This window comes from Pantoea sp. X-Soil-OKNW-556, from assembly GCF_059730695.1.
Window position 1 is genome coordinate 3563475 of sequence record NZ_AP035990.1, and the last position, 57671, is coordinate 3621145.

The window sequence follows — 57671 nt, forward strand, 5'->3', positions numbered from 1 at the left end:
GGCGGGGAGCGGAAAATCAATGTTGGCCGCAATACCAAAGCTGCTCGCCAGTTCCATTTGTAGCCATTGCGCCATACCGGGGCTTTGTACCAGAACCTGTTCAGCCGCCAGCGGGTCTGTAAGGGGTTCTGATTTAATCAACGTGACCGCCAGATCTTTTAACAGGTCAAGCTGATTGGAGTGGTAAACCCGGAACATGAAGACTCCTGATAAATTAAAAACGACGCAGCCCGGTCACTCTACCCTGTATCGTTGGGGATGCCTACCGCAAGGACATAATCAGGGAGATGTGCAATCCAACCTTGCCAGTGACGCAGTGCGCTGCTGTGGACCACGGACGGTTGCGCGTTCCAGTACACAGCCTCCCGGCTGAAGTTGCTGCTGACGCTGAATCTGCCAGCCGGGTACATCGTGTCCAAGCAACGCCTGCCCCGCCACCCGCCATGCCTGACGTTGTTGCCATTGTTGGCTAAAGCTCAACGTTAATGCCCGATGATAATGCAGCAACGCGCTGATGCTCATCGCCAGCAACAGCATCGCGACCAGCGTTTCCGCCAGACTAAATCCCTGTTGCTGCCTGGCATAATGCGGCGTCGGCCAGCGGGCAGTAGTCAATCCAGCCCTGCGCCCGTGGTTTGAGCTGATTCCCCTGAATTGACACCCAATGCCACAGTGCCAGCTCCCGTTCCGTTCCATGTCCCTGCAATAAACCATTGTCACCCTCCATCCGTAGCAGACAACTGCGCCACTTTTCGGCTGCCCAATCCTGACATTGCCAGCCCTGGCTGTGCGGCCAGTGTTGCACTGTCCCCCATTGCAATGCGCCCGCTGCCTGCCAGAAATCCTGATGATAGTGTTGTTCATCCGCAACCAGCACCATGTCCTGTGCCAGCCGGGTACGTGTAGCCTGTAAGGTCAGGCCCCCCATTAGCAACACCATCAGCACCATTCCCAGCGTACTGTTTCCAGCCTGATTCACAGGTTCTCCCCCGTTACCCAGCTCTCCTGCGTAAGTGATTGTTCAGCCACCTTGCCCGTCAGCTGCACCATCAGGCGCCTTGCCTCCCGCTCAACTCTGAACTGTTCCACCGCAAGAAACTCAGGGTCGGTCAAACGCTCCCAGCCATTGCCATTGCAGTCATCCACGCCACGCTGCATTTCAAGCTGACCACTGCGTAATCGGTAACCATAAAAATCACTGTCGCTATGGCCAACGCCTTCCCAGCGGCCATTGCTGTTTTCATCCCAGCGCAACAAGACACAACTGCCGTTTTCCCGGATGGTCAGTGGCGGGCCACTGCATTCCCCATTGCAATAACCCGCTCGCCGCAACGCTTTTTGTAGCGTTTGCGTGATTTGCTGTAGTTCCTGTTGCAGTTGTACACGCTGTAGTAAACGCAGGTTTTCTGCCAGCAACAGCGGTAAAAAACGCCCGGCACTTACCATCAACACCGCCCCCACCGCCATTGCCATCAACATTTCCAACAAGCTAAAACCGGCCTGGTTTATTCGCATCCCTTCTCTCCCGGCTGGCAGGCGCGAATACGTGCTCGCGCTGAAATGATCACCCGCCAGCGGCCGGCGCTGCTTTCAACATCAATACTGCCAGCCCGTGCTACATCGCGGCGGCCATAGAATCCTGGCTCACCGATGATGCTGACCAGCTTCACACCGGCATGTGGTGGGACAAATATCCAACGAGATGTTGACTGACAACCGTCCAACGGACGCGGACCGCTGCCGATACAGCCCGGATTCCCTGGTTGCAGCCACAGGCTGGCCTCGGCATTTTGCCAACTGGCCCAGGCACGCAGCCGTAATAAAAAGCCCTGGAGTTGCAGCACGCTTTCCCGAAGTTGTTGCTGTTGTTGCCAGCGTTGCCATCCCTGCATCGCGCCCAGACTCAGCACGCCCGCAATCACCATCACCACCAACAGTTCCGGCAAGGTAAAGCCGTTTTCATCGTTTCTGTTCATGGTCGTCAGAATGCGTGCCTGGCGTGTTTCGCTCAAGGCGAGAAAATGTACTCTGGAAAAGAGTACGCAGGAAATACCAGGTGAATACAGTGGGTTACAGAATTTTGCGAGGGCGATCTGAAAAGGTACGCGCGGCGCGATAAATAGCGCCGCGACGGGACACACTACGCGGTATTAGATCGCGACCGGCGCTTTGATGGCCGGATGGGGATCGTAACCTTCAATCTCGAAATCTTCGAACTGATAGTCAAAGATAGAGGCAGGTTTACGTTTGATGATCAGCTTCGGCAGAGGGCGCGGTTCACGGGTCAGTTGCAGGCGCGCCTGCTCCAGATGGTTGCTGTACAAATGGGTATCGCCACCGGTCCAGACAAAATCACCCACTTCCAGGTCACACTGCTGCGCCACCATATGCACCAGCAACGCGTAGCTGGCGATGTTGAATGGCAGACCAAGGAAGATATCGCACGAACGCTGATAAAGCTGGCAAGAGAGCTTGCCGTTCGCTACGTAGAACTGGAAAAATGCGTGGCAAGGTGCCAGCGCCATCTGGTCCAGTTCACCTACGTTCCATGCCGAAACAATGATTCGGCGCGAATCCGGGTCACGTTTCAACTGCTCAATCACCCGGCTAATCTGGTCGATTTGTTCGCCATTGGCGCTGCCCCAGCTGCGCCACTGCTTACCATACACCGGACCAAGATCGCCGTTCTCATCCGCCCACTCATCCCAGATGGTGACCTTGTTATCCTTCAGATAACCAATGTTGGTATCACCTTGCAGAAACCAGAGCAGCTCATGAATGATCGAGCGCAGATGACACTTCTTGGTGGTGACCAGCGGGAAACCATCCTGCAAATTGAAACGCATCTGGTGGCCAAAAATGGAAAGCGTGCCGGTACCGGTACGGTCGGCCTTTTCTGCGCCTTCATTCAGCACATGTTGCATCAAATCCAGATACTGTTTCATTTTACCTCGCGGGGTTGTTGCTGCGGGCGACGACGATACGCCCAAACCATCATAATCACACCGGCCAGAATCATCGGAGTAGAGAGAATCTGCCCCATGCTGATACCACCGTCGAACAGACCCAACTGGGCATCCGGCTGGCGGAAGAATTCAACGATAATACGGAACGCACCGTAACCAATCAGGAACAGGCCGGAGACGCTACCCATCGGGCGCGGCTTGCGAATAAACAGATTGAGGATGATAAACAGCACCACACCTTCCAGCATCAATTCATACAGCTGCGACGGATGACGCGGCAACACGCCGTAGGTGTTCAGCAATGACTGATACTGCGGGTTAGTGGCAGCCAATGCCACATCCTCGCTGCGCGAACCGGGGAACAGCATGGCGAATTTAAAATCAGGTGCCACACGGCCCCACAGCTCACCGTTGATAAAGTTACCGAGACGGCCCGCACCCAGACCAAACGGGATCAGCGGCGCAATAAAATCAGAAACCTGGAAGAAGGTACGTTTGGTACGACGGGCAAACACCAGCATCACCACGATCACACCAATCAAGCCACCGTGGAATGACATGCCGCCATCCCAGACTTTAAACAGATAGAGCGGATTCTCAAGGAACAGCGGCAGGTTATAGAACAGCACATAACCAATTCGCCCGCCGAGGAAAACGCCAAGGAAACCGGCGTACAGCAGGTTCTCCACTTCCTCTTTCTTCCAGCCGCTACCAGGCTTGTTAGCGCGACGCACCGCCAGCCACATAGCGAACACAAAACCCACCAGATACATTAAACCGTACCAGTGGAGCGAAATCGGACCGACGGAGAAAATCACCGGGTCAAATTGGGGAAAAGCGATATAGCCGTTAGTCATCTTTCACCATGAAATTTTCTGCCCTGAAAACGGGTGTGGCCAAGGGCAATACAATCAAAGCTGCGCATCATAGCACAGCGGGTTTTCATACATATGCCGCAGAAATGTAAACCTTAACGACCACCACGGATCAATCCGCCCAGACCGCGCCGTTCCATAAACGCCGAAACCTGATGACGCACCTCCGACACCGTATTTGCCGCCACGCCCAGCTCGCTGAGCTTCTGTGCGTCCTCTTTATCGAGGTGGCGCAGCAGGTATTTGACGCGCGGAATGTTTTTTCCGTTCATGCTGAGGTGGTAATAACCCAGCCCCACCAGCAGCGCAACACACATCGGATCGCCGGCCATTTCACCACACAGACAGAGCTCAAGCTTGGCCTTGTGGGCTTCCTGAGCAATCAATTGCAACGCACGCAGCATCGCCGGATGCAGCGGATCGTAGAGGTTGGCGACACGGGTATTGTTACGATCCACCGCCAGCAGATACTGGGTAAGATCGTTAGTACCGACAGAGACAAAATCGATACGATCCGCCAGATGCGGGATCAGAAATAGCATCGACGGCACTTCGATCATCACACCAATGCGCGGCTTAGGAATCACGTAGCCCAGCATCTCTTCCACTTCCCGTCCGGCGCGGTCGATCAGGCGACGTGCTTCTTCGATCTCGTCGATATGGCTGATCATCGGCAACAGAATGCTGAGATTGCCAGACGCCGCATTGGCGCGCAGCATGGCGCGGACCTGCACCAGAAAAATTTCTGGCTGATCAAGTGTTAAACGGATACCACGCCAGCCCAGGCTGGGGTTCTCTTCGCTGATTGGCATATACGGCAGCTGCTTATCTGCGCCGATATCCAGGGTACGTAACGTCACCGGTTTGTTGTGGAACAGCTGCAACATGCCCTGATATTGCGCCACCTGCTCCTCTTCTGACGGGAAGCCGTTTTGCAACATAAAGGGAATTTCGGTGCGATACAGGCCAATCCCATCAACCCAACTGTCGAGCGCCTGTTCATGTTCCGGGCTAAGACCGGCGTTCAGCATGACCTGCACCCGTTCGCCGCTTTTCAGTTCGCCCGGCTGCTCCACCACATCTTCGGCCATTTTACTCAGCGCATTTTCTTCGCTGATTAGCCTTTGGTACTCCTGCACCAGCACCGGTTCAGGATCGATCAACAACTCGCCGCGATAACCGTCAACGATCAGTAAGCGTTTGTTGAGCTGGGCTGGCAGGATATCTGCCCCCATCACCGTCGGGATACCCATTGCTCGCGTCAGGATCGCCGCATGGGAGTTCGCAGCGCCGTCACGCACCACCACACCTGCCAGGCGTTCATGAGGCAACTCGGCCAGGGTGGTCGCGGTCAATTCATCGGCCACCAGAACAAAACGTTCTGGCCAGGCATTGGTGCCGACCAGGGTATCATCGAGGTGGAATAACAGGCGCTGACCCAATACCCGCAAATCCCCGGCGCGCTCGCGCAGATATTGATCCTGCAAGCTGGCAAATTGCGCGGCAAACTTCTCGATCACCGTTTTGACTGCCCATTCGGCCACCGATCCTCGTTCGATCTCGGCGAACAGATCTTTTTTCAGTCGGGCATCCGTCAGCAGGTGCGAATAGAGATCGAAGATCGCCGCACTCTCTTTCTGCACGCTGGCGGTAAAACGTTTACTGAAGCGACGAAATTCATTGGCGGCCTCGCTCATGGCGACCGCCAGACGATCGCGTTCGCGCTGCACATCCAGCGTAGAAGCGGCGGAAACCTGATCGAGCAACGGTTGGGTTTCATCCACCCAACCCGGCGCCACCGCCACACCGGGCGCTGCGGCAATGGCTTTTACCCGTGACTGGCGAAATTGGCCGAACAGCTGGCCAAGCTGCGACTGCGACAGCAAAGCCGCCATTTGCGTTGCCAGCGTAACCAGAAAGGATTCTTCGCTTTCGTCAAACTGACGATGTTCACGCTGCTGCACCACCAGCACACCCAGCAGCTGGCGGCGGCTGATAATAGGCACGCCGAGGAAGGAGCGGTAACGCTCCTCTTTCACTGAGGGGATGTATTTGAAGCTGGGATGGCTCTGCGCATCGGCGAGGTTAATCGGCTCGGCGAGACGACCAACCAACCCGACAATACCTTCGTCAAACGCCAGCGTGACCGTGCGGCCACGCGGTTTTTTCAGCCCGCGCGTCGCCATCAGGTAGTAGCAACGCCGATCGTGATCGGCAAGATAGACCGAGCAAACCTCGGTCTCCATCGCAAGGCAAATCTCGTTTACCAGCAGGTCGAGTGCTTCATTCAGACGCGGCGCACTCGCCACTTTTTCAACTATTTCGCGCAACTGAGTGAGCATAAAGGGCGTGGCCTATCCTCTTTTACGTCGATGGGCTGCGGCATTGCGCTGCTGCCCCGCACTCTCCTGCATAGACATCACCACGCCAGCGAATTCCTTCATTACGCGACGGTAGACATCACGTTTGAAGGAGACAACCTGACGCACCGGATACCAGAAGCTGACCCAGCGCCAGCCGTCGAACTCTGGCGTGCTGCTGTGTTGCACATTGATATCCGCGTCACTACACATCAACTGCAGAAGAAACCACTTTTGTTTCTGGCCGATACATACCGGCTTTGTGTCCCAACGCACCAAACGTTTTGGCAATTTGTAACGTAACCAGTTACGGGTTGAAGCAAGTATTCGAACATCTTTACGGTGCAAACCCACTTCTTCAAACAGTTCGCGATACATCGCCTGTTCTGCGGTTTCACCGGGATTGATGCCTCCCTGAGGAAATTGCCAGGAGTGCTGTCCAAAGCGCCTGGCCCATAACACTTGTCCCTGCCTGTTACAGATTACGATACCAACATTCGGGCGGTAGCCATCATCATCGATCACTGGACTACCTCAAAGCTAAATTTGAATAGTCTGATTGTTTCACACTCCTTACAGGCGGTAAACCACTGGATATCAGGGGAGATGACGGAACAATTACAGGATAACTCACAGAGTTTAGCCAAGTTATAAACAGCGATGGGGTTTTTCAGGCGATCTTATGCACCTTTTCTGTGGATAGCTTTGTGCAGAACACGGGAATTAAATGAATAACCGGTTAGGAAAAGTCTTATCAAGACAGGACCAGACAATATTAAAAATCTTTATAATCATAATGATAAAATAAAAAACACGAAATTCACATCCAGAAACCGAGGCTTTGTAAAACCGCCCCTTAGCGAACTGGTCAAAGATCGACCTCCGTCGTTTTTATCCACAGAGAATGACCTAAACCTGGTCAGAAATGGGAAAAAAAGCCAACAAATCACTAAAGTCAAGGCTGGAAATCGAAACAGGGGTACAGGAAAGTGGGGGTTATCCCATCTTTCTGTGGATAACTGGGTTTAAGATCCTGTTTATTGTCGATAACAAACCGGGATAACCTGCCACCGCTGCGGTAAAGGCTGGGTGAGGGTGAATAAAAAAGTATGCCGAATCATGCTATTATCTTCAGGCCCGGCGGTTATGAAATGTGGACAACCTTTCTGGCAGCCTGCTGTTTATCATTTAACCAACACGAGCAAAACCATGAGTTCCCCAGCTTTTCCTCCCGCAACGCCGCAAAACGAAGCGGAGTTACTGCAACGTGCACAACAACTGGCAGGCCAGACTTTCGCCGCGCTGGCGGCCCAGCTTAACCTGCCGATGCCCGCCAATCTGAAACGGGATAAGGGCTGGGTGGGGATGCTGCTGGAATTGCATCTCGGTGCCAGCGCGGGCAGTAAAGCGGAGCAGGATTTCGCCCATCTCGGCATCGAGTTGAAAACCATTCCGATCGATGCCCTGGGAAAACCGCTGGAGACCACCTTCGTATGTGTTGCACCGCTCACCGGGAACAGCGGCGTTACCTGGGAAACCAGCCATGTGCGCCATAAGCTGGCACGGGTGTTGTGGATCCCGGTTGAAGGCGATCGCACCTTGCCGCTGGCGGAACGTCGCGTCGGCTCACCGCTGCTATGGCAGCCAAATGCCGAAGAAGAGCAACAACTGCGCGAAGATTGGGAAGAGTTGATGGATATGATCGTGTTGGGCCAGGTGGAACGCATCACCGCTCGTCACGGTGCCTGGCTACAAATCCGCCCCAAAGCGGCAAACAGTAAAGCACTGACCGAAGCCATCGGTGCTCACGGCGAGCCTATCATGACGCTCCCGCGCGGCTTTTATCTGAAGAAAAGTTTTACCGGACCACTGCTGGCGCGCCATTTTTTGCTGCCGTAACCGGGGCGTCAACGATATCGTGTATAATCGCCGTTTAACTTTCGTTTAGGATTAAATCTACACATGTTTGACTGGATTGCAGATCCGAATGCCTGGCTGGCGTTGGGAACGTTAACCATACTGGAAGTGGTGCTGGGCATTGATAACATCATCTTCCTTTCTCTGGTGGTCGCTAAACTCCCCAAACATCAACAAAATCGCGCTCGCCGTCTGGGGCTGATGGGTGCCATGCTGATGCGTATCGGGTTGCTGGCCTCGATTGCCTGGGTGGCCCGCCTGACCAATCCCCTGTTTTCACTGATGGACCACGCCTTCTCGGCGCGTGATTTGATTCTGCTGTTCGGTGGCCTGTTTTTGCTGTGGAAATCGAGCATGGAGATTCATGAGACGATCGAAGGTGGAGAAGAGGAACATAAAACCAACGTCCATTCATTCTTCGGGGCCATCGTGCAGATTATGCTGCTGGACATTATTTTCAGCCTCGATTCTGTCATTACTGCTGTCGGTCTGTCGGACCATCTGATCATTATGATGATGGCGGTGGTGATTGCCGTGCTGATGATGATGTTTGCCGCGCGAACCATTGGCGAGTTTGTTGACCGACATCCATCGGTGAAAATGCTGGCGCTGGCGTTTCTGATTTTGGTGGGCTTTACCCTGATTCTGGAGAGTTTTGGCGTCCATGTACCAAAAGGTTACATTTATTTTGCCATGTTCTTCTCGATGGCGGTGGAGTGCCTCAACCTGATGCGCGGCAAGAAAGGCGCGGCCTGACAAAGTCAAGGGCGAGTTATTCTCGCCCACTGATTTTAAGAATCATGCGATTACCTCAAACGCCCAAAACATTTATTACTACACTTTTGCTGTTGAAGCTGTGTAGGGAGTGGCGAATGAAAGGGTTGGTAAGTGTAGTGGGGTTAGTGCTGGCGGCGTTGGTGTTAAGCGGTTGCAGCAGTGATTACGTGATGGCGACCAAAGATGGTCGCATGATTATGACGGAAGGTAAGCCGTCGATTGATAAAGACACCGGCCTGGTGCAGTACACCGACGAAAAAGGCCATGAGATGCAGATCAATGGTGACGAGGTCTCCACCATCATTGAGCGTTAAGTGCCAAATTTCATCGCCTGCGGTATTTTTCCAGTTGTGCAGGCGATTTCCCGAACTTTCCCCCCTTCCTTCCGCGCCGATCAACGCGCTATAGTCCCACAGGACACAACATTCCATTCCATAATGAAAAAAGGAAGCCGGCAATGCACTATCACCGTATCCCCCATAGCACGCTGGAAGTGAGTCAGCTGGGGTTGGGAACCATGACGTTTGGTGAGCAGAACAGCGAAGCCGATGCTCATGCGCAACTGGATTATGCTGTCAGCCAGGGGATCAACCTGATTGATACCGCAGAAATGTATCCGGTGCCGCCGCGCCCGGAAACTCAGGGATTAACTGAACAATATATTGGCAGCTGGCTGAAAAAGCGTGGCAGCCGTGACAAGATCATCCTCGCCAGCAAAGTGGCAGGTCCGGTACGTGGCGCGGATGCCTCCATTCGCCCTAACCAGGCGCTGGACCGTAAAAATATCCGTGAAGCGCTGGAAGCCAGCCTGAAGCGCCTGAATACCGACTATCTCGATCTCTATCAGCTCCACTGGCCGCAGCGCCAGACCAATTTCTTTGGCAAGCTGGGTTATCAATATACGGAATCGACCGTACCGGTGACGTTGCTGGAAACGCTGGAAGCGCTGACCGAGCAGGTTCGTGCCGGCAAGATTCGCTATATCGGCGTCTCGAACGAAACCGCCTGGGGCGTGATGCGTTATCTGCAACTGGCGGAAAAACATGAACTGCCGCGCATCGTCACCATTCAGAATCCCTACAGCCTGCTGAATCGCAGCTTCGAAGTGGGTCTGGCGGAGATCAGCCAGCATGAAGGCGTAGAGCTGCTGGCATACTCCAGCCTGGCATTTGGTACCCTGAGTGGTAAGTATCTGAACGGTGCCAAACCTGCTGGTGCGCGTAACACCCTGTTCAGTCGCTTTACCCGCTATAGCGGCGAGCAGTCGCAACAAGCGGTAGCGGCCTATGTTGCGCTGGCGAAGCAGCACAATCTCGATCCTGCGCAGATGGCACTGGCTTATGTCCGTCAACAACCCTTCGTTGCCAGCACCCTGTTAGGGGCGACCACGCTGGAACAGCTGAAGACCGATGTTGAGAGTTTTAATCTGACGTTAAATGCGGACGTGCTGGAAGGCATTGAAGCGATTCACCGCCAGTTTACTTACCCGGCGCCTTGATACGCACACTCAACATCCCAAGCGTACCATCATCCGTAGCGGCGCGATTTATCGCGCAGCTACGTTCGAACCCATCGCTGCTAGCGCCGCCCTTTCAACCATAAAACTGCGATAGCCACAGCGAATATCGCGCCGAAACCAACCCCGGTCGCCACTGCCGGTGCCCCCAGCTTAATCGCCAGCGTATACAGCCCCAGCATCAGCAACATCGCGGTGTTTTCACCGAGGTTCTGCACGGCAATTGCATTGCCCGCCCCGACAGTGGCTTTACCGCGCTCTTGCAACAGCGCGTTGAGCGGCACCACGAAGAACCCGCCCAGCGCACCAATCAGCATCAGAATCAGGTACGCATGCAACAAGCTGTGCTGCAAGGAAAACACCACCACCATCACGCCAATCAGCACCCCGGCAGGCATGCAGCGGCGTACGGTTTGCAGCGTCACCAGCTTTGCTGCCGCAGCCGCGCCAATCACGATACCTATCGCCACCATCGCATTCAGCGTGGTCGGGGTTTTGTTATCGCTGATACCCAGCGCCACGGGCACCCACAGCACCAGCAGAAAACGCAGTGTTACCCCTGCGCCCCAGAACAGGCTGGTACCCATCAATGAAAAACGGGTTTCGCCATTACGCCACAGCAACAACGTTGCCTGAGTAAAATTGCGCAGCATCATGCCAAAGTGCCAGCTCTGGCCGGGACGTGCTGCCAGCAAACGCGGGATAAACAGGTTTGCGACGACCGCCAGGCCGTAAGTAAGTGCACACACCGCCAGCGCTGCCAGCAGATGCCAGTCCGCCAGAATGCCACCCGCAACCGACCCCAGCAGGATCGCCGCAATGGTCGAGCCCTCCATCAGTCCGTTGGCTTTGACCAACTTATCACCCTGCGTGATTTCACCCAGAATGCCATATTTGGCCGGAGAATAGGCCGCCGCGCCCACCCCTACCAGGGTGTATCCAAGGAACGGATTGAAACCAAAACAGATAATCAACGCCCCTAACAGCTTCAGGCTGTTAGCAAACATCATCACACGACCTTTGGCGAAGCTGTCGGCCATCTGCCCAACAAAAGGCGCGAGCAGAATGTAAGTGGCTACAAACAACATTTGCAGAATCGGCTGACTCCAGTCGGGATAGAACTGGTTTTTCAGCACCGCGAGGGTGGCAAATAACAACGCATTATCGCCAAACGCCGAGAGAAACTGCGCCACAATCACCGCCATCATGCCACGCGACAACAGCGGCGTATCCGGATTTACCGCCTGGCTCATGCCTGCTCCTCTTCGGCCAGTTTTTTCAGGCTGACATAGTCAGGTTTACCGCTGCCGAGTATCGGCAAAGGTTTCAGCACACGGATATCACGCGGCAACGCCAGTTCTGGCGCCCCCAACTCACGGGCCGCATGTTTGAGCATCTCGCGATCCAGCTCGCTGTCAGTGGTGAACAGCACCAGCGCCTCTCCACGGTTGCCATCGGGTCGCAACGATGCGGCATGTTGTTTTTCTGGTGAGGCTTTCAACGCAATCTGCTCGACAATTTCCAGCGAAACCATCTCTCCGGCAATTTTCGCGAAGCGTTTGGCGCGGCCCTGAATCTGGCAGAACCCTCCCTCATCAAAGCTGACGATGTCGCCGGTATCATACCAACCCGGCTCCATCTCACCTTCACCGTTATCGGCTACTGGCGGCTCCAGCACACCGGGATTTTCCACGCGCAGATAACCGTTCATCACGTTTGGCCCACGCAGTTGCAGGCGACCGCCCTGCTCAATACCCGGCACCGAAATCAGACGCGAGTCCATCCCCGGCAGAATTCGGCCTACAGTGTGCGATTTTGCCGCCATCGGCACGTTAATCGCCACCACCGGTGCGCACTCGGTCACACCATAGCCTTCGAGAATACGGATGCCGTATTTCTCCATATAAATCTGACGTGTGCCTTCCTGCAATTTTTCCGCCCCCGCCACTACGTAGCGAAGACGGGCAAAATCGTACGGGCTGGCAAAGCGTGCATAGTTGCCGAGGAAGGTGGAGGTGCCGAACAGCACGGTACAGTTGCGGTCATATACCAGCTCCGGCACCACGCGATAATGCAGCGGGCTGGGGTAAAGGAACACCTGCGCACCGGTCAGCAGCGGCGTGAAAAGCCCCACGGTCAGACCAAAGGCGTGGAACAGTGGCAACGCTGACATAAAACGGTCACGCGGGGTGAAATCGGCAACGGTGCGAATCTGCTCAACATTCGCCAGCAGGCTTTTATGCGAATGCACCACTCCTTTGGGATTGCCTTCCGAGCCGGAGGTAAACAGCACCATCGCGGCCTCTTCAGGCTTTTGCGCCACCAGCGCACGACGTGGCATCAGCAGATGGCTGAGGATCCACAGTTTATCTTTGGTGGTGACGGTCGATCGCAGATCTTCGAGGAAGATCCACTGCACGTCCGTCAAACCTTCGGGCAGATGCCACAGGTTGCCTTTATCAAGGAACTGACGCGAGGTGAAGACCGTTTTCACCTGTGAGGCGGTCAACGCTGCGCGCATCCCGTTAACCCCGGCGGTGTAATTGAGCATGGCCGGGATGCGTCCACGCAGCGAAGCCCCCAGAATGGCCGCAGCGGTCACGGTGGCATTCGGCAGCAGCAGGCCGACATATTCGCCCTGACGACTGTAGCGCTCGAGGATACGGCCCACGCCGAGCGCTTTTTTCAGCAATCCGGTGTAGCTGTCGGTTTTGAAGTTGATGTCCTCGATGCACGGCTTAAACAGACCGTAGCGGGTACGCGCATTGAGGAATGCCTCAAACAGCGTTTCCCGTGGCCGCACCGCCATACGCGCTTCCATCATCACATGATGTAAATGCTCGCCAGCCAGGATACGCCGCTCACGCGCGCGTTTGGCTTCCGGCATCGGGATAACCGTCGCAGGTAACACACTCAGGGTAATACGCGGAAACAGACGGCGCTTAAATACGCCGGCAAGGCGACCAAACGGGGTATATTCCGCGCCTTCGATGCGCATTGGCACCACGGTGGCACCCGATTTCGCTGCCACAAAGCCAGCGCCACTGTAGATTTTCATCAGCGAAGCGGTGACGGTAATACGCCCTTCCGGAAATATCACCACCGGGCGGCCTTCGTTGATCAGACGCACCAGATGTTTAATCGACATCGGTTTGGTGGGGTCAAGCGGCACGAAGTCGATGAGCGGCTTGAGGATACGCATAAACCATTGATCGCTGATCGATGAATAGACGGCGAACACCGGTTTGATCGGCAGAAAAAGTGCCACCAGCACGCCATCGAGAAATGACATGTGGTTAGGGGTGATCAACACCTTGGGTTTGTTCAGTACCGTCAGATCACCGCGCAGCTCGACGCGCCATAACAGGCGGCAGAGGAAACGCAGACAGGTGAATAACATGCCAGCTCCTTAGCAGTCGTTAAAAATGGCCCCTACGATGCAGGATTCAGGGATTTTCGACAAGTAGCGGCGCGATTTATCGCGCGGGGCTGCACGATAAATCGTGTTACGTGTCAGGCAGCGGTTTGGCACTGAGAGGGTTCCGCCCGCCAGGCATTAGGCAGTTTCAGCCGCAACGTGCAGGCGGACGGGCAAAGGTCCGAGGGCGCGGACCTTTGCAATCCGCGCCTTGCGCCGTCCTCGCGCAGCGCATAGCGCTGTGCCCTCGCTTATCACTCAGGCCATACGGCACGCGCGGATTCGCCATCCCTGGCTCATTCCGCTCTCTCGCCGCATCCATGCGGCTCGTCCTGGCCTTCCCTCTGCGCTCGGCCGCCCACCCCATCGCCTGAAAGCCAGGTGCTCTCTTAATTGCGCGATAAATCGCGCCGCTACAAATGGCAGCACGTTACCCGTAGCGGCGCGATTTATCGCGCAAAAAAAAGAGGCTGGCGCAGGGCCGGGGAGTGCAAAGGGTGCGGCCAGTCACCCTTTGCTCGGTCGCCGCACCGGCGAGCTGCAACTACATCAGCCTATGGCGAACGAAACCCGCACCAGCCGTTATTGCGATTTATCCGCCTGCCAACCCCCACCCAGCGCGGCTATCAACTCTACGCTGGTCACCCATTGGGTGCTTTGCGTTGACAGCAGGGTCTGCTGCTCACTCAGGCTGCTGTTTTCAGTGGTGGCAACGTCGAGATAATCGATCATCCCCGCCTCATACTGATTCCGCGTCACGCGTGCCGATTCCTGCGCAGCAGCAGTAGACAGTTGCAGTGAAACCAGTTCGCCTTTCAGCGTGTTCAGCTCCACCAGGTAATCCTCCACTTCCTGCATCCCTTCCAGCACCGCCTGGCGATAGCTGGCGACACTGGCGTCGTAAGAAGCCCTCGCCTGTTCCACTTTCGCCGAGGTGGCACCAAAGTCCAGCAGCGTGCCGCTCAGTTCCGGGCCAAGCGACCAGACACGGTTCGGCAGCGAGAACAGATTACTGAAGGTTGATGAACTGACGCCGCCACTGGCGCTCAGGGTCAGATCCGGGTAGTAACCGGCAATCGCTACCCCCACCGCCGCATTGGCTGCCGCGACGTTACGTTCGGCATAGGCGATATCAGGGCGGCGTTGCAACAACTGCGACGGAATGCTGTTGGGGATCTCCGGTAAGGTCGCTTCCAGCTTCGCCACCGGCAGTGAGAAATCCGCCGGGGCACGGCCAATCAGCAACGCAATGGCGTGCTCCAGTTGGGCGCGCTGCCACTGGTAATCCTGCGCCGAGGCACGGGCGCTCTCCAGTTGCATCTGAGCCTGCGCCAGGGTGGCGCGTGATTCGCTGCCTGCCTGATATTTGTTCTGAATCACCGTCAGGTAACGCTGATAGGCATCAACACTGCGCTGATACAGGGCGATCTTTTCGTCCATGATGCGCAACTGGAAATAGTCCTGCGCCAGTTCGGACTGGGCGCTGAGGGTGATATTCGCCAGTTCCGCCGCACTCGCCTGAGCGCTGGCTTTGTTCTCTTCCAGCGTGCGGCGCAGTTTGCCCCACAGATCCAGTTCCCAACTGGCGCTCAGCTCAGCCTGATGGCTGTTGCTGACGCTGCGCTGCCCGGTGGTACTGGCACGGCTGCCACTGCGGGTGCTGCTGGCGTCATAGCTGACCGATGGGAACAACTCGGCGCGTGACTGCCCCGCCAGTGCCTGGGCTTCACGATATTGCGCCGCATAGTTGGCAACGTTCTGGTTGGAGATGCTGACCTGACGCAGCAAGCTGTCGAGCGTGGCATCGTGGTAGACCGACCACCATTCACCTTTGCTCTTATCATCCTGCGGCATGGCCTGAGTCCAGCCTTTGGCCTCTTTAAAATGGGTCGGCATCGCCATCGTCGGACGCTGATAATCAGGGCCAACGGTACAGCCTGCCAGCAACAGCGCCATAACGATCGGGGTAACAGATAACGACATTTTCATGGATCAGGATTCCGCATGACGCAACCGCCGCCACTGACGTTTCGTGGCGCGGCTCAGACTATCGAGCCAGAGATAAACAACCGGCGTGGTAAACAGGGTAAGAAGTTGGCTGAGCGCCAGACCACCGGCAATCGCCATACCAAGCGGGCTACGCAGATCGGCGTCACCACCGCTGCCCAGCGCCAGTGGCAAGGCACCAAAGAACGCCGCTAGCGTGGTCATCATGATTGGACGGAAGCGCATCAGACAGGCCTGCGTAATCGCCTGTTGTGGCGTCAGGCCAAGGCGGCGCTCCGCATCGATGGCGAAGTCGATCATCATAATGGCGTTCTTTTTCACGATACCGATCAACAAGATGATGCCAATGAGCGCAATCACCGTCAGTTGCGTATTGGTCAGCAACAGCAGCAACAGCGCCCCCACCCCTGCCGAGGGCAGCGTCGACAGGATGGTGATCGGGTGGATATAGCTTTCATACAACACGCCCAGCACGATATACACCGCCGCCAGCGCTGCCAGAATCAACCACGGCATGGTGGCCGTCAGTTGGGCAAAGGCCGCCGCCGTCCCGGCAAAGCCCGCCTGAATCGTCGAAGGCAGGCCCAGTTTCGCCATCGCCTGCTTAATCAGCGCCTGCGCCTGTTCCAGCGACACGCCGTCATTCAGGTTAAAGGCAATGGTGCTGGTCGCTGACTGGCCCTGATGCGCCACCGACAACGGCGCGTTGCCGCCCTTAAAGGTGGCGAATGCCGAAAGCGGCACGCGATCGCCGCTGTCATTCACCACAAACAACTGTTGCAAAATGTCCGGGTCACGGGTGTAGCTATCCTGCAACGACATCACCACATGGTATTGGTTGAGCGTGTGGTACAGCGTGGCAATTTGTCGCTGGCTGAAGGAGTTATTCAGCATGGTGTCGATCATCTGCACGTTAACGCCCAGCATCTTCGCCCGATCGCGATCGATGTTGATCACCACTTCCTGACCGCCGGTTTGCGAGTCGGAATCGACGCTGTTTAGCTGCGGGATCGCTGCCAGCGCCGCCTGCACTTTGGGTGTCCAGGTACGCAGCAGGTCAAGATCGTCGGCTTGTAAGCTGTATTGATAGGTGGCGTTGGCGCTACGGCCACCAATATGCAGATCCTGCGCCGCCATCAGGAACATCTGCCCACCGGCAATATGGCTGGTTTTCATGCTCAGGCGGTTAGCCACTTCGGTCGCGGTCGCGCTGCGCTGATCAAAATCCTTCAGACGCACAAAGAAGTTGGCGCTGTTACGCGAACCAAACATGCCGCTCCCCATTGATGACATCACGCTCTCCACCGCCGGGTCGGACTGGATGATTTTGGTGAACTCCAGCATCTTCGGCTTCATTGCCTGGAACGAGATGTTCTGGTCGGCGCGCAACGCGCCCATCAGCAGGCCGGTATCCTGGTTGGGGAAGAAGCCCTTCTGTACCACCGAATAGAGGAACAGGTTGAGCAACACGGTCAGCACCAGGCTAAACATGGTGATTTTCTGGTGTGTCATCACCCACGCCAGACCGCGCGAGTAGGCGGCCAGCAGCGCATTGAGCTGGTTTTCAATGAACTGATACACCGGGTGCGGGCGTTGGGTGACTTTCGGTTTGGCCTTCAGCAGGCGCGCGCACAACATCGGCGTCAGGCTGAGCGAGACAAACATCGAGATCAGCAGCGAGATGGTCAGTGTTACCGCAAACTCACGGAACAGACGCCCGACAATGCTGCCCATCAACAAGATAGGAATAAACACCGCAATCAACGACATGGTCATCGACAGCACGGTGAAACTCACCTCCTGCGCACCCCGTAAGGCGGCACGCAGCGGGCTAAGCCCTTCTTCGATATGGCGGGTGATATTTTCCAGCACCACAATCGCATCATCAACCACAAAACCGGTGGAGATGATCAGCGCCATCAGTGACAGGTTATCGAGGCTATAGCCAAGTAAATACATCACCGCACAGGTGCCAATCAGCGACACCGGCAGCGCCAGCGCCGGGATTACTACCGCCTGCACGTTACGCAGGAAGATAAACACCACCGCAATCACCAGCATCACGGCAATCAACAGCGTCTCTTCGGTGTCGTACAGAGATTCGCGCACCGTCGGCGAACGGTCTACCACCACCTTCAACTGGGTATCGGCGGGCAGATCTTTTTCCAGCTCCGGCAACTGGGCTTTGATGGCGTCGATGGTATCGAGCATGTTAGCCCCCGCCTGGCGCTTAATCCCCACCATCACCGACGGGGTAGCGTTAAGGAAACCGGCCTGGTACTTGTCTTCTATCGAGTCATAGACGGTGGCGACATCATGCAGGCGTACCGCTTTGCCGTCTTTATAGGTGATGATCAGATTGCGGTACTGCGCCGCTTTATCCAGTTGGCCGTTGCTGTCCACCACCCAGGATTGGCTGTCACCTTGCAGGATGCCTTTCGGTAAGTTGGTGGTGCTGTCGGCAATGGCGGTACGCACCGTGTCCAGCGAGATTCCGTACTGCGTCAGTTTCTGCGGTTGCAGGTCGATACGCACCGCAGGCAGCGCACTGCCCATCAGCGACACTTCACCCACCCCTTGCACCTGGCTTACCGCCTGCTCAATCTTGCTCTCCGCCAGATCGTAGAGTTCACCTGGGGTACGGGTCGCCGATACCAGCGCCAGCATCACAATCGGCGCATCCGACGGGTTGGCTTTGCGATAGGTCGGTAGCGATTCCATTGAACTGGGCAGCAAACTGCGTGCCGCGTTAATCGCCGCCTGCACATCACGCGCTGCGCCGTTGATATCGCGGTCCAGTTCAAACTGCAAAATAATGGTACTGGAACCCTGCGAGCTGCTGGAGGTCATCTCGGTGATACCGGCGATTTGGCCGAGCGAGCGCTCCAGCGGTGTCGCCACCGTGGCGGCCATGGTTTCCGGGCTGGCACCAGACAGACTGGCGCTGACCATAATGGTCGGGAAATCCACCTGCGGCAGCGGCGCTACCGGCAACAACCGGTAGCCCAGCAGGCCGAGCAGCATGATCGACAGCGTCAGCAGTAAGGTGGTAACCGGGCGGAAGATAAACAGCCGCGTCAAATTCATTGCTCGCCTCGCGCCTGCTGTTGTTTGCGTTGCACGAAACGCTTGCCGCGCTGCGCCCAACCATCAAACCACAGGTAGATCACCGGGGTGGAGAACAGCGTCAGCACTTGGCTGACGATCAATCCGCCGACAATCACCAGGCCGAGCGGCTGACGCAGTTCTGCGCCAGAGCCGGAGGCCAGCATCAGCGGCAACGCACCGAGCAGCGCCGCCATCGTGGTCATCAGAATCGGGCGGAAACGCAATAAACACGCCTGATGAATAGCATCGCGTGGACTCATCCCCTGTTTGTTTTCCGCTTCCAGCGCAAAGTCGATCATCATAATCGCGTTCTTCTTCACGATACCGATCAGCAGGATCACCCCGATCAACGCAATCAGGCTGAACTCGCTGCCAGCCAGCAGCAGCGTCAACAGCGCTCCGACCGCCGCCGATGGCAGCGTGGAGAGGATGGTCACCGGATGGATAAAGCTTTCGTACAGAATGCCCAGCACCACATACATGGTGATCAGCGCCGCCAGAATCAGCCACAGCGTGTTACTGGTGGCGCTCTGGAAGGCGGAAGTCTCACCTTGATAACGCAAGGTGATGCTCGAAGGCAGATTCAGTTGTTGCGTCACGTCGGCAATCGCTTTCTGCGCATCCTCCAACGAATAGTCGCTGTTGAGGTTGAACGACACCATCACCGCCGGGAACTGGTTCAGACGCATATGCATCAGTGAACCGGTGCGTTGATGAATGGTGGCGATCGAGGTCAGTTTCACCATACCGGTGGTGGTGCTGCTGCTCGAATCAGAACTGCTGGAGGTCGAACTGCTCGTGGTGCTGCTGGACGATGATGTCGTGGTGCTGCTGCTGGAGCTGCTATCGCTGGTGCTGGTGGTCGAGGGCAGCCAGACATCGTCGAACGAGGCTGGCGACTGCTGGAAACGCGGCGCCACCTCCAGTACCACGCGATACTGGTTCGCCTGGGTAAAGATGGTGGAAACCAGACGCTGACCAAAGCTGTTATACAGCGCAGTATCGACATCGGCAGCGGTAATGCCATAGCGCGCAGCTTTGTCGCGGTTCAGCTCCACGTACGCCACGCGCCCCTGATCCTGCAAATTGCTCACCACGCCGTTAAATTCCGGGCGTTTCTGTAACGCAGCAACCAGTTGTGGCGTCCATTTCACCAGGTTTTCGCTGTCGGCATCGTCGAGGGTGAACTGATACTGATTCGGTGTGACCTGGTCGTTGACCGTCAGATCCTGCGCCGGTTGCAGATAAAGCTGAATACCCGTCACCTGCGCGGCGGCTTGTTGCAGCTGCTTAATGACCACGTCGGCTTTATCATCACGCTCGCCAAACGGTTTGAGGTTGATCTGAATGCTGCCGCTGTTAAGGCTGGTATTGGTGCCGTCGATGCCGATGGTGGAGGAGAGGCTTTCCACCGAAGGATTCTTCAGAATCACCTGCGCCAGCGCCTGCTGACGTTTCGACATCTCATTAAAGGACACATCTTGCGACGCGATGGTCACACCCTGAATCAGGCCAGTATCTTGCGTCGGGAAAAAGCCTTTCGGGATAGCGATGTACAGCAACGCGGTAAGTGCGAAGGTTGCCAGCGCCACCAGCAACGTCAGCTTCTGGTGGTTAAGGACGATGGTCAGCATGCGGTCGTAACCGCGAATCAGCTTGTCAAAGAACTCGCCGCCCTTGCGCGAGAAGCGCGATTGTTTCTCCGGCGGGATATGCTGCAACAAATAAGCACACAGCATTGGGGTGAGCGTCAGCGACACTATCATCGACACCAGAATCGATACCGCAAGGGTGATAGCAAATTCGCGGAACAGACGCCCCACCACATCGCCCATAAACAGCAGCGGGATCAGCACCGCAATCAGCGAGAAGGTCAGCGAGATAATGGTAAAACCAATCTGCTGTGATCCTTTCAACGCCGCCTGCATTGGCGTTTCGCCCTCCTCCAGTCGCCGCGAGATGTTTTCCACCACCACGATGGCATCATCAATTACGAAGCCGGTGGCGATGGTCAGCGCCATCAGCGACAGGTTATTCAGGCTAAAGTCGGCCAGATACATCACGCCAAAGGTGCCAATCAACGACAGCGGCACCGCCACGCTGGGGATCAGCGTCGCCGCGATATTGCGCAGGAACAGGAAGGTCACCATCACCACCAGCGCCACCGACAGCATCAACTCAAACTGTACGTCGCTGATCGAAGCGCGAATGGTTTGCGTACGATCCGACAGGATGCTCATCTTCACGCCATCCGGCAGTGCGGCCTGCAAGGTCGGCAATTTGGCTTTGATCGCATCCACCACCTGAATCACATTCGCCCCAGGCTGACGCTGCACGCTGATCACAATCGCCGGGCTGTTGTTGGCCCAGGCCGACTGGAAGCTGTTTTCCGGCCCTTGTTCGATATGGGCGATATCCTTCAGGCGCAGCGCAGCACCGTTTTGGTAGGTGATAATCAGGTTGCCGTACTCTTCGGCGGTGCGAAGCTGGTCGTTAGCATCGATGGTGACGGAGTGATATTTGCCGTCGAAGCCCCCTTTCGAACCGTTAACGTTGCCGTTACTGATCAGGGTGTTGACGTCTTCCAGCGTCAGGTTGTGCGCCGCCAGCGCTCTTGGATCCATCTGCACGCGGATGGCCGGTTGATGGCCGCCCGCCAGCGTCACCATACCGACGCCGGAGATCTGCGACAGCTTCAGTGCCACGCGGGTATTCACCAGATCCTGAACCTGGGTAAGCGGCAGCGTATCGGAGCTTGCCGCCAGAGTGATCACCGCGCTGTCTGCCGGGTTGACCTTTTTATAGGTCGGCGGATTAGGCAAATCACTCGGCAACAGGTTGTTGGCAGCGTTAATTGCCGCCTGCACTTCCTGCTCGGCCACGTCCAGCGACAGATCGAGGCTGAACTTCAGGGTAATGATCGACGAACCGCCGGAGCTGGTGGAGGTCATCTGGCTCAGCCCCGCCATCTGTCCGAGCTGGCGCTCCAGCGGCGAGGTGACGGAAGAAGCCATCACATCCGGGCTGGCACCGGGATACAAGGTGGTCACCTGGATGGTGGGATAATCCACCTGCGGCAGCGCCGAGGTGGAAAGAAACTTATAAGCGAAGATGCCAGAGATCAGCACGCCGACCATCAACAGGATGGTAGCGACCGGACGCTGGATAAACAGGCGTGACGGGTTCATTTGGCCTCGGCGGTCGCAGTCGGTTTGCTCTCATCGGCCAGCGTCACTTTACTGCCGTCGGTCAGGCGATCGATACCTTCCGTCACCAGACGATCGCCCGGTTCAACCCCTTTCAGGATCGCCTGCTGATCCTCACCGAAGGCAGGGCCGGTGGTGACCGCTTTGCGCGTCACGGTGTTGTCTTTGTTGATGATGAACACAAAGCTGCCGTCGCTACTCAACTGCAATGCCTGCGCCGGGATCACCGTGGCATTTTTCAGCGTATCGGTTTGCAGACGCAGGTTGACGAACTGGTTAGCAAACAGCGACTCGTCTTCGTTCGGGAAGCTGGCTTTCAGTTCGATGGTGCCGGTGCTGGTGTCGATCTGGTTACCGATATAGCGCACGTCACCCTGCGCCAGCACCGTGGTGTTGTCCTGATCAAATGCCGTCGCTGGCAGGCTCTGATTGTTGTGCAGCGCTTTGGTCAGCTGCGGGATATTGCTTTGCGGCACGCTAAAGGTCACCGCCGCCGGTTGCATCTGTGTCACCACCACAATGCCGGTGGTGTCGGTGGTCTGGATCATATTACCGGGATCGACCAGGCGTAAGCCGACGCGACCGCTGACCGGCGAGGTGATACGCGAATATTCGATATCCAGTTTGGCGCTGGCGATCTGCGCTTCATCGGCAGCCACCGCACCCCGATACTGGCCGACCGTGGCGGTTTGCGTGTCGAGATCCTGACGCGCCAGCGAGTCCTGCGCATAGAGTTTTTTATAGCGTGTCAGCGTCAGCTCTGCGCTTTTCAGTAACGCCTGGTTCTGTGCCAGATCGCCCTGATATTGCGCCAGCGTCGCCTGATAACTGCGCGGATCGATCTGCGCCAGCAACTGGCCCGCTGCCACTTTTTGTCCTTCGGTGAAGTAGACTTTTTCCAGCTGGCCCGCCACCCGACTGGTGACGGTCACGCTGGCGTTGGGGATCACCGTACCCAATGCATTAAGGTAGACCGGCACATCCGCCGTACTGGCCACACCGCTATGCACCAGGGTTGCACCGCCCATCATCATCGCCATGCCCGGAGGACCACCGGCCGGACGATGACCACTGCGACCGCCACGTTCACCACCCGATGGCATACCACCCGGCGCATGCCCCCCGACTACGCGCCAGATCACGCCAGCGACAATTAACAGCACAACTAACAGCAGCAGCCATTTCAGCCAGCGAGAGAAAGCGGAGCGAGGTACGTTGGTCTTCATTAGGTTCTTCAGGTCATCAGATAAATGGAAAATCCCCTGAAAAGCAGGGGATTATTTCAAAGGTAAATCATTACCGGGCGTATTATCGGCGGAAGAGCAGGATTTTTTCCATGCTCAAACCGTAAGGATTCCGTTAAGAAGCTCAGGATTTCCAGCCGCCACCCAATGCCTTGTACAGCGTGATTTTCTGGCTTAACTGGCCCAGATGCGCGCTGATCAACGACTGTTGCGCACTGTAAAGCGAACGTTGGGCGACTAACACATTGAGATAATTATCAACGCCCTGCTTATAACGCAATTCAGAATAGTCGTAGTCGCGCTGGTTCGCACCTACCTCTTTTTGCAGGGCCGACATTTGATCCTGCCAGGTGTCCTGCCCCGCCAGCGCATCGTTCACTTCTTTGAACGCGGTCTGGATCGCTTTCTCATAGTTGGCGATCTCGATGCGTTTCTCGATATGCGCGATGTTCAGGTTGGCTTCGTTTTTGCCACCGTCAAAAATCGGCAGATTAATTGACGGCACAAACGACCAGGCTCCGGTGCCACCACCCAGCAAACTGCCCAACGAGCTACTGGTTGATCCGCCGGAGGCGGTCAGCGTGATACTCGGGAAGAAGGCGGCACGCGCCGCGCCAATATTGGCGTTAGCCGCTTTCAGGGTATGCTCAGCCGCCATCACATCCGGGCGACGCGTCAGCAAATCTGACGGCAACCCGGCAGGCGTAGCCGGGAACTGCCAGTTTGCGTCCAGCGTGGCATGTGACAACAGCGATACCGGTAAATCGGTGCCGACCAACAGCCGCAGCGCATCGACATCCTGACGCACCTGACGTGTGTAGCTGGCAACGTCGGCTTCGGCGGCGCGCACCGTGCTTTCCGCTTCCGCCAGATCCTGATCGCTGCTGACGCCGCCGTCGTAACTCATTTTGGTCAGACGGTACGAGTCCTGCTGGCTCTGCGCGGTGTTCTGTGCCAGATGCAGCAGATCATTATCCGAACACAAGGTCAGCCATGCAGTCGCGACTTCGGAGATCAGCGAGATGCGGGTGGCGCGTTCCGTGGCCGCCGTGGAGAGATACGTTTCCTGAGCCTGATCACGCAGGCTGCGCAAACGACCAAAGAAATCCAGCTCCCACGAGGTAACGCCCAGACCGGCGTTCAGCTCGTGATAGGTCACCGGACCGGTGGTTTTAGTGTTGTACAGATTACCCGGCTCATGCGCCGAGGTCTGACTGGCGGTGGCGTCAATCGATGGCATCAATGCCGCACGCTGCACCGTCACATCGTTACGCGCTTCTTCCACGTTTAATGCCGCCACACGCAGATCGCGGTTGTTGTCGAGCGAGAGCTGAATCAGGTTGCGCATCGTCGCGTCATTAAAGAAGTTCTGCCACGGCAAATCCGCGACGTTGCCCACCGCCGTGGGTTGATCGTAGCGCGCATCCACTGGCATGGATGGCCGCTGGTAATGCGGCTCCATAGTACAACCGGTTAAGCCCAGTGCGGCGGCCAGCGGCAGCAACGCCCAATTGAAGGTTTTAGTTATCATGCTGCACCCCCTCTACGGATGCTTTTTTCTTACGCGCAAAGAATTGCGACACCACCACGTAGAACATCGGCACAAAGAAGATGGCGAGGAAGGTTGCGGTAATCATCCCGCCCGCTACCGCCGTACCGATGGAGTGCTGACTGCCCGCGCCGGCACCGTTAGAGATGGTGAGCGGCAGGACTCCGAGGATAAAGGCCATCGAGGTCATGATAATCGGGCGGATACGCAGGCGTGCTGCTTCCACCGCCGCCTCAATCAGGCTCTTACCTTCCCGTTCGTGCAGCTCCTTGGCAAATTCAACAATCAATATGGCGTTCTTCGCCGCCAGTCCGACGGTGGTTAATAACCCAACCTGGAAGAACACGTCGTTCTGCAAGCCGCGCAGCAACACGGCGCAAATGGTACCCAGCACGCCGAGTGGCACCACCAGAATCACCGAGAACGGAATCGACCAGCTTTCATACAGCGCGGCGAGACACAGGAATACCACCAGAATCGAGATGGCATACAACTGCGTGGTCTGGTTACCGGAAGCCTGTTCCTCATAGGAGATGCCGTACCACTGCACACGGAAGCCGCTCGGCAACTGTTTTGCCAGATCTTCTACGGCTTTCATCGCTTCACCGGTACTCTTACCCGGTGCCGGGGAACCAAGAATCTCTTCCGCCGTCAGGCCATTGAAACGTTCGAAGTGGGGCGAACCATATACCCATTTACCCGAGGCAAATGCGGAGAACGGAACCATGGTGCCGCTGGAGTTACGGAAGTACCATTTATTGAGGTCGGACGGCGTGACACGCGAATCCGCTTTCCCCATCAGATAGACCTCTTTCACGCGGCCGTTATACATAAACTGGTCGATATAGCTCGAACCCCAGGCCACCGACAGGGTGTTATTAATGTCGGTCATGCTCAGGCCCAGCGCGCTGGCTTTCTCGTCATTGATCTCCAGTTGATACTGCGGTTCATCTTCCAGGCCATTCATACGCACCTGAGCCAGACGTGGATCTTTGTTTGCCAGATCAATCAGCTGATGCGTGGCATCCATCATCTGCTGGTGGGTGTGCGCGCCCGTATCCTGCAAGTAGAGGTCAAAACCGGTGGCGTTCCCCAGTTCCATCACCGCGGGCGGTACCATGGCGAAGATTTTGGCGTTTTTGTAGTTGGCGAAGTGAGCCATGACCCGGTTCGCCAAATCCTGCACGCTCTGGCCGCTGTGGGTACGTTCTCCCCAGTCCTTCAGGCGCACAAACGCCATAGCGTTACTCTGCCCGCGACCGGCGAAGTTAAACCCTGCCACGCCAAAGGTGGTGGTCACCACCGAGGCTTCATTTTTCTGAAGATAATCATTCAGATCGTTGATGACCTGCTGGGTACGCTGCGACGACGAGTTTACCGGCAAGGTCATCTGCACCATCATCAGACCCTGGTCTTCGTTCGGCAGGAAGGTGGTCGGCACTCGGGTAAACAGGAAGCCGGTCACGCCCACAATCACCAGATACACCACCAAAAACAGGCCACGACGCGAGATCACTTTATTCACCCCACGGGTGTAGTGCATCGCGCCGCTGTCGAATTTACGGTTAAACCAACCGGCAAACCCGGTAGTTTTGTGTTCTGCCGAACTGGCTTTCAGGAAGGTGGCACAGAGCGCCGGGGTAAAGATCAACGCCATAATCACCGACAGCGCCATTGCGGACACAATGGTGATCGAGAACTGACGATAAATAACCCCGGTCGAACCAGAGAAGAAGGCCATCGGCAGCAGTACCGCCGACAGCACCAGTGCGATACCGAACAACGCCCCCTGAATCTGCTGCATCGATTTAATGGTGGCGGTTTTCGGATCGAGCTTTTCTTCGTGCATCACACGCTCGACGTTCTCCACCACCACGATGGCATCATCCACCAATAGCCCTATCGCCAGCACCATCCCGAACATCGTCAGGGTGTTAATGCTGTAACCAAAGGCGGCGAGGATACCGAATGTCCCCAGCAGCACCACCGGCACCACCAGGGTGGTGATCAGGGTCGCGCGCAGGTTTTGCAGGAACACCAACATCACGAAGAACACCAGGATGACCGCTTCGATCAGGGTTTTCACCACTTCTTCGATGGAGGCGCTCACTACCGGCGAGGTGTCGTAGGGATAGGTGACTTCCACGTTATCCGGCAAGGCGTCTTTCAGGTCAGCAATGGTCTGACGTACTGCTTTGGCGGTGTTCAGTTCGTTAGCACCGGTCGCCAGACGCAGCGCGATACCGGCCGCAGGCTTACCGTTCAGGGTGGCATCAATGCCGTAGCTCTGTGGACCAAGGGCCACGGACGCCACATCTTTCAGGCGCACTTGCGAGCCGTCGCTGTTCACTTTCAGCAGCACGTTTTCAAACTGTTTCACCGTGGTGAAACGGGTTTTGCCCAGCACGGTCGCCTGGGTTTTGGCGCCCTGAATCGTTGGCAGCCCGCCCAACGAACCGGAAGAAACCTGCACGTTCTGGTTATCGATAGCCGTACTGACATCGCTTGGCATCAGGTTGTACTTATACAACTTGGCCGGATCGAGCCAGATACGCATGGCGTATTCTGAACCCAGCACCATAAAGTCGCCGACACCGGGAGTACGTGAAATCGGATCTTCCAGCTTCGACACCAGCATATCGGCCAGGTCGCCGTTGGTCAGCTTGCCGTCTTTCGAGATCAACCCCACCACCATCATGAAGTTTTTCTGGTACTTACGGATACGGATGCCCTGCTGTGTCACATCAGTCGGTAGCTGAGATTCGGCCAGGGACACACGGTCCTGCACCTGTACCTGGGCGATATCCGGGTTAATGCCCTGATTAAAGGTAGCGATGATCTGCGCACTACCGTCCGACGCACTGCTCGACTCCAGATAGCGTAAGCCGTCCAGACCGTTGAGCTGCTGCTCAATCACCTGTACCACGGTGTTTTGCGTGGTTTCGGCACTGGCACCGGGATAGGTAACGGAGATGGAAACCGCCGGAGGCGAGATATTCGGATACTGGTTAACCGGCAGATTGAGCGTCGCAATCGCCCCTACCAGCATCACAATGATCGCGATAACCCATGCAAATATCGGGCGTTCAATAAAAAACTTAGACATGACGCCCCCTTATTGTGCCGCAGCATCAGTCATGGAGAGGCTGACGGCATTAGCGGATGGCGTGTCATTGGTATTGGCGGCGGTGGTGGTCACTTTAACGCCGCTGCGAACACTTTGCAGGTTGTTCACCACCACATTTTCCCCCTCTTGCAGACCGCCGGTAACCAGCCACTCGCCGTGGATCATTTCACCGGTGCTGATGCTGCGCTGTGCGATGGTGTTGTCGCTTTTCACCACATAGACATAAGGCTGCCCTTTGGTGTCATGCATGATGGATTCCTGCGGCACCAAAATGCCCTGTTGCTGGATACCCTGCGGGAAGCTGGCATGAACATACATACCTGGCAGCAATTCGTTACTGGGGTTCGGGAACACGGCACGCAGCACCACGGTGCCGGTGGCGGTATCAACGTTGACTTCCGAGAAGGCCAGTTTGCCTTGTTCGCTATATTTGCTGCCATCTTCCAGCGTCAGCCCCACCGCCGCGGTGTTGTCACCCACTTTGGCAATTTTGCCTTCAGCCAGTGCCCGGCGCAGACGCAGCAGATCGGTGGCGGACTCATTCACATCGACATAGATCGGGTTGAGCTGCGTAATGGTGGCAAGGTAGTCCGTCTGCCCGCTAGTCACCAGCGCACCGGCAGTGTAGAGCGAACGGCTGATATGCCCGGAGATCGGCGCTTTTACCAGGGTGTAGTCGAGGTTGACCTTGGCGGTTTCCACATCAGCTTTAGCTTCACGCTCCGCAGCTACCGCGTCATCGTAGGTCTGCTGGCTGATGGCATGGGCGGCAGCCAGCGGCTGATAGCGTTTCGCAACCATCGCGTCGTTTTGCCAGGTCGCCATCGCTTTGTCATAAGACGCTTTATAGGTCGCCGGATCAATCTGATACAACGGCTGCCCCTCTTTGACTTCCCCACCTTCGGTGAAGAGGATTTTTTGGATCACACCACTGACCTGCGGGCGCACCTGAGCGGTACGAACCGCATTGGTACGGCCAGGCAATTGCGTGACCAGCGTTACGGGTTCGGTTTTCAGAGTAACAACGCCGACTTGCGGTGTCGCAGACGCGGCGGGTGTCGCTCCACCCTGATCACAGGCTGCCAGTAAAAACACCACGCTGGCAGAAAGAAGTTTCAGGCGCATAGTTTTTCTCAACAAGATTGGGGAAAGTAATGAGAATGATTACTCTCAAGGAAAGTCATTGTAGGCAGGAGGCAATGGCGCAGCTGTTAAGGTTGCGTAAAACATATTTTCGAAACGAAAATGGTAAACCTTTCGTGCGATAAATCGCTGTGTTTTTTAGCTTTTCGCGGGTTTTCGGGTATGCATAGAAGTTATCGCGCGATAAATCGCGCCGCTACGGGATCGTCGACTTTTAGCGCCACTGCTAAACTTTGTCCCCTGATGTAGCGGCGCGATTTATCGCGCTAATTACCCTTTCGGCTCAATGCCACGACGACGTAATTCACGTCGTGCCAGATCCTTTAACCAACAGGACAAGGTGACATTGTCGTCATCGGTCAGTTCGCGTAGCTGATTATGCAATTCGGGATGAATACGCAGCTGAAAAGCCGCTGAGCGGCCCTCGCCTTTCGGCGTTCTGTCTTTGAGTTTTGGCATAGGGTTGTCGACTCAACAAAGGCAATAAATACGCCCCTTACCTGCGCTACCAACACAGTAAGGGGCTGGCGGACCTTGATGGAATGCGACATCGCGGTGCGTTAGGTAATACGTTACACGACGAGATATTTTTTTGTTGGCGGCGGAACGTTAAGAGATAGATAAGAGGTGTGAACGATTAAGCAGGACGATAACAAGCAGTTTGGCCTGGTATCGCAGATAAAAAAAACCCACGCATCTGCGTGGGTCGGTGCAACTGAACAGGGTGAGCAGCATCGGCTGCCATTCTTCACACCAATCAATACCTCTGGGACTTTCATCCTCGCATCATCGGTGTGATGACGACAGCCGGAAAACGCAACCGAATTCTGGGAAATGCAACGAGGTGTGAAAACTCCGCAATCTCGTTTACATCCTGATTTCATTAAGATTTATCTGGTGTCGGTTTACTGTAGATCGCATCCGGCGCAATGTTCATATGCTTCAGCACCGGCCCCATAATGTTGCCGAATACCGGTGCGGCTACCGAACCACCAAAGTGATCCCCGGCGGTTGGATGGTTGATCATCACCACCAGCGCTACTTCAGGATGGCTGGCAGGCGCAATGCCGGCGGTGTAGTTGACGTAACCGCCATCGTACTTGCCGCTGCTACCCATTTTCTCTGCGGTACCGGTTTTGGTCGCCAGGCGATAGCCCGGCACCGCCGCTTTCACCCCGGTGCCGCCCGGCAGGACGTCGCTCTCCAGCATATGCACCACGGTTTGTACCATTTGTGCATCGGCCACCTGGGTGCCCAACACTGGCGGCGTCACCTTGGTTATTGATAACGGTCGGTAGATGCCATAGGAGCCGAGAGTGGCGTATTCACGCGCAATTTGCAGTGGCGTAACGCGCAGGCCGTAGCCGAAGGCAAAGGTGGCGCGTTCAATATCCGCCCAACGTTCACGATGCAGCGGGAAGTAACCGACACTTTCACCGGTCAGCCCCAGCCCGGTAGGTTTACCGAGGCCAAAGGCCTGATAGGTATTGACCAGCGCTTCCGCAGGCATCGCCAGCGCGATATGGGAAACACCGATATCACTCGATTTCTGCAAAATCCCGGTCATGGTCAGACGCGGCCAGTGGCCGACGTCGCGGATCAGATGGCCGTTGACCGAATAAGGCGAGGTATCAATCACCGAGTCAGGGCGCACCAGATGACGCTCCAGACCTTCCAGCACCACCAACGGCTTCACGGTGGAACCGGGTTCGTAACTGTCGTTAATCGCCGAGTTACGCATCTGCGCCGGGGTAGCATCGTCATAGTTGTTGGGGTTGAACGACGGATAGGAGGCCATCGCCAGAATTTCCCCGGTATCGATTTTCACCAACACCGCAGCACCGGAATCGGCCTTGTTGAGCAACACGCCATCGCGCAACTTGCTAAACAGCGTGTACTGGTCAAATTTGTCGATACTCAGTTGCACCGTCGGCGGCTGCTGCGGTGGCTGGTAATCAATCATCGAGATGATGTCGCCATTTTTATCCTGGCGATAAACCTCTTTACCCTCTTCGCCATGTAACAGGCGATCAAAGCCTTTTTCCAGGCCGTTCAGACCGTTGTTATCCGCGCCAACGATACCAATCAACGGTGCTGCGGCTTCACTCATCGGGTAGAAACGACTGTCGTCATACACCGAGCTGATGCCTTTCAGGCGCAGCGCGGCAATATCTTTGGCGATACTCAGTTCAATTTTTCGCCCGAGATAGAGGAAGCGTTTTTTCGGGTTGGCCACAATCTGCTGCGCCAGTTGGTCCGGGCGCATATTCAGCGCATTCGCCAGGTAGGCCCATTTGGCGCTGGTAAAGTCCGGGTTACTCTCCAGCACCCGCATCGGGTCAGCGATGATGTCGCGCGATGGCACGCTCAGTGCCAGCGCTTCACCATCGCGGTCGAGTAAGGTGCCACGGTTAGTCGGCAACGTCACGGTACGCAGTGAACGCTGATCCGCTTCGTGTTCCAGCATCGGGTGGTTAATCAGCTGCAAATCGCCGACGCGTGCCAGCAACAGGCCCAGACAGGAGAGCACACCCAGACAGATCAGGCGAAAACGAAAGGGATTAAATGGAGCTTGAATCTGGTCTTTTCCCAGAAATTTTTTTATTCGGGGCATGATATTACCGCGGCGGAATAGATAAACAGGCTATACGCAGCAGTTATAAAGAAACGCGAGGCGGGATAACAGGAAAACTGTGTTTCAGTTCGTTAGCGAAATGTGCGGGCAAAAAAAACCTGCGCATCTGCGCAGGTCGGTGTAATCAAGAAAACTTTTTGATGTTCACCCATCAATACCTCTGGGACCCTGACTGTAGCAAGGCGCAGAGACGGGATGCCATCTCTCAAACGCAACAGTTACCCGCAAAATGTAACCAGCGATGAGATTCTTACTGGATTGTGCAAACCTCATGTTTTTTGATTTCCACCAGGCAACTCATGGCGTTTGGCCCCTGGGTTAACGACGAAGTGCCAATATCCAGCGTCAATACATTCGGGTTACCGGCGCGGTCCCACGGCTGCCAGGCGCGGCCAAAGCCGGGGTCAAACCAGGCCCCGGTCGAGATAATCACCACGCCCGGTGTCAGGCCATCGGTTACACGCACGCCTGCCAACATGCGGCCACGCGCGTTGCTGACTTCAATCTCGTCGCCATCGTTAATTGCACGCGCCGCCGCATCCTGCGGATGCATATACAGGGTTTCACGCCCGGCGGTTTTGTTGGCCTGCACTGTCGCGGTAGCGTCGAGCTGGCTGTGCAGGCGATCGGAGGGTTGAATCGAGATCATATGCAGCGGGAACTGCTCGCTCAGTCTTGCCCCCAGCCACTCCTGCGGCTCACGCCATTCCGGGTGACCGGCGAAATCCTCCAGTTGGTAATCCGCGATGGTCTGGCAAAACAGTTCAATTTTGCCGCTGGCGGTCTGAATCGGATTCGCCACCGGGTTGGCACGAAACGCATCCATAAACACGTAAGGCGCGCCTCCCTGCGGGATTTCGACAAAACCACGCTGCCAGAACTCACCAAACTCCGGGAAGTGGATCCCTTTGCGCGCATGCGCCACTGCGCACTGCTGATAGAGATGCTCAATCCATTGCATCTCATTGCGCCCTTCGGTGAACACCTCGCGATAACCAAGACGATCGGCTAAATCGGCAAAGATATCAAAGTCATGGCGCGCCTGATGCTGCGGTTTAATCGCCTGATGCATCGCCAGCACAAAGCGATCGCGCGAGGAGCCGCCAATATCGTTGCGTTCCAGCGTGGTAGTGGCAGGTAGCACGATATCCGCCATCTGCGCCGCTGGCGTCCAGACGATATCCTGCACCACCACGGTATCCGGGCGCTGCCAGCCTTCGACCAGACGATTCAGTTGCTGATGATGATGGAACGGGTTGCCACCCGCCCAATGCACCAGATGGATATCCGGGTAATGCAACGTCTCGCCCTGGAAGCTGTAGGGCTGGCCGGGGTTGAGCAACATATCACTGATGCGCGCCACCGGAATCGACAGACCAGACGGATTGGGTCCGGTACTCATCAGCGGAGCCGGGCCTTCCTGACGCGGGTTGCCGACGCTGTTCATCGAACCATGACCAAAGGAGAAACCGCCGCCAGGCAAACCGGGCTGACCCAACATCGACGACAGCGCAATCATCATCCAGTAGGGCTGTTCACCGCGATGGGCGCGCTGTACCGAATAAGAACAGGTGATAAAGCTGCGTTTGCCAATCAGTTGTTGCGCCAGTAACGCAATGCGCGCGGCTGGGATACCGGTGATCTGGCTGGCCCATTCCGGCGTTTTGACAATACCATCATTCTCGCCCAGCAGATAGGCGCGTAGCTGCGGCCAACCGGTGCAGTGGCTGGCGAGAAACGCCTCATCCACCGCCTGACGCCGGGTAATTTCGAAGCCCAGCGCCAGCATCAATGCCACATCGGTATTGGGACGAATTGGAATCCACTCGGCATTGACGAACGCCGGGCAGTCATCACGCATCGGGCTGATGTTAATGATCGGCGTGCCCTTGGCGGTCAGTTGCTCCAGCGCCGGTTTCAGGCTGTGCTGCCCCGCGCCACCGGACGCTACCTGAGCATTTTTCAGCGCCAGGCCACCAAAGGCGATAAAGATCTCGGCATGTTCCACCACATCCGGCCAGTCGGTGACTCGGCCGGTCAGCGGCATGTAAGTGCCAATCACATAAGGTAAAAAGAACTGCGCCGCCCCCCAACTGTAGTTGCCCTGCTGGTCAACCCCGCCGCCGCCCTGAAAATAGAAGCGACGGATCAGCGTGCGTGCGTGGTTTACGCGTCCGGCTGAGGACCAGCCATAGGAACCGTTAAAAATGCCTGATGCACCGTAACGGTCGCGCACCCGGCGATTTTCCTCCGCCACCAGATCCAGCGCGGTGTCCCAGTCCACTGCGACAAAATCTTCGCGACCACGCAGCGTGCGATCGCTGTTCTCACGGGATTTTAGCCACGAACGACGCACCATCGGCTGGCGAATACGTTTGTCCGAATAAACCAGCTCAGGGATGGTATTCAGCATCGGTGAAGGATCGGCATCGGCGAAGAACGGTTCGCAACCGGTGAGACGGCCATTTTCCGTCACCGCGGTAAAAGCGCCCCAGTGCGCCAGATGTGGCACGCGTGTTTTCATGATTAGGGTCCGGCAGGCAGGTGTGATTCGTTCCGCCAGCATAACATAGGGGCTGCGCCGGGCTAAAGCCTGCCGCGAGCGTCTGATTTTCCGCACTTTTGCGACAGCGCTGGCATTCTGCCGGGTTGCGACGCTGGGGGATTTCCGTAACACTGGAGGCATGTGTAAACGTTTTCCCGGAAGCAGGCTAACGCATGGCTACCATTAAGGATGTCGCCAGAATGGCTGGGGTCTCGGTCGCGACCGTATCCCGCGTGATTAATAATTCCCCCAAGGCCAGCGAGAGTTCACGCCTCGCCGTGACTCAGGCAATGGAGCAGTTGCAATACCACCCAAACGCCAACGCACGCGCGCTGGCACAGCAATCCACCGAAACACTCGGCCTGGTAGTCGGTGATGTTTCCGACCCGTTCTTTGGCGCGATGGTTAAAGCCGTTGATGAAGTGGCGGGCCAGACCGGCAACTTTTTGCTGATTGGTAACGGTTACCATAACGAACAAAAAGAGCGTCAGGCGATTGAACAACTGATGCGCCATCGCTGCGCGGCGCTGGTGGTGCACGCCAAGAAGATCCCGGACGATGATCTGGAGCAACTGATGAAGCAAGTCCCCGGTATGGTGTTGCTGAATCGGTTACTGAAAGGGTTTGAGTCACGCTGCATTGCGCTGGATGACCGCTACGGTGCCTGGCTGGCGACACGCCATTTGATCCAACAGGGCCATACCCAGATTGCTTTCATCTGTTCCACCCACACCATTTCTGACGCCGAAGACCGCCTCCAGGGTTATTACGATGCGCTGAAAGAACATGGTCTGCCGAGTAATGATCGTCTGGTTGCCTGGGGCGAACCGGATGAAGTAGGCGGCGAACAGGCGATGACCGAACTCCTCGGTCGCGGCAAGCAGTTCACCGCAGTGGCCTGTTACAACGATTCTATGGCCGCTGGCGCGCTGGCGGTGTTGAGCGATAACGGTATCCGCGTGCCGGAAGAGATGTCGCTGATTGGTTTCGACGATGTGCTGGTATCACGCTACGTGCGCCCGCGTCTGACCACGGTACGTTACCCGATTGTGACCATGGCGCAGCAAGCCGCCCAACTGGCGTTAGCACTGGCAAACGATTTGCCGATGCCGGAAGTGACCAATATGTTCAGTCCGACGCTGGTACGTCGCCATTCCGTTAGCGGGCCGGGTTAAATTTTATCGTGACCCGTAAGGGCGATGAAAATCGCCCTGGGCATTCATCACAAAATTGGAATACGACTGTTAAATATCCCTCATCTTCTTAACGTTTCTGCCGATACCTGTGCCGGACTTTTCTGGCCTTGCCAGCAAGGATCGATAGAAATTTAAGGAGGAAAGATGAGCATTTCCAGACGTTTACTTCTGGCTCTGGGTTTTATCACCGCGGTTATCATCGCGCAGGGGACGCTGGCTATCAGCTTTATCAGCGGGTTTCAGGATCGCTTCGAGAATGTACAAAGCCGCGCCATTCCCTCAATCAAACTGCTGAGTGACCTCACTGACCGTAGCCAACAACTGTGGCTCAGTTTGTATCAATATCAAAACAGCCCGACAGATTCGCTTGAATCACAGCTGACGCAACAGATCGCCGGCATTCGCGACCAACAGCAGGCTTACCAGAACAACCATATCGCCGATGATAAAGACGCCCAACTGGCGCAACAGGCGACAGACACCCTTAACCTGATGAGCCAGCGTCTGCCCGCGTTTCTCGACGCGGTAAAAGCTAATCAACCGAACGTGCTGGCAAATGCTAACGGTGTCGGCGGCACACTGCAAAAGCTGATTGCCGGTTATCGCCAACAGATGACGCTGAATATGGCGATGGGAGATCAACTCCGTACCACCAACCGCACCATTTTCCATTTTGTCAGTTGGGCGACGGTGGCGGGTATCACCGTGGCGGTGTTGATGATTGTGGTGTTTGCTTTGCTGACCATTAAGCAAATCCGTCGCAGCCTGAATAACATCTCCTCCATCATGGCGCAGGCCATGCAACATCTCGATCTCACGCTCGAAGCGGATGAGAGCCGCAATGATGAAGTGAGCAAAATGGCGGGTTCCTTTAACAAGCTGATGCGCCATATTTCGCAGGCCCTGACGGCGGTGAACAGCGCCGCCAGCTCAGTGAGCAGCGCCTCAACGCAAATTGCTGCCGGTAATGAAGACCTCTCTGCCCGCACCGAACAACAGGCGGCCTCGCTGGAGCAGACCGCGTCCAGCATGACCGAGCTGAGCGAAACGGTACGTCAGACCGCCGATCACACCCGCGATGCTACCCAACTGGCGGATAACGCCAGCAGCCTGTCGCAGCAAAGCACCGAGTCGCTGAATACCATGCTCAGCACTATGAATGACATTCATCTGAGCGCCCTGAAAGTGAAAGACATTACCGGGCTGATTGAGGGTATTGCGTTTCAAACCAATATCCTGGCGCTGAACGCCGCAGTAGAAGCCGCACGCGCCGGGGAGCACGGTAAAGGGTTTGCCGTGGTGGCCGGGGAAGTGCGGAATCTCTCACATCGTTCCACCACTGCCGCGCGCGAAATTAAAACGCTGATTGAAGCCTCAACCAATTTGATTGAGTCCGGTGCCCAGCAGGCAGCGCAGGTGGGCGATAGCATCCAATCCGTCAACGAGGTGATATCAAAGGTCAACAGCCTGGTCAGTGAAATCTCTACCGCGGCAGCAGAGCAAAGCCAGGGGATCAGCCAGGTGCATCGGGCGATTGATCAAATGGATGATGTGACGCAGCAGAACGCCGCACTGGTGGAGCAGGCGTCGGCGGCGTCACAGTCGTTGCAGGAACAGGCGGAGCATGTCTCACGGCTGGTGGGGGCGTTCCGCCTAAATCGCGCTTAACCCCCTCCCGTAGCGGCGCGATTTATCGCGCGGATTTTTCCTACACCGTGCACCGAATTGCGCGATAAATCGCGCCGCTACGACAGTTTTTTCTGGTACAGACGTACCCGTGTGTGCGGATACTCCAGCGCCTCGCCCGCAAACTGCCAGCCGAAACGCTCGTAATAACCGGCGAAGGTTGACCATAGCCACAGCCGGTTATAGCCACGCTGCCGGGCGTAGTGGATAACATGTTGTTGCAGCGCCTGGCTGACACCCTGCCCGCGGGCATTTTCATCGATATACAACGCCGCCAGCCACGGATAGAGATCCTGGCGGCTGATCAAATCACAACGCCAGAAACCCACGGTGCCAACCGCCCGCCCCGCATCAAGCGCGACAAAAGTGACAGGAAAATCAGCGCCGTTCAGGCTGCTCTGCACAATGCTGGCGTAGAACTCGCGCGTGGTCCCGGCACCAAACGCCTGCCACAACCAGTCGGTTATCTGTTCGGCAAATTGCGGCACTTCATTCAATGGCAGGATCTGCATTACATCAATTTTCCCTGAAAGATCGGCACCGATTCAAACAAATAGCCGTCAAAATCCGGCGCATCGGCATCGGACAACTCCAGCAGGGTATTTTTCACATTTTCCAGGTGCTGCCACATCGCCTGCCACGAACCCATCACATCCCGGCGGCGTAACGCAGCAAGGATCGTTTGATGATCGCCCAGCCACTTCAGACGATAAGCGCGGGTTTCGAACTGCGGGCGCAACTGCTGCCACAGCGGGCTGGCCTCATGATGTCGCCAGACGCTGGTCACGGTGTCCAGCAGCATCTGGTTTTGTGTCGCCCCGGCCAGCAGCAGATGGAATAACTTATCGTTGTCCTGGCTGCTGTCATTAAGCGCAATAGCCCGCTGCTCTTGCTCAAGGGTGCGGCGCAGGTTTTCAATGTCGGCTTTGGTCGCCATTTTGGCGGCAAACGCGGCAATGTTGCTTTCCAGCAACTGACGTGCCTGCAACATCTCAAACGGGCCAACATCGCTGCGGAAAAACGCCTCTTCCGCGTCATCGCTGTCGGAAGGTATGCGCATCACATACACGCCAGAGCTTTGACGGATATCCACCGTTCCTTCCAGCTCCAGCATCAATAAAGCTTCACGCACGATGGTACGGCTGACGCCCCAGGTCTCGGCCAATTGACGCTCCGGCGGCAGACGTGAGCCAACCGGGTAATGCCCATCAATGATTTGCTGGCGCAGATGCTGACCAATTTCCTGATACTGCTTTTTCTCTTGTGGCGCTTCGGCTTTTTCCACGCTTTCACCTTTTTGCATCATGGCGCGCAAGGTTGCAGCCGCCTCCCTGGCAGGCTGCAACCTGTCTGCAATCTGGCCGCTAGTGTACCAAAGCCAGCGCCTGATCGAGTACCTTTGCACCATTCAGCGTACCGTAAGCAACGGTGTCGATCACCGCAATCGGCAGCTGATAGCTGTCGGTGAGCTTTTTGTTCTCCTCCAGCTTAAAGCGCACCTGTGGGCCGAGCAGCACCACCGCCACCTCGTTGCCGTAGTTTTGTAACTCTTCCCGCAGGTTTTGCTCCGGGATGGCATAGATTTGATACTCAAGACCGCGTGCCGCTGCCTCTTTTTCCATGCGGGTCACCACCATCGAGGTTGACATACCCGCAGCGCAGGCCAGTACGATTCGTTTCATCTTCGCGTCCTTATTTCATTTCATCATCAATGTTGACCGTCAGCTGTTGGTTGTCGCGCAGCTGACGAAACCAGTGCGCCGACTTTTTCATTCGCCGCTGGCGTTGGTTATCCAGGTCAATTTCAATTAATCCGTAGCGATTTTTAAACGCATTCATTGGCGAGACGTTATCGGTGAAGGCCCACAGCATATAACCCTGACAATTGCTGCCCGCCTCCCTGGCGCGCACCGCCTGATACAGATGCTCGGCAATAAAGGCGATACGGTAGTCGTCCTGAATTTCCCCCTGCGCATCTTTAAAACGGGCTTCGTTTTCAATACCCATACCACTTTCCGCTACAAACCACGGCAGGTTGCCGTACTCCTCCTTCATGCGTTGCGCCATGTCATAGATGATGCACGGCTGAATTTCCCAACCCCGCGAGGTATTCATGCGGCGGCCTGGTAGCTCGAAATGTTCGTAGTAATAAGCGGGATGGAATGGCGTTTCCGGATGCCAGGCGCGCGACGGGGCTTTTACCCGGTGCGGATAGTAGAGATTTAACCCGACCTCATCGACGGTGTTGGCCGCGATAATCGCCAGTTCCTCGGACGTTACCTCCCATTGCACCTGGTGCTTTTCCAGCAACTGCACCAGCTCGACGGGATACTCCCCTTTGATCGCCGGGTCGAGAAACACCCGGTTGTAGAACAGGTCATAGATCTTCGCCGCTTTAACATCATGCGCCGCCGACGAGCGCGGATAAGTGACTTCCGGGTTGAGGATGGTGCCTACCGTCCCGGCATAGCCCTGTTGGCGGAACAGTTGTACCACTTTCGCTGTCGCGAGATTTTTATGGTGATTCCACTGCATCCATTTGTGGGTGTTCTGCTCATACGGCCAGCGCAACGCATCCAGATAGACACGGGTCTGCACCACAATCGGTTCGTTGAAGACAAACCAGCGCGTCACTTTTCCGGCATAGCGGGCAAAAACCTGCGCTGCATAGCGGATAAACAGCTCCACCACATGCTTTGACTGCCAGCCGCCGTACTGCTCCAGCAACTGTGCCGGGAGTTCGTAATGTTCAAGGCACAACATCGGTTCAATACCGTTGCGCTGCATTTCATCAATCAGTTGGTCGTAATAGGCCGCGTATTCCTCATCCACCACCGCGTTTTCATAATCGGTGAGAAAGCGTGACCAGTTGATCGAAGTACGATAGTGCGTCAAACCTGCCGCTTTCATCAGCGCGACATCTTCGCGGAAACGGTTGATAAAATCCGTCGCCACCGCCGGACCGTAACCGTTATGCCAGACATGACGATCGTTGGTATACCAGGCATCCAGATACGAATCCTGCCCCGGCTTCTTGCCGCTCCAACCCTCGGTTTGCCACGCCGATGCTGCCGCACCCAAAATAAAGCCGTCCGGCAGTGGGATGTTGTAAGTACTCATGCTTGCTCCTTAGTTTTGCGCCAGTTCCGGTTGCAGATTTTTCGCTTCTGCCGCCTCGGCACGACGCGCCGCCACCTTCACAAACGGCAGGTAAATCAATACGGACACGCAGATACAGATGATTTGCGTCACCACCGCGCCCATTGAACCGGCGGTGGAGAGCCAGGCGTTGATGATCGGCGGGGTGGTCCAGGGCACCATCACCACCGCTTTTCCGGCAAAGCCCATCACCGTGGCGAAATAACCAATCGAACCGGTTACCAGCGGGGTGATGATGAAGGGAATGGCAAGGATCGGGTTGAGCATAATCGGCATACCAAAGATCACCGGTTCGTTGATGTTGAACAGCCCCGGCCCGAGCGACAGCTTGGCAATTTCGCGCATCTCTTTGCGTTTGGTCGCCAGCATCACGGCGGTCAGTAAACCAATGGTTAAGCCAGAACCGCCGATGCTCATATACACATCCCAGAACGGCATGGTGATGATATTTGGCACCTCTTTGCCCTGCTCGAAGGCGTTCATATTGACCAAAATCGCCCCCAGCAACAGCGGTTCGCGAATCGGCTTAATCATCTGGTTGCCGTGGATGCCAATCACCCAAAACAGTTGCGCGACAAACATCAGCAACAGAATGCCCCACAGGCTCTGCACCACCGACTCCAGTGGCTGCTGCACCACCTTGTAGACCGCGTCGTACAGGTACATGCCGGTAACCTGATGGAAGATAAAGCCAAAGGTAGCAACCAGCGTGACGGTGATGATCGACGGGATGAGCGCGGAGAAAGAGGCCGAGACATTGGGTGGCACGGTATCCGGCATTTTGATTTTCAGCCGTTCCACATTTTCCAGGCGGCAATAAATCTCCACCGACAGGATGGCGATAAACATGCCGAGGAACAGGCTTTTGGTGTCGGAGAACTGTTTCGCCAGCACATCGGTGACCAGATGCATCTGACCATCCACCAGCATCTGCAAGGTGGTTGGGGTAACTGAGACGAAGCAGATAATTGCCAGCAAGCCGGGGAACAGCGTTTTGATGCCGTTGATACGCCCCAGCTCGATACCAATCAGGAACACCGCGCCAATGTTAAGAAAACTCAGCGTGGCGTAGTTGATGCTGCTGGTGATCGGTTTCAGATCGGCGAGAAACGCCAGCGCCTGGAAACTGGCGAGGCCGTTCTTCGCATCCAACACCATGTTGGAGATCAATACCGAAAACGCGCCGACGATGATCACCGGCATCAGCGTAATAAACGAGGCTTTGATCGCCATGATATAGCGGTAGCTATTGAAACGCGTGGCAAAGCTACCCAGAGAATCGATAAGACGGTCCTGTAGAGACATTGGTTCAACCCTCAGCGTTTTGAATGGAGCATTCCTGTGTTGTGCATCAGCTTCCGTGCTGTGGCATACCAAAATGGCGATCATTGTGTTTTCTTTCTGTGATCTTGCTCGCGGAACTTATTTTTGGTATTCCGGTAGCATCAAAAATATGAATTTGGCATACCAATAAGCGAGGCGAGGATGGATTTTGAACAAACGATGATGGAGTTGCTGATAAATGCCGGTGAAGCACGATCGCAGGCGATGATGGCGATCCAGCAGGCGCGCAAAGGGGACTGGGAAGGTGCCGATGCCGCGCTGGCCGCGTCAGATGAGGCTGCGAAAGCGGCGCATAAGATCCAGACCGCGCTGATTGGGGCGGATGAAGGCTGCGGCAAAGTGCCGGTGACGTTGATTCTGGTGCATGCGCAGGACCATCTGATGACCGCGATGCTGTGCCGGGATTTGGCGGGGGAATTAGTCTTATTGCGCAAAGAACTGCTTAGTCCGTAGCGGCGCGATCGATCGCGCCGCTACGGAAGGGGCGGGACTTACAGCTCCAGCGCCAGCAACTCCTGGATAGTCTGCGCACGGCGGATCTCACGCGCGGTGCCGTTTTCAAACAGAACTTCCGGGATCAGCGGGCGGCTGTTGTAGTTCGATGACATCGACGCACCATAGGCCCCGGTGTCATGGAACACCAGATAATCACCGATCTGCACCGCAGGTAGCGCGCGGGTTTCCACTTTGCCACCTTCGAGCTGGGTAAACACATCACCCGACTCGCACAGTGGACCGGCAATCACGCTCTCCACTTTCTGGCTGTCATTCACCGTACGGCCATCGGCAGGCAGCAAGGAAATATGGTGATAGCTACCGTACATCGCCGGACGCATCAGATCGCTGAATCCGGCATCCACCAGCACAAAGTGGCGGCTGCCCATCTCTTTCACCGCACGAACCTGAGACACCAATACGCCGGATTCCGCCACCAGGAAACGACCCGGTTCAATTTCCAGTTTCACCGGATGACCAAGGTGCGCCGCGATACGTTCGCGCGCGCCGTTCCACAGGCCATAGTAGTGATCGGTATCAATCGCCTCTTCACCCACACGGTAAGGGATCGACAAACCGCCACCGGCAGAGATCGCCTCCAGGTCCTGACCAAAGCTCACCACCTGATCCACCATCGCATCACATACCTGTTGCAGATGGCCGTAATCGACACCGGAACCGATATGCATATGCAGGCCGACGAGGCGCAGACCGTGCTGCTGAATCGCCTCCAGTGCCTGTGGCAGGTCGCTGTGCCAGATGCCGTGTTTGCTGTTCTCACCGCCGGTGTTGGTTTTCTGGCTGTGGCCGTGGCCAAAGCCAGGGTTGATACGCAGCCATACCGCATGGCCTGTCGACACGGCACCGAGTTGATGCAGCATATCCACTGAACCGGCGTTAACCGGAACTTTCAGTTCGGCGATGCGCGCCAGCGTGGGCTGGTCCAGCACATCGGCGGTGAACACGATATCTTCGCCGCCCGGCTGATAACCCGCCGCCAGCGCACGCTCGATTTCGCCCAGCGAGACGGAGTCAACCTTCACTCCTGCCGCGCGCATCAGGCGCAGAATATGAATATTTGAACACGCCTTTTGGGCGAAACGCACCACGTCGAACTGGTTCAACTGGGCAATGCGCTGCTGAATGACGCTGGCATCATAGGCCCAGAACGGGCCGCTGTAGTGCTGCGCCAGCGGCAGCAAATTGGCGGCGGTCAACGCGGTTTCGGTGTTATTCAGTGGACGTGGCATAGCAATTCTCCTGTGACGTTAACGTTATTTAGCCACAGCCATACCATGCAGAAAAATATCTGTTTTAGCATCAGCTATGCAAATATGATATGGACTGAACGGAGGGCGTGATGGCAAAGATTAACTGGCGACATATCGAAATTTTCCATGCGGTGATGACCAGCGGCAACCTGACACAGGCGGCCACGCTGCTGCATACCTCGCAGCCTACCGTCAGCCGAGAGCTGGCGCGGCTGGAACAGCAGCTTGGCCTGAAACTGTTTGAACGTGTGCGTGGTCGGTTACAACCCACGGTGCAGGGATTGCGTCTGTTTGAAGAGGTGCAACGCTCGTGGTACGGGCTGGATCGCATCATGGATGCCGCCGACGGCCTGCGTCAGTTCCGTCAGGGCGAACTCTCCATCGCCTGTCTGCCGGTGTTTTCCCAGTCGCTGCTGCCGCCACTGTGCCAACCGTTTTTGCAACGCTATCCTCAGGTCAGTATGAACATCATCCCGCAGGAGTCACCGTTGCTGGAGGAGTGGCTGTCGGCGCAGCGTTACGATCTGGGCCTGACGGAAACCCAGCACGCTCCGGCTGGCACCGAACGCGTTGCACTGCTGACCTGCGATGAGGTATGCGTACTGCCGCCGCAGCATCCACTGTGTCAGCGCGCGGTGCTGACGCCGCAAGATTTCCAGGGCGAGAACTATGTCAGCCTGTCGCGTAGCGATAGTTATCGTCAGTTACTGGATTCGTTGTTTCATGAGCAGGGGGTTGAACGGCGGTTGGTGCTGGAGACGCATAGCGCCGCATCGGTGTGCGCGATGGTACGCGCGGGCGTGGGGGTTTCGATTGTTAACCCGCTGACGGCGCTGGATTACGCCGACAGCGGAGTGGTGATGCGACGCTTCAGCATTGCGGTGCCATTCACCATCAGCCTGGTACGGCCGCAGCATCGCCCGGCTTCTGCGCTGGTGGACCACTTCTGCGACCATTTGCAACAACAGGTCGCGGCGTTCCCCCAGCGCATTGCCGAGCGTCTGGTTTAAGCGCGCACCGCCTCGCCCTGCCCGCCGGATTTACGGAAGGTGATCAGGCAAACAATCAGACCAATCGCCGCCAGCGCCGCTGCCGCGACCGGCACTGCCGTCAGGCCGTAGCCTTTGTCGATCACCGCACCGCCAACCCAGGCACCGAGCGCATTGCCAACGTTAAACGCGGAGATGTTCAGCGTCGACACCAGGTTGGGGGCATCTTTGCCATGACGTACCACGTTAATTTGCAGACCCGGTACGGTGGCGAAGGTCGCCATCGCCCACAGGAACAGCGTAATCTCGGCCAGCCACAGCGCATGGCTGGTCCAGCTAAACAGCAGTGAAAACAGCGCAATCAGTGAGAAGCTGAGGACCAGGCTGAAAGAGACTTTCCAGTCGGCCAGCTTGCCGCCGAGGATGTTACCGACCGTCAGGCCCGCGCCAATCAGGAACAAAGTCCAGCTCACGCCACGATCGCTGATGCCGGTGACCTGCAACAGCAGCGGCGCAATGTAGCTGAACAACGCGAACATGGCAGCGGCAAAGCACACCGTCATCAGCAACGACAACCACAGCTTGCCATTCGCCAGCGCACTGACTTCACTTGCCAGATGCACCGGCTTCTCTTCTTTATTGGTTGGCAGGCTGACAATTAACGCGGCAAACGCAAGGATACCGATAATCGCCACGCCCCAGAAGGTGGCGCGCCAACCAAACATCTGACCAAACCAGGTGCCTAACGGTACGCCCAGTACGTTTGCCAGCGTCAGGCCGGTGAACATCAGGGCGACAGCCGATGCCTGACGACTCGGCGCAACCAGGCTGGCCGCCACCACTGAACCGATACCAAAAAATGCACCGTGGCACAGCGCGGTGACGATACGCGCCATCATCAGCAGATCGTAACTGTAGGCCAGCGCACACAATACGTTGCCGATGATAAAGATGCTCATCAGCAGTACCAGAGTCCGTTTACGCGGCAGTTTGGCGGTCAGCAGCGCCATAATTGGCGCGCCAATGGCGACACCCAGCGCATAGCCACTGATCAGCCATCCCGCAGAGGGAATCGACACCTGGAGATCGCCCGCCACTTCCGGTAGCAATCCCATGATGACAAATTCCGTGGTGCCGATGGCGAACGCACTCAGCGCCAGCGCCAGTAATGCAACAGGCATAACACACTCTCCCAATAACGATAATTTTGCAGGCGGGCCACCCCACGAACGTGGAATGGTTACAGCGGACGCTTATAAATTTTTGAACTGCGTCACATTGAGTATTAAAGCATAGCCACCTTCGGGCATACACCCCGGTTGCAGCAAGGATATTTTGCCGCCACCGCAACAATTGTTCACATCTGTTAATGGACCTTTTGCAATTAGGCCTTTTCCCATTTCTCTCACGAAGCTGATTTTTCACGCTATTCTTGAACACTGGTTGTGATCACCCTCTCATTTTGACGGCGATCCACTCCTTAAAGGAAATTTACGCGTTGCCGATACCCCAATGGATTGCCTGGTAATGTCTCGTCATTCTTCAAAGGGGGGAGCGTATGCGATGGCTCATGGCCTTAACGATCGGCTGCCTGAGTGGCTGTTCTGTCGGACACTACGAGTACAGTAAAGAAGCAGAAAAACGGGTCGATATGACCTTCACCGGTATCCCGACAGTGCTGGGTGTCGGTTCGCTGGGCAGCGTTATCCCGCTCACCCCTGAGTACAGCCTGACGGCTGCCCATGTGGCGAAATATTCATTGTATCGGGTGAAGGCATGGCACCCGGAATGCGATCTCGCCGTGGTATATCACAAAAATGATGAGGCGAATTTGCCTCCGCATTTTCGCAATGGCCGGATTGGCGACGACGTCAATCTCTACGGCTACAGCTTTATTACCGCGCTGCCGGTGGCGTCCAACGGGCAGAATCTGATCAATACCACGCTGGTAAATGACTGGAATAAAGCCAGTTGCGTGGTGGTTGCCGCCAATGCTGGCGTGGTGAAAGGCATGTCTGGCGGTGCGGTGTACAACGCCAGCGACAATACCCTGGCCGGGGTTATCGTGGGCTACAGTAGCCGGATTAACGACAATCACAGTGGGAAGACGTTGTATAAGGATGTGGCGCTGTACGTGCCTTATGGACGCTTCCAGAAGTGGCTGGATGGGGTGATGAAGTCGTAAAGTCGTGAAGTGCGGCCTGTTACCCTCACCCCGTCCCTCTCCCATGAGGGAGAGGGAGATGTGCAATATAGTAAACCGTGCACAATGCAGTCCCCTCTCCCGCTGGCGGGAGAGGGTTAGGGTGAGGGTCAGGGCACCCACGGCCCCTGTAATTTCACCTGCGGGAAACCGCTGGTCAGAATGCGCAACTCCGCGTCGCGCGGCGTGTTATCGCCCTGCCCCTGAATACTGACGATATCCTGCGGGCAGGCCGAGAACGCCACAAAACAATCCATTTCGGCGCGCAGCACAATGTAATCGCCCGGTTTGGTCACCACCGGTAGCGTCTTCAGGGTGATGCCATCAGGTTGTACCTGAATATTCATAAAGATATTGAACGACGCCAGATTGCCGTGCGGCAGTGTCACCCCCAGCTCTGCCAGCCCTTCATGCAGGTTATCGTGACAGTTGCGGTGTGGTTCGGTGCAGCCCAGCAGTTCATAACGGCGGGCATCACAGGCAGCCATAAAGGTGTCGTGCACGCCTGGCGAGGTGTCAGCCACCAGCGTCAGAATCGGGTGGCGCTGGCTGGTGATAAAGCTATCGCCCACCTTTGGGTTGAGGCGCTGGTTCCAGACACGCGTCGCCTCCATACACATATACTCGCTCACGTCTTCCGCGTTATAAGCCCAGCAATCCACCACCTGGGTGCCGTGCAGGTTGATCACCTGTACCGCTTCGCCCTTGTTGAGACGAACGGCTTTACCGTAGCGCGCCGGGATAGTGACGATAGCGCGTTGCTGAAATTCAGCTGACATGTTGTTCTCCAGATTAATGCTGCAAGCCGCGACGATAGCGCGTCATGCGGGATTCAAGACAACGCGCCAGCCAGTCAATCAAGCTGTTCAGCAGCCAGTAGCAGAGTGCTACCGTCAGGTAGATCTCCAGCGGCGCGTAGGTATCAGAAATCGCCTGTTTGGCGGCGTACATAAACTCCTGCACCGAAACAATCGATAAGAGCGCAGAGTCTTTAATCAAACCAATGGTTAACCCGACCAGCGGCGATAACATTTGCGGCAGCGTCTGCGGCAGTACCACATCACGCAGTTGCTCGCTGCGGCTAAGACCGAGTACGCGGCACGCCTCCCACTGGCCTTGCGGCAGCGCGGCAATCGCGGCGCGGATGACCTGCGCGATGTAAGGCGCGTAATAGAGCGTTAACGCCAGCACCCCAACTACCGGTGAAGAGAGGGTGATGTCATACTCCGGCAGCACGAAATAGAGCAGATAGATCACCACCAGCAAGGGCAGCGCCAGGGTTAACCCGCTGTAGAGGTTGAGAATTTTTAGCCAGAACGGCGAGGCGCGCATCAGCATCCACGCCATCAATCCGCCCCACAGTAAGGAACAGAGGGCCGCCACCGCACACAGTTGCAGGGTGGCAATCAGGCCGTCACCTAACGACGGCAATGAGGTCGCAATCGCCTGCCAATCCATTATGCCAGCCTCCGTTTCGCTTCCAGCCGCCGTGCCGCGCTAATCAGCGGCAAGGCAATTAACAGATACCCCGCTGCCATCAGCAACAACACCTGAGTCGCATCATAAGTGCGGGCGATAACGATCTGACCGGCATAGGTCAACTCCGTCAGCGCCACCACCGAGGCCAGTGGCGTGGTTTTCAGCAAAATGGTGAATTCATTCACCAGCATTGGCAGGCTGGCGCGCATGACCTGGGGATTGATGACATACCACCAGGTCAGCGCGCGGCTTAACCCCAACGTCCGGGCGGCCTCCAACTGACCGCGCGTCACCAGACTGCGGTTAACGCGCAGAATTTCCGCCACGTACGCACCACTGTTCAGACCAATCGCCACCACAGCTGCAAGCATCGGCTGACCACCCAGCCCCAGGCGCGGTAGAGTAAAAAACACCACAAACAGCTGAACAATGGCCGGGGTGCCACGCATCATGCTCACGTAGAGACGGCCAATAAAGCGCCAGATCCAGGCACGGCGCAGTTGCAGGAAACAGCCAAGCTGCCCCATCACTACGCTCACCATTGACGCCAGTACCGTCAGCACCAGCGTCATCAGCAGACCGTGCCCCAGTTCCGGCAGCGCGGCTATTACCTGTTGATCCAGCCCCATTGCTTACTCCGCGTTAAAATCCGTCAGGTTTTCCGCCACTGACAACCGCAGCGGTGCGGGCTTGTCATTCCCCTCGATGCCGGTATTGCAGGCGGAAACGATGAAACGCGTGTCCATCACCACGCGACAGGTAATGCTGTCACCTGGCTGGGTAAGGTTTTGTTCCGGCAGGATGTCGCCTTCACGCGTCAGTTTGACATGCATAAACAGGTTGATCGGGTCCGGCAGTTTCGGCACCGTCATGCCCAGACGAGCCAGTTCGCCGCTGACCGCTTCGATACAGCCTTCGCCGCCGTAGCCTCGCTCTGCCAGAAACGCCGTAGTGGAACCGGGCAGCAGCAGGTCGTGACGTTTGACGCTATCTTTGCCCAACACCATCATCGGACGACGACGGTTGTTGACCAGGCGCATCCCGGAACCCAACAGGTAGCTGTTGCTGAATACGCGGGTATGATGCACCGACAGCCACACCGCCGGGTCTTGCAGGCTAAAACCGAACAACGACGCGACCGCCCCTTCGCCCAGCGCGGTGATACGCAGCAGTTGACCACGCAGCACACGAATCGATGCTACACCTCCCGCGGTGACCTCAATCGGTGCTGCGAGGGTCCGCACCGCGGTTTCTTCATAACTCTCACGCATTAACAGCATGCGACTTCTCCTCGGCGTGGTAGTGATCGCTGACGCGAATATCGATGGGCGTCACCTGTAAACCATTGCCCGGAATGATGTCCTGCGGGCAGGAAGAGACGGAGCAAATCAGGTCGCACAGTGCTTCAAAGGTGATGCTGTCGCCCGCTTTGCTGTGGGGGTCAGTCACCTCCATACGGCCATCGGCAGTGACCGGACCGTTCTGGAACAGGTTGAACGGCTCCGGCAGGCTGAAATAGGTCACGCCATAGGCCTTCATGCCTTCCAGCAGATTATCCACGCAGTTGCGATGACCTTCGACGCCGAAATCCACGCTGAAGCGGGTGCGATCGCAGGCCGGCACGTTGGCATCGTGAATGCCGATGGTGTCGGCAACGATGCGCAACAGGGGACGGTTCTCGCTCGACCACAACGCATCACCCGGTTTGAAAAACAGCGAACGCAGATGCTGACGGGTATGGACCGGCGACAGCTTTTCGTTCAGGTCGTCGGCATTGACCGCGACAAAATCCGCGGCCTGCTGCCCTTCGCTATCAATGACGGTAATAAACTGCCCTTTGCGCACACGGAAGGTTTTGCCGTGGCCCGCCGGGACCGTCAGGGTTGACTGACACATAATTACTCCTGGGGAATGAAATCGCTGGACGGAACGGTAAAGGTGGTGCCGAGATACTGCTGTTGCAGCCTGGTCAGCTCGCCATCTTTCTGCATCGCCAGAATGTGGTCGCTCAGAGCTTTGTTCAGGCTGCCGTCTTCTTTACGCGTTGCCCAACCCATCCATTGTGACGGACCGACTTCTCCGACCTGCGCCACTTTGCTCGGGTACTTCTTCACCACCGGCGCCAGCACGGAGATATCGTCGTAGACGAAATCCGCGCGTTTGGTCATCAGGGTGCTGACGGTTTGATCCAGCGAATCGACGCTGATGATGGTGATCGGTTTCTTACCGGCTTTTTTCAGTTCGTCGTTAAAGCCTTTCAACAATTGTTCTGGCACGCTGGCGCTTTTCACGGCACCGCGCAGGCCGGACAGACTTTCCGGGCTGAGGGTTTTGCCGCTAAAGGTTTTGGCTTCATCTTCGCGCACCAGCACACCGTTGACGGTTTTGCTGTAGGGCACGGTGAACAGCACTTTTTTCGCCCGTTCGGCGGTGACATTGAGGGAGGAACCTTCGGCGTTAAACGAGCCGGAAATCAGGCCCGGCAAAATGCCGCTGAAGGCGGTTTTCTGAAACTCCAGTTTCACGCCGAGATCTTTGGCGAAGGATTGCATGATCGCCACGCTGTAGCCAGTGATCGCGCCGCTGTCGTCGGTGTACTCATACGGAGGAAATGTCGGGTCGATACCGACGGTGATTTTGCCGCTGCTTTTGATATCGGCCAGCGTATCGGCTTGCGCCTGTGCCAGCGATCCAACAGATAAAAGTGCGGCGATGAGCCAAGCGGTTTTTTTCATTATGGTGTTTCCCTGGTGTTGGTGAAATGTCTTTTTCTTCTGAGCATATTTTGTGCCAGATTTTTCACACACCACGCATACCAGGGTCGGGGATATCATTTTTCCCTGTACAATCATAAAGAAACATTTGTTTCTTAGTTCATATTTGTCGTTTCTGTGATTTCATACATTGGAAACAGGGATGCCCGCCAGCGCACCATTTCGGTGCAATGGCGGGTGCAATATGCGCCAGCGCGGGGCGTTATTCGAGTTCGTCGAGGGATTGGTGCAGCGCTTCAACCTGGGCGAGGTAATCGTTGCTGGCTTTGCCCATCTCGCGCGCCACCAGGGAGCACAGCAAGTTGCAGATGCCGGAGAGTGCAGCGGTGCTGTCAAAAATCAGGCTACTGTCGGTGTGGCAGCGTACCACCCATTGCGCATGGCGGGCCGGTTTGCCGGACAGCACATCGGCCAGATACAGCATCGGTACCTGGCGCTCGGCCAACGCATTCATCGCGGCCTCTAACGCTGGCATACGACGACGCAGGCCAACGCAAATCACCACATCCTGTTCATTCAGTGATGCCAGATGCTCCGCCAGCGAATCGCCGGGGCGAGGCAGCAGGCGTATATCGGGGTGAACGTGGATCAGATCGCGATAGATCAGTTGCGCAATGGTCTGGCTATGACGCCAGCCCATCACCACCACGCGCCGTGCGCGGGCGATGGCGCTGACCGCATCCTGCAACTGGCTGCTCTCCAGCGTGCGATAGCTGTTCACCAGATTGGCGATCTCTTTTTCCAGATGTTGCTGCATGATGCTGTCGAGCGGTGAAGCGCTGGGTGCGGCTTGCAGATAAAGCGGTGAACCGCTGCTCTGCATATCACGCGCCTGACGGCGAGCGGCTTCGTAGCTTTCATAACCGAGGTGGCGGAAAAAACGCGTGGTGGTGGCTTTGGAAACCCCGGCGCTGTGCGCCAGTTCAGTGGCGGTATTCATGGCGAGCTGGCCTGGGGCTGCCAGCAGTACGTCGGCCAGCCGCTGTTCGTGGCTGGAGAGTTGCTCCCAGTGCTGACGAATCCGGCCTTCCAGTGATGCCGTTTTTGCACTCATGGTGGATCCCTGAAAATAAAAAAACCATCCTGCACAGAGCGTGCCGGGTTGTCATCTGGATTTTTTAATGGAGAAAAAAGGTCGGCATCAATGCCGACCTTTTCCGGATGTAGCGGCGCGATTTATCGCGCGGGGTTTCCCACATCGTGCACTGGACTGCGCGATTAATCGCGCCGCTACGGATGGTGTGATTATTTACCTGAAGGGCGCAGTGCCGGGAACAGGATTACGTCGCGAATGGTGTGGCTGTTGGTAAACAACATCACCATACGGTCGATACCAATACCCAGACCGGCAGTTGGCGGCAGACCATGTTCCAGCGCGGTGACATAGTCTTCGTCATAGAACATCGCTTCGTCATCACCGGCATCTTTAGCGTTCACCTGTTGCAGGAAACGCTCAGCCTGATCTTCCGCATCATTCAGCTCGGAGAAGCCGTTACCGATTTCACGACCACCGATGAAGAATTCAAAGCGATCGGTGATTTCCGGGTTCTCGTCGTTACGACGTGCCAGCGGTGACACTTCTGCCGGATATTCGGTGATGAAGGTCGGCTGGATCAGATGCGCTTCGGCGGTTTCTTCGAAGATCTCGGTAACCACGCGGCCCAGACCCCAGCTCTTCTCGACTTTGATGTGCAGTGAGTTGGCAATCGCCACGGCTTTGTCGAAATCATCCAGATCCGCCAGATCAGTTTCCGGACGGTACTTTTTGATCGCTTCGCGCATGGTGAGTTTTTCGAACGGCTTGCCGAAATCGAAGGTGTTCTCACCGTACGGGACTTCCGTGGTGCCGAGGACGTCCTGCGCCAGAGTACGGAACAGGCTTTCGGTCAGCTCGATCAGATCTTTGTAATCCGCATACGCCATGTAGAGTTCCATCATGGTGAACTCTGGGTTGTGGCGCGGAGAGATGCCTTCGTTACGGAAGTTACGGTTGATCTCAAACACGCGATCAAAACCGCCAACCACCAGACGCTTCAGATACAGTTCCGGCGCAATACGCAGGTACATATCGATGTCGAGCGCATTGTGATGGGTGATAAACGGACGGGCTGACGCACCACCCGGGATCACCTGCATCATCGGGGTTTCCACTTCCATAAAGTCGCGACCAACCATGAACTGACGAATGCCCGCCATGATTTTTGAACGCACCTGGAAGGTGTGACGCGATTCGTCGTTGGCAATCAGGTCCAGGTAACGCTGACGATAACGGGTTTCCTGATCGGCCAGGCCGTGGAATTTGTCCGGCAAAGGACGCAGCGCTTTGGTCAGCAGACGCAGTTCTGAGCAGTGGATTGACAGCTCACCGGTTTTGGTTTTGAACAGCTTACCGCGTGCGCCGAGGATATCGCCGAGATCCCACTTCTTGAATTGCTCGTTGTAGACGCCTTCCGCCAGATCATCGCGCGCCACGTACAACTGAATGCGGCCACCGACGTCCTGCAACGTGATGAATGACGCTTTGCCCATGATACGGCGGGTCATCATACGACCGGCAACACTGACCTCGATGCCAAGGTCTTCCAGCTCTTCGTTGCTCTTTTCGTCATAGCTGGCGTGCAGCTGATCGGAGGTGGTGTCACGGCGAAAATCGTTAGGAAACGCCACGCCGGTTTCACGCAGCGCGCTGAGTTTTTCGCGACGCGTTTTCAGTTCGTTATTTAACTCAAGTGCGGCATCAGCGCTCTGCGGTTGTTGTTCAGACATGTCGGTTCCTTATAGCCCTGCTTTTAAACTTGCTTCAATAAAACGATCGAGATCGCCATCCAACACCGCCTGGGTGTTACGCGTTTCTACGCCAGTACGCAGATCTTTGATGCGCGAATCATCGAGAACGTATGAACGGATCTGGCTGCCCCAGCCGATGTCAGATTTGTTATCTTCCGCCGCCTGTTTCTCAGCATTTTTCTTTTGCATCTCAAGCTCATACAGCTTCGCTTTCATCTGCTTCATGGCCTGATCTTTGTTCTTATGCTGCGAACGATCGTTCTGACACTGGGTCACGGTGCCGGTCGGAATGTGGGTGATACGTACCGCAGATTCCGTACGGTTAACGTGCTGACCACCCGCGCCCGAAGCACGGTAAACGTCAATACGCAGATCTGCCGGGTTGATTTCGATATCAATATCGTCATCCACTTCCGGATAGATAAAGGCAGAACTGAAGGAGGTGTGACGACGGCCACCCGAGTCAAACGGACTCTTACGCACCAGGCGATGGACGCCGGTTTCGGTACGCAGCCAGCCGAAAGCATATTCGCCAGAAACACGAATGGTGGCGGATTTCAGACCGGCCACTTCACCTTCTGACTCTTCAATAATCTCGGTTTTGAAGCCTTTGGCTTCTGCCCAGCGCAGGTACATGCGCATCAGCATGCTGGCCCAGTCCTGCGCTTCGGTGCCGCCGGAACCGGCTTGCAGGTCGATGTAGCAGTCGGCGCTGTCGTATTCACCGGAGAACATACGACGGAATTCCAGTTCACCCAGCTTGGTTTCCAACACGTCCAGCTCGGCAATGGTGTCGTTGAAGGTTTCTTCGTCATCGGCTTCAACCGCCAGCTCCAGCAGGCCCTGCACATCTTCCAGCCCCTGATACATCTGGTCCAGGGTGCCGACGATGATTTCTAACGACGAACGTTCTTTACCCAGCGCTTGCGCACGCTCAGGTTCGTTCCAGACGTCAGGTTGTTCCAGCTCGGCGTTTACTTCTTCGAGGCGTTCTTTCTTGGCATCGTAGTCAAAGATACCCCCTAAGAACGTCGCTGCGCTCGGTGAGGTCCTGAATACGGTTTTTGACCGGGTTGATTTCAAACATGGCTTTTCAGTCTTTTTTGACGATTCGTGAGAGGAGAAAAATCTAACGCGCTAGTTTAACCGAAAGCGCGTTCACTTTATAGCTTTGCTGGCCGCTTATGCCAGCGGCCACAGATGGTCGATAATCAGCTGCACCGAACGGTTGCCACGATACTCGTTAATGTCCAGTTTGTAGGCCAGTTCGACCTGGCGCACGCTGCTGTCCGGCCACAAAGTCGTATCAACGTTAAAGGCGATGCCATCCAGCAACGGACCTCCGCCAATCGGCTCCACCATCACTTTCAGATGACGTTCACCCACCAGCCGTTGTTGCAGCAGTTTAAACCGGCCATCAAATACCGGTTCAGGGAATGCCTGGCCCCAGGGTCCCGCTTCCCGCAGTAGCTCAGCGGTTTGCAGCGAAAACTCCTGCGCGCGCAATTCACCATCTGACCAGACTACCCCCTGCAACGCTTCGCCATCCAGCCATTCGTCAATCAACGCGGCAAAGCGCTGACGAAACTCTTCGTAGCGAGCTTCTTGCAGCGATAATCCCGCGGCCATCGCATGACCGCCGAATTTGATCATCAGGCCAGGATGCAGGGTATCGAGACGTTCCAGCGCGTCACGCAGATGGAGCCCGGCAATCGAGCGGCCAGAGCCCTTCAGCGTGCCGTCCCCTGCCGGAGCGAAAGCGATCACCGGACGGTGGAAACGCTCCTTGAGGCGCGAAGCCAAAATCCCTACCACTCCCTGATGCCACTCGGGATGGTAGAACGCCAGACCGAGCGGCAAGTCGGTGTGTTGTCGCTCCAGCGCATCACACAACGCCAGCGCTTCGCTTTTCATGCCCTGCTCAATCTCTTTACGCGTCTGATTCAACGCGTCCAGCTCGTTGGCCAGCATGCGCGCTTCGCTGATGTCTTCGGTCAGCAACAAGGCAACGCCCACCGACATATCATCCAGACGCCCCGCCGCATTGAGACGGGGACCGATGGCGAAACCGAGATCGCTCGCCACCAGTTGTCGCGCATCGCGATTGGCGATTTCCAGCAACGCACGAATACCGGCGCGGCATTTCCCGGCGCGGATGCGGCTTAAGCCTTGCCACACCAGAATGCGGTTGTTGGCATCCAACGGTACCACGTCAGCCACGGTGCCCAGCGCTACCAGATCAAGCCATTCCGCCAGATTGGGTTCCGCCCGGCCCTCGCTAAACCAGTTTTGCGTACGCAGGTACGCGCGCAACGCCAGCATCAGATAGAAGGCGACGCCCACGCCCGCCAGCGCCCGTGAGGGGAAATCGCTGTCGTTCAGATTTGGGTTAACAATGGCTTCGGCAGCAGGCAGCGTTTCACCCGGCAGGTGGTGATCGGTGACCAGCACCGGGATGCCATGCTGATGCGCCGTATCGACGCCCGCATGCGACGAAATGCCGTTATCTACCGTGAGGATCATCTCGGCACCGCGCGCCCGCGCCTGCTCCACCACTTCCGGGCTGAGGCCGTAGCCATCTTCAAAACGGTTGGGGACAAGGTAGTCGATGTTGCCACCGAGACTGCGCAGCGCCAGCACCGTTAACGCGGTGCTGGTGGCACCATCGGCGTCAAAATCGCCCACCACCACAATGCGGCGACCGTCGCGCAGCATCTGATGCAGCAGCGTCACCGCAGCATCGATGCCACCAAGCGTTTGCCACGGCAGCAGATGTTTAGCACCGCGTTCGAGTTCAGCGGCATCACGCACGCCACGTTGCAGGTAGAGCCGCCGCAGCAGCGGCGGCAAATCGGCAGGCAAGGTATCGTCGGCATGGGGTTCACGCCGACGCAGTTCAACAGAATGGATCACTGTGGATTAACCGCCACTTTTCTGGCCGTCGAGCACTTGCTTCAGCTCCTGTGGCCCCTGATAACCCGGGATCATCATGCCGCTGTCGGTCAGGATGGCAGGCGTGCCCTGAATACCAAACAGGATGCCCAGTTTATATTGCTGGTCGAGATCGATTTTGCAGGTCGCCGGTGCGTCCATCTGCGGCGCATTACCTTTCATCGCCTCATCAAACTGTTTGTTACGATCGGCACTGCACCAGATGGCTTTCATCGCTTTTTCGACCTGACCATGCAGACCTTCACGCGGGAATGCCAGGTAACGCACGGTGATGCCCAACGCGTTGTAGTCAGCCATTTGCTCATGCAGCTTACGGCAATAACCACAGGTAATGTCGGTAAACACGGTGATAACGTGTTGTTGTTTCGGCGCTTTGTAGATAATCATTTGCGGTTCCAGCGCCGTGACTTTCTTCTCCAGCAGCTGGTTCGTCACGTTCACCGGTTGTGCGCCGCTGACATCGTACAACGGCCCCTGAATCATGTGCTTACCATCGTCGGTGACGTACAACACGCCACTCTCCGTCAGCACAGTTTTGATGCCTGGCAGCGGTGACGGCTGAATTTCCGTCTGTTGCAGTCCCAACTTTTTCAAAGCCTGCTGGATGGCGCTGTCATCGGCATGAACCAGCCCGGAGAAGGTGCTGACCAGCAGAGCCAGCATCGTTAACTGTTTTTTCATCTCATTTCCTTGTTGCCGCGTTTCAGGCGCGCGGATGATGCTGTTGATGTAACAATCGCAAGCGCTCAGTGGCAACGTGCGTATAAATTTGGGTAGTGGAAAGGTCGCTGTGACCTAACAACATCTGTACGACGCGCAAATCGGCACCGTGGTTCAATAGATGTGTCGCAAAAGCGTGGCGCAACACATGCGGCGACAGTTTTTCGCTGTCGATTCCGGCCAGCAAAGCGTAGTGCTTAATCCGGTGCCAGAACGTCTGACG

The 57671-nt window shown here is 56.3% G+C and carries 49 protein-coding genes (2 of these 49 cut by a window edge); 9 read left to right on the forward strand and 40 right to left on the reverse strand.

Annotated elements, in window-relative coordinates:
• The 9 genes from recC to rppH all read right to left on the reverse strand — a co-directional run.
• Window positions 1-198, reverse strand: the 5' portion of a protein-coding gene (gene recC / locus AC6I8T_RS16645) for an exodeoxyribonuclease V subunit gamma (RefSeq protein WP_497834155.1). It extends 3183 nt beyond the left edge of the window; the window shows 198 of its 3381 coding nt (coding positions 1-198); the start codon lies at window positions 196-198; its stop codon lies beyond the left edge, outside the window.
• Between the two features lie 81 nt (window positions 199-279).
• The gene (locus AC6I8T_RS16650) at window positions 280-615 is read right to left on the reverse strand and encodes a prepilin-type N-terminal cleavage/methylation domain-containing protein (protein WP_244633977.1); all 336 of its coding nucleotides are present in this window, start codon (window positions 613-615) and stop codon (window positions 280-282) included.
• Complete coding sequence (locus AC6I8T_RS16655) at window positions 560-979, reverse strand: DUF2509 family protein (RefSeq protein WP_244633976.1); 420 nt, start codon at window positions 977-979, stop codon at window positions 560-562. The genes AC6I8T_RS16650 and AC6I8T_RS16655 overlap by 56 nt, the downstream gene beginning before the upstream one ends.
• A complete protein-coding gene (locus AC6I8T_RS16660; protein ID WP_208723709.1) occupies window positions 976-1515 on the reverse strand; it encodes a prepilin peptidase-dependent protein in 540 nt (179 codons plus the stop codon). The genes AC6I8T_RS16655 and AC6I8T_RS16660 overlap by 4 nt, the downstream gene beginning before the upstream one ends.
• The gene (locus AC6I8T_RS16665; RefSeq protein WP_497834156.1) at window positions 1506-1976 is read right to left on the reverse strand and encodes a prepilin-type N-terminal cleavage/methylation domain-containing protein; all 471 of its coding nucleotides are present in this window, start codon (window positions 1974-1976) and stop codon (window positions 1506-1508) included. Before AC6I8T_RS16665 ends, AC6I8T_RS16660 begins: the two co-directional genes overlap by 10 nt.
• A 174-nt stretch (window positions 1977-2150) precedes the next feature.
• Window positions 2151-2945 (reverse strand): thymidylate synthase, encoded by a 795-nt coding sequence (gene thyA, locus AC6I8T_RS16670; RefSeq protein WP_208723707.1) that lies wholly within the window; start codon window positions 2943-2945, stop codon window positions 2151-2153.
• Complete coding sequence (gene lgt, locus AC6I8T_RS16675; protein ID WP_021184572.1) at window positions 2942-3823, reverse strand: prolipoprotein diacylglyceryl transferase; 882 nt, start codon at window positions 3821-3823, stop codon at window positions 2942-2944. Before lgt ends, thyA begins: the two co-directional genes overlap by 4 nt.
• 113 nt (window positions 3824-3936) lie before the next feature.
• Window positions 3937-6183, reverse strand: coding sequence for a phosphoenolpyruvate--protein phosphotransferase (gene ptsP / locus AC6I8T_RS16680; protein ID WP_021184573.1), 2247 nt, complete (start codon window positions 6181-6183; stop codon window positions 3937-3939).
• Window positions 6184-6195: 12 nt separating this feature from the next.
• The gene (gene rppH / locus AC6I8T_RS16685; protein WP_021184574.1) at window positions 6196-6726 is read right to left on the reverse strand and encodes an RNA pyrophosphohydrolase; all 531 of its coding nucleotides are present in this window, start codon (window positions 6724-6726) and stop codon (window positions 6196-6198) included.
• Window positions 6727-7410: 684 nt separating this feature from the next.
• Here rppH and mutH point away from each other — a divergent pair.
• The 4 genes from mutH to AC6I8T_RS16705 all read left to right on the forward strand — a co-directional run bounded on the left by mutH (window position 7411) and on the right by AC6I8T_RS16705 (window position 10393).
• The gene (mutH, locus tag AC6I8T_RS16690; RefSeq protein ID WP_208723706.1) at window positions 7411-8100 is read left to right on the forward strand and encodes a DNA mismatch repair endonuclease MutH; all 690 of its coding nucleotides are present in this window, start codon (window positions 7411-7413) and stop codon (window positions 8098-8100) included.
• A gap of 63 nt (window positions 8101-8163) precedes the next feature.
• A complete protein-coding gene (locus AC6I8T_RS16695) occupies window positions 8164-8874 on the forward strand; it encodes a TerC family protein (protein WP_021184577.1) in 711 nt (236 codons plus the stop codon).
• A gap of 116 nt (window positions 8875-8990) precedes the next feature.
• Window positions 8991-9209, forward strand: a complete 219-nt coding sequence (locus tag AC6I8T_RS16700) for a YgdI/YgdR family lipoprotein (protein WP_021184578.1) — start codon at window positions 8991-8993, stop codon at window positions 9207-9209.
• A gap of 143 nt (window positions 9210-9352) precedes the next feature.
• Window positions 9353-10393, forward strand: coding sequence for an NADP(H)-dependent aldo-keto reductase (locus AC6I8T_RS16705; protein WP_208723705.1), 1041 nt, complete (start codon window positions 9353-9355; stop codon window positions 10391-10393).
• A gap of 80 nt (window positions 10394-10473) precedes the next feature.
• On the opposite strand, the gene lplT is transcribed toward AC6I8T_RS16705, so the two are convergent.
• The 12 genes from lplT to AC6I8T_RS16765 all read right to left on the reverse strand — a co-directional run bounded on the left by lplT (window position 10474) and on the right by AC6I8T_RS16765 (window position 34372).
• Entirely contained in the window at window positions 10474-11664 is a 1191-nt protein-coding gene (gene lplT, locus AC6I8T_RS16710; protein WP_497834157.1) for a lysophospholipid transporter LplT, read from the reverse strand.
• A complete protein-coding gene (aas, locus tag AC6I8T_RS16715) occupies window positions 11661-13811 on the reverse strand; it encodes a bifunctional acyl-ACP--phospholipid O-acyltransferase/long-chain-fatty-acid--ACP ligase (RefSeq protein ID WP_208723703.1) in 2151 nt (716 codons plus the stop codon). Before aas ends, lplT begins: the two co-directional genes overlap by 4 nt.
• A 600-nt stretch (window positions 13812-14411) precedes the next feature.
• The gene (locus tag AC6I8T_RS16720; protein ID WP_208723702.1) at window positions 14412-15818 is read right to left on the reverse strand and encodes an efflux transporter outer membrane subunit; all 1407 of its coding nucleotides are present in this window, start codon (window positions 15816-15818) and stop codon (window positions 14412-14414) included.
• Between the two features lie 3 nt (window positions 15819-15821).
• Window positions 15822-18923 (reverse strand): efflux RND transporter permease subunit, encoded by a 3102-nt coding sequence (locus AC6I8T_RS16725; protein WP_208723701.1) that lies wholly within the window; start codon window positions 18921-18923, stop codon window positions 15822-15824.
• Window positions 18920-22132 (reverse strand): efflux RND transporter permease subunit, encoded by a 3213-nt coding sequence (locus tag AC6I8T_RS16730; protein ID WP_208723700.1) that lies wholly within the window; start codon window positions 22130-22132, stop codon window positions 18920-18922. The genes AC6I8T_RS16725 and AC6I8T_RS16730 overlap by 4 nt, the downstream gene beginning before the upstream one ends.
• Window positions 22129-23376: an MdtA/MuxA family multidrug efflux RND transporter periplasmic adaptor subunit gene (locus AC6I8T_RS16735; RefSeq protein WP_208723699.1), complete on the reverse strand. Its 1248-nt coding sequence runs from the start codon at window positions 23374-23376 to the stop codon at window positions 22129-22131. The genes AC6I8T_RS16730 and AC6I8T_RS16735 overlap by 4 nt, the downstream gene beginning before the upstream one ends.
• A 142-nt stretch (window positions 23377-23518) precedes the next feature.
• On the reverse strand, window positions 23519-24925 hold the full coding sequence (locus AC6I8T_RS16740) for an efflux transporter outer membrane subunit (RefSeq protein WP_497834158.1): 1407 nt from the start codon (window positions 24923-24925) through the stop codon (window positions 23519-23521).
• Complete coding sequence (locus AC6I8T_RS16745; RefSeq protein WP_021184588.1) at window positions 24915-28049, reverse strand: efflux RND transporter permease subunit; 3135 nt, start codon at window positions 28047-28049, stop codon at window positions 24915-24917. The genes AC6I8T_RS16740 and AC6I8T_RS16745 overlap by 11 nt, the downstream gene beginning before the upstream one ends.
• 9 nt (window positions 28050-28058) lie before the next feature.
• Window positions 28059-29195 (reverse strand): efflux RND transporter periplasmic adaptor subunit, encoded by a 1137-nt coding sequence (locus AC6I8T_RS16750; RefSeq protein ID WP_208723697.1) that lies wholly within the window; start codon window positions 29193-29195, stop codon window positions 28059-28061.
• A gap of 288 nt (window positions 29196-29483) precedes the next feature.
• Window positions 29484-29672 (reverse strand): hypothetical protein, encoded by a 189-nt coding sequence (locus tag AC6I8T_RS16755; RefSeq protein WP_021184590.1) that lies wholly within the window; start codon window positions 29670-29672, stop codon window positions 29484-29486.
• Between the two features lie 424 nt (window positions 29673-30096).
• Window positions 30097-31827, reverse strand: coding sequence for a penicillin-binding transpeptidase domain-containing protein (locus AC6I8T_RS16760; RefSeq protein ID WP_208723696.1), 1731 nt, complete (start codon window positions 31825-31827; stop codon window positions 30097-30099).
• 271 nt (window positions 31828-32098) lie between these two features.
• The gene (locus AC6I8T_RS16765) at window positions 32099-34372 is read right to left on the reverse strand and encodes a molybdopterin-dependent oxidoreductase (RefSeq protein WP_497834159.1); all 2274 of its coding nucleotides are present in this window, start codon (window positions 34370-34372) and stop codon (window positions 32099-32101) included.
• A 194-nt stretch (window positions 34373-34566) separates the two neighbouring features.
• Between AC6I8T_RS16765 and galR the strand changes: the two genes are divergently transcribed.
• On the forward strand, window positions 34567-35568 hold the full coding sequence (galR, locus tag AC6I8T_RS16770; protein WP_036626566.1) for an HTH-type transcriptional regulator GalR: 1002 nt from the start codon (window positions 34567-34569) through the stop codon (window positions 35566-35568).
• Between the two features lie 165 nt (window positions 35569-35733).
• Complete coding sequence (locus AC6I8T_RS16775; RefSeq protein ID WP_021184594.1) at window positions 35734-37257, forward strand: methyl-accepting chemotaxis protein; 1524 nt, start codon at window positions 35734-35736, stop codon at window positions 37255-37257.
• 77 nt (window positions 37258-37334) lie between these two features.
• On the opposite strand, the gene AC6I8T_RS16780 is transcribed toward AC6I8T_RS16775, so the two are convergent.
• The 5 genes from AC6I8T_RS16780 to AC6I8T_RS16800 form a co-directional block, all read right to left on the reverse strand.
• A complete protein-coding gene (locus tag AC6I8T_RS16780; protein ID WP_208723694.1) occupies window positions 37335-37787 on the reverse strand; it encodes a GNAT family N-acetyltransferase in 453 nt (150 codons plus the stop codon).
• Window positions 37787-38560 (reverse strand): FCD domain-containing protein, encoded by a 774-nt coding sequence (locus tag AC6I8T_RS16785; RefSeq protein ID WP_208725551.1) that lies wholly within the window; start codon window positions 38558-38560, stop codon window positions 37787-37789. Before AC6I8T_RS16785 ends, AC6I8T_RS16780 begins: the two co-directional genes overlap by 1 nt.
• Window positions 38561-38639: 79 nt before the next feature.
• Window positions 38640-38957 (reverse strand): PTS sugar transporter subunit IIB, encoded by a 318-nt coding sequence (locus tag AC6I8T_RS16790; protein WP_021184597.1) that lies wholly within the window; start codon window positions 38955-38957, stop codon window positions 38640-38642.
• 10 nt (window positions 38958-38967) lie between these two features.
• Complete coding sequence (locus AC6I8T_RS16795; protein WP_208723693.1) at window positions 38968-40395, reverse strand: glycoside hydrolase family 1 protein; 1428 nt, start codon at window positions 40393-40395, stop codon at window positions 38968-38970.
• A 9-nt stretch (window positions 40396-40404) separates the two neighbouring features.
• Complete coding sequence (locus AC6I8T_RS16800) at window positions 40405-41739, reverse strand: PTS sugar transporter subunit IIC (RefSeq protein WP_021184599.1); 1335 nt, start codon at window positions 41737-41739, stop codon at window positions 40405-40407.
• A 180-nt stretch (window positions 41740-41919) separates the two neighbouring features.
• On the opposite strand from AC6I8T_RS16800, the gene AC6I8T_RS16805 reads away from it, so the two are divergent.
• Entirely contained in the window at window positions 41920-42231 is a 312-nt protein-coding gene (locus AC6I8T_RS16805; protein ID WP_208723692.1) for a PTS lactose/cellobiose transporter subunit IIA, read from the forward strand.
• Between the two features lie 38 nt (window positions 42232-42269).
• Here AC6I8T_RS16805 and lysA read toward each other — a convergent pair whose 3' ends face one another.
• The gene (lysA, locus tag AC6I8T_RS16810; protein ID WP_497834160.1) at window positions 42270-43523 is read right to left on the reverse strand and encodes a diaminopimelate decarboxylase; all 1254 of its coding nucleotides are present in this window, start codon (window positions 43521-43523) and stop codon (window positions 42270-42272) included.
• A gap of 110 nt (window positions 43524-43633) precedes the next feature.
• On the opposite strand from lysA, the gene AC6I8T_RS16815 reads away from it, so the two are divergent.
• Window positions 43634-44554 carry a LysR family transcriptional regulator gene (locus tag AC6I8T_RS16815; RefSeq protein ID WP_208723690.1) on the forward strand — a complete coding sequence of 307 codons (921 nt, stop codon included), beginning with the start codon at window positions 43634-43636 and terminating at the stop codon, window positions 44552-44554.
• On the opposite strand, the gene AC6I8T_RS16820 is transcribed toward AC6I8T_RS16815, so the two are convergent.
• The gene (locus AC6I8T_RS16820) at window positions 44551-45714 is read right to left on the reverse strand and encodes an MFS transporter (RefSeq protein WP_021184603.1); all 1164 of its coding nucleotides are present in this window, start codon (window positions 45712-45714) and stop codon (window positions 44551-44553) included. The genes AC6I8T_RS16815 and AC6I8T_RS16820 overlap by 4 nt on opposite strands.
• Window positions 45715-46091: 377 nt before the next feature.
• On the opposite strand from AC6I8T_RS16820, the gene AC6I8T_RS16825 reads away from it, so the two are divergent.
• Window positions 46092-46718, forward strand: coding sequence for a hypothetical protein (locus AC6I8T_RS16825; RefSeq protein WP_036626568.1), 627 nt, complete (start codon window positions 46092-46094; stop codon window positions 46716-46718).
• Window positions 46719-46846: 128 nt separating this feature from the next.
• Here AC6I8T_RS16825 and AC6I8T_RS16830 read toward each other — a convergent pair whose 3' ends face one another.
• From AC6I8T_RS16830 to xerD, 12 genes are all read right to left on the reverse strand, one after another.
• The gene (locus tag AC6I8T_RS16830; RefSeq protein WP_208723689.1) at window positions 46847-47515 is read right to left on the reverse strand and encodes a DUF1989 domain-containing protein; all 669 of its coding nucleotides are present in this window, start codon (window positions 47513-47515) and stop codon (window positions 46847-46849) included.
• A 13-nt stretch (window positions 47516-47528) separates the two neighbouring features.
• Window positions 47529-48194 carry an amino acid ABC transporter permease gene (locus AC6I8T_RS16835; RefSeq protein WP_208723688.1) on the reverse strand — a complete coding sequence of 222 codons (666 nt, stop codon included), beginning with the start codon at window positions 48192-48194 and terminating at the stop codon, window positions 47529-47531.
• Complete coding sequence (locus AC6I8T_RS16840; RefSeq protein WP_497834161.1) at window positions 48194-48844, reverse strand: amino acid ABC transporter permease; 651 nt, start codon at window positions 48842-48844, stop codon at window positions 48194-48196. Before AC6I8T_RS16840 ends, AC6I8T_RS16835 begins: the two co-directional genes overlap by 1 nt.
• A 3-nt stretch (window positions 48845-48847) precedes the next feature.
• The gene (locus AC6I8T_RS16845) at window positions 48848-49495 is read right to left on the reverse strand and encodes an urea carboxylase-associated family protein (protein WP_021184608.1); all 648 of its coding nucleotides are present in this window, start codon (window positions 49493-49495) and stop codon (window positions 48848-48850) included.
• Window positions 49479-50111, reverse strand: a complete 633-nt coding sequence (locus tag AC6I8T_RS16850; RefSeq protein WP_021184609.1) for a DUF1989 domain-containing protein — start codon at window positions 50109-50111, stop codon at window positions 49479-49481. The genes AC6I8T_RS16845 and AC6I8T_RS16850 overlap by 17 nt, the downstream gene beginning before the upstream one ends.
• A gap of 2 nt (window positions 50112-50113) precedes the next feature.
• A complete protein-coding gene (locus tag AC6I8T_RS16855) occupies window positions 50114-50950 on the reverse strand; it encodes a transporter substrate-binding domain-containing protein (RefSeq protein ID WP_497834162.1) in 837 nt (278 codons plus the stop codon).
• A gap of 241 nt (window positions 50951-51191) precedes the next feature.
• Window positions 51192-52043: a MurR/RpiR family transcriptional regulator gene (locus AC6I8T_RS16860; protein WP_208723685.1), complete on the reverse strand. Its 852-nt coding sequence runs from the start codon at window positions 52041-52043 to the stop codon at window positions 51192-51194.
• A gap of 191 nt (window positions 52044-52234) precedes the next feature.
• Window positions 52235-53755, reverse strand: a complete 1521-nt coding sequence (gene lysS, locus AC6I8T_RS16865; protein WP_208723684.1) for a lysine--tRNA ligase — start codon at window positions 53753-53755, stop codon at window positions 52235-52237.
• Window positions 53756-53764: 9 nt separating this feature from the next.
• A protein-coding gene (gene prfB, locus AC6I8T_RS16870; RefSeq protein ID WP_152521887.1) for a peptide chain release factor 2 occupies window positions 53765-54863 on the reverse strand; the annotation gives its coding sequence in 2 pieces (ribosomal slippage) (window positions 53765-54787 and window positions 54789-54863; 1098 coding nt in all).
• A 95-nt stretch (window positions 54864-54958) separates the two neighbouring features.
• Complete coding sequence (gene recJ / locus AC6I8T_RS16875) at window positions 54959-56689, reverse strand: single-stranded-DNA-specific exonuclease RecJ (protein WP_497834163.1); 1731 nt, start codon at window positions 56687-56689, stop codon at window positions 54959-54961.
• Between the two features lie 6 nt (window positions 56690-56695).
• Window positions 56696-57409: a bifunctional protein-disulfide isomerase/oxidoreductase DsbC gene (gene dsbC, locus AC6I8T_RS16880; protein ID WP_021184615.1), complete on the reverse strand. Its 714-nt coding sequence runs from the start codon at window positions 57407-57409 to the stop codon at window positions 56696-56698.
• Between the two features lie 22 nt (window positions 57410-57431).
• A protein-coding gene (gene xerD / locus AC6I8T_RS16885; RefSeq protein ID WP_021184616.1) for a site-specific tyrosine recombinase XerD crosses the window boundary here: on the reverse strand, window positions 57432-57671 show its end. Its footprint extends 654 nt past the window's final position; the window shows 240 of its 894 coding nt (coding positions 655-894); the start codon falls outside the window, past its right edge; its stop codon occupies window positions 57432-57434.

Coding starts and splice junctions, on each gene's coding strand:
- AC6I8T_RS16725 (WP_208723701.1), bottom strand. CDS start 18,923: ATGAATTTGACGCGGCTGTTTATCTTCCGCCCGGTTACCACCTTACTG.
- AC6I8T_RS16700 (WP_021184578.1), top strand. CDS start 8,991: ATGAAAGGGTTGGTAAGTGTAGTGGGGTTAGTGCTGGCGGCGTTGGTG.
- AC6I8T_RS16850 (WP_021184609.1), bottom strand. CDS start 50,111: ATGTGTCAGTCAACCCTGACGGTCCCGGCGGGCCACGGCAAAACCTTC.
- AC6I8T_RS16665 (WP_497834156.1), bottom strand. CDS start 1,976: ATGAACAGAAACGATGAAAACGGCTTTACCTTGCCGGAACTGTTGGTG.
- aas (WP_208723703.1), bottom strand. CDS start 13,811: ATGTTATTCACCTGTCTGCGTTTCCTCTGCCGCCTGTTATGGCGCGTC.
- mutH (WP_208723706.1), top strand. CDS start 7,411: ATGAGTTCCCCAGCTTTTCCTCCCGCAACGCCGCAAAACGAAGCGGAG.
- lysS (WP_208723684.1), bottom strand. CDS start 53,755: ATGTCTGAACAACAACCGCAGAGCGCTGATGCCGCACTTGAGTTAAAT.
- AC6I8T_RS16845 (WP_021184608.1), bottom strand. CDS start 49,495: ATGCTGTTAATGCGTGAGAGTTATGAAGAAACCGCGGTGCGGACCCTC.
- AC6I8T_RS16820 (WP_021184603.1), bottom strand. CDS start 45,714: ATGCCTGTTGCATTACTGGCGCTGGCGCTGAGTGCGTTCGCCATCGGC.
- AC6I8T_RS16730 (WP_208723700.1), bottom strand. CDS start 22,132: ATGAACCCGTCACGCCTGTTTATCCAGCGTCCGGTCGCTACCATCCTG.
- AC6I8T_RS16720 (WP_208723702.1), bottom strand. CDS start 15,818: ATGAAAATGTCGTTATCTGTTACCCCGATCGTTATGGCGCTGTTGCTG.
- AC6I8T_RS16765 (WP_497834159.1), bottom strand. CDS start 34,372: ATGAAAACACGCGTGCCACATCTGGCGCACTGGGGCGCTTTTACCGCG.
- AC6I8T_RS16780 (WP_208723694.1), bottom strand. CDS start 37,787: ATGCAGATCCTGCCATTGAATGAAGTGCCGCAATTTGCCGAACAGATA.
- ptsP (WP_021184573.1), bottom strand. CDS start 6,183: ATGCTCACTCAGTTGCGCGAAATAGTTGAAAAAGTGGCGAGTGCGCCG.
- AC6I8T_RS16790 (WP_021184597.1), bottom strand. CDS start 38,957: ATGAAACGAATCGTACTGGCCTGCGCTGCGGGTATGTCAACCTCGATG.
- AC6I8T_RS16825 (WP_036626568.1), top strand. CDS start 46,092: ATGCGATGGCTCATGGCCTTAACGATCGGCTGCCTGAGTGGCTGTTCT.
- AC6I8T_RS16805 (WP_208723692.1), top strand. CDS start 41,920: ATGGATTTTGAACAAACGATGATGGAGTTGCTGATAAATGCCGGTGAA.
- dsbC (WP_021184615.1), bottom strand. CDS start 57,409: ATGAAAAAACAGTTAACGATGCTGGCTCTGCTGGTCAGCACCTTCTCC.
- AC6I8T_RS16745 (WP_021184588.1), bottom strand. CDS start 28,049: ATGTCTAAGTTTTTTATTGAACGCCCGATATTTGCATGGGTTATCGCG.
- AC6I8T_RS16735 (WP_208723699.1), bottom strand. CDS start 23,376: ATGAAGACCAACGTACCTCGCTCCGCTTTCTCTCGCTGGCTGAAATGG.
- AC6I8T_RS16775 (WP_021184594.1), top strand. CDS start 35,734: ATGAGCATTTCCAGACGTTTACTTCTGGCTCTGGGTTTTATCACCGCG.
- AC6I8T_RS16660 (WP_208723709.1), bottom strand. CDS start 1,515: ATGCGAATAAACCAGGCCGGTTTTAGCTTGTTGGAAATGTTGATGGCA.
- AC6I8T_RS16815 (WP_208723690.1), top strand. CDS start 43,634: ATGGCAAAGATTAACTGGCGACATATCGAAATTTTCCATGCGGTGATG.
- AC6I8T_RS16740 (WP_497834158.1), bottom strand. CDS start 24,925: ATGATAACTAAAACCTTCAATTGGGCGTTGCTGCCGCTGGCCGCCGCA.
- AC6I8T_RS16840 (WP_497834161.1), bottom strand. CDS start 48,844: ATGGGGCTGGATCAACAGGTAATAGCCGCGCTGCCGGAACTGGGGCAC.
- AC6I8T_RS16755 (WP_021184590.1), bottom strand. CDS start 29,672: ATGCCAAAACTCAAAGACAGAACGCCGAAAGGCGAGGGCCGCTCAGCG.
- AC6I8T_RS16800 (WP_021184599.1), bottom strand. CDS start 41,739: ATGTCTCTACAGGACCGTCTTATCGATTCTCTGGGTAGCTTTGCCACG.
- lysA (WP_497834160.1), bottom strand. CDS start 43,523: ATGCCACGTCCACTGAATAACACCGAAACCGCGTTGACCGCCGCCAAT.
- AC6I8T_RS16695 (WP_021184577.1), top strand. CDS start 8,164: ATGTTTGACTGGATTGCAGATCCGAATGCCTGGCTGGCGTTGGGAACG.
- AC6I8T_RS16760 (WP_208723696.1), bottom strand. CDS start 31,827: ATGCCCCGAATAAAAAAATTTCTGGGAAAAGACCAGATTCAAGCTCCA.
- lplT (WP_497834157.1), bottom strand. CDS start 11,664: ATGAGCCAGGCGGTAAATCCGGATACGCCGCTGTTGTCGCGTGGCATG.
- lgt (WP_021184572.1), bottom strand. CDS start 3,823: ATGACTAACGGCTATATCGCTTTTCCCCAATTTGACCCGGTGATTTTC.
- AC6I8T_RS16855 (WP_497834162.1), bottom strand. CDS start 50,950: ATGAAAAAAACCGCTTGGCTCATCGCCGCACTTTTATCTGTTGGATCG.
- AC6I8T_RS16860 (WP_208723685.1), bottom strand. CDS start 52,043: ATGAGTGCAAAAACGGCATCACTGGAAGGCCGGATTCGTCAGCACTGG.
- AC6I8T_RS16835 (WP_208723688.1), bottom strand. CDS start 48,194: ATGGATTGGCAGGCGATTGCGACCTCATTGCCGTCGTTAGGTGACGGC.
- AC6I8T_RS16705 (WP_208723705.1), top strand. CDS start 9,353: ATGCACTATCACCGTATCCCCCATAGCACGCTGGAAGTGAGTCAGCTG.
- galR (WP_036626566.1), top strand. CDS start 34,567: ATGGCTACCATTAAGGATGTCGCCAGAATGGCTGGGGTCTCGGTCGCG.
- AC6I8T_RS16750 (WP_208723697.1), bottom strand. CDS start 29,195: ATGCGCCTGAAACTTCTTTCTGCCAGCGTGGTGTTTTTACTGGCAGCC.
- AC6I8T_RS16830 (WP_208723689.1), bottom strand. CDS start 47,515: ATGTCAGCTGAATTTCAGCAACGCGCTATCGTCACTATCCCGGCGCGC.
- AC6I8T_RS16795 (WP_208723693.1), bottom strand. CDS start 40,395: ATGAGTACTTACAACATCCCACTGCCGGACGGCTTTATTTTGGGTGCG.
- thyA (WP_208723707.1), bottom strand. CDS start 2,945: ATGAAACAGTATCTGGATTTGATGCAACATGTGCTGAATGAAGGCGCA.